53 protein-coding genes and 3 pseudogenes (1 of these 56 only partly in view) are annotated in these 57,235 nt (G+C 58.5%); 39 read left to right on the forward strand and 17 right to left on the reverse strand.

The window, feature by feature from the left end; translation table 11 throughout:
* Positions 1-129 precede the first annotated feature (129 nt).
* Entirely contained in the window at positions 130-243 is a 114-nt protein-coding gene (gene ccoM, locus RHM58_RS15705) for a cytochrome c oxidase subunit CcoM (RefSeq protein ID WP_054046898.1), read from the forward strand.
* A gap of 268 nt (positions 244-511) precedes the next feature.
* On the opposite strand, the gene RHM58_RS15710 is transcribed toward ccoM, so the two are convergent.
* Both RHM58_RS15710 and RHM58_RS15715 read right to left on the reverse strand, forming a co-directional pair.
* Positions 512-1,987 carry an inorganic phosphate transporter gene (locus RHM58_RS15710; RefSeq protein WP_201201311.1) on the reverse strand — a complete coding sequence of 492 codons (1,476 nt, stop codon included), beginning with the start codon at positions 1,985-1,987 and terminating at the stop codon, positions 512-514.
* A 376-nt stretch (positions 1,988-2,363) separates the two neighbouring features.
* Positions 2,364-2,564, reverse strand: coding sequence for a hypothetical protein (locus RHM58_RS15715; protein ID WP_007935837.1), 201 nt, complete (start codon positions 2,562-2,564; stop codon positions 2,364-2,366).
* Between the two features lie 683 nt (positions 2,565-3,247).
* Between RHM58_RS15715 and pcaR the strand changes: the two genes are divergently transcribed.
* The 11 genes and pseudogenes from pcaR to pcaC all read left to right on the forward strand — a co-directional run bounded on the left by pcaR (position 3,248) and on the right by pcaC (position 14,293).
* Positions 3,248-4,090, forward strand: a complete 843-nt coding sequence (gene pcaR, locus RHM58_RS15720; protein ID WP_201201313.1) for a pca regulon transcriptional regulator PcaR — start codon at positions 3,248-3,250, stop codon at positions 4,088-4,090.
* A 307-nt stretch (positions 4,091-4,397) separates the two neighbouring features.
* Positions 4,398-5,744, forward strand: coding sequence for an MFS transporter (locus tag RHM58_RS15725; protein ID WP_201201314.1), 1,347 nt, complete (start codon positions 4,398-4,400; stop codon positions 5,742-5,744).
* A 273-nt stretch (positions 5,745-6,017) separates the two neighbouring features.
* A complete protein-coding gene (locus RHM58_RS15730) occupies positions 6,018-6,875 on the forward strand; it encodes a CoA transferase subunit A (protein ID WP_322270717.1) in 858 nt (285 codons plus the stop codon).
* Complete coding sequence (locus RHM58_RS15735; RefSeq protein ID WP_201255528.1) at positions 6,875-7,654, forward strand: CoA-transferase subunit beta; 780 nt, start codon at positions 6,875-6,877, stop codon at positions 7,652-7,654. Before RHM58_RS15730 ends, RHM58_RS15735 begins: the two co-directional genes overlap by 1 nt.
* The gene (gene pcaF, locus RHM58_RS15740) at positions 7,651-8,856 is read left to right on the forward strand and encodes a 3-oxoadipyl-CoA thiolase (protein WP_201201317.1); all 1,206 of its coding nucleotides are present in this window, start codon (positions 7,651-7,653) and stop codon (positions 8,854-8,856) included. The genes RHM58_RS15735 and pcaF overlap by 4 nt, the downstream gene beginning before the upstream one ends.
* A gap of 36 nt (positions 8,857-8,892) precedes the next feature.
* Entirely contained in the window at positions 8,893-9,597 is a 705-nt protein-coding gene (gene pcaH, locus RHM58_RS15745) for a protocatechuate 3,4-dioxygenase subunit beta (protein WP_201201318.1), read from the forward strand.
* A 1-nt stretch (position 9,598) separates the two neighbouring features.
* Positions 9,599-10,165 carry a protocatechuate 3,4-dioxygenase subunit alpha gene (gene pcaG, locus RHM58_RS15750; protein WP_201201319.1) on the forward strand — a complete coding sequence of 189 codons (567 nt, stop codon included), beginning with the start codon at positions 9,599-9,601 and terminating at the stop codon, positions 10,163-10,165.
* Between the two features lie 193 nt (positions 10,166-10,358).
* Positions 10,359-11,662: pseudogene (locus RHM58_RS15755) on the forward strand (MFS family transporter).
* 45 nt (positions 11,663-11,707) lie between these two features.
* A complete protein-coding gene (locus tag RHM58_RS15760) occupies positions 11,708-13,072 on the forward strand; it encodes a 3-carboxy-cis,cis-muconate cycloisomerase (RefSeq protein WP_201201323.1) in 1,365 nt (454 codons plus the stop codon).
* 11 nt (positions 13,073-13,083) lie between these two features.
* The gene (gene pcaD / locus RHM58_RS15765; protein ID WP_201201324.1) at positions 13,084-13,890 is read left to right on the forward strand and encodes a 3-oxoadipate enol-lactonase; all 807 of its coding nucleotides are present in this window, start codon (positions 13,084-13,086) and stop codon (positions 13,888-13,890) included.
* 10 nt (positions 13,891-13,900) lie between these two features.
* Entirely contained in the window at positions 13,901-14,293 is a 393-nt protein-coding gene (gene pcaC / locus RHM58_RS15770; protein ID WP_201195354.1) for a 4-carboxymuconolactone decarboxylase, read from the forward strand.
* Between the two features lie 175 nt (positions 14,294-14,468).
* Here the strand turns inward: pcaC and RHM58_RS15775 are convergent, their stop codons facing one another.
* The 4 genes from RHM58_RS15775 to emhA all read right to left on the reverse strand — a co-directional run bounded on the left by RHM58_RS15775 (position 14,469) and on the right by emhA (position 21,929).
* Entirely contained in the window at positions 14,469-15,728 is a 1,260-nt protein-coding gene (locus RHM58_RS15775) for an OprD family porin (protein ID WP_201255962.1), read from the reverse strand.
* Between the two features lie 433 nt (positions 15,729-16,161).
* Positions 16,162-17,622, reverse strand: coding sequence for an efflux RND transporter outer membrane subunit EmhC (emhC, locus tag RHM58_RS15780; RefSeq protein ID WP_201201328.1), 1,461 nt, complete (start codon positions 17,620-17,622; stop codon positions 16,162-16,164).
* Positions 17,619-20,768, reverse strand: a complete 3,150-nt coding sequence (gene emhB, locus RHM58_RS15785; RefSeq protein ID WP_201201336.1) for an efflux RND transporter permease subunit EmhB — start codon at positions 20,766-20,768, stop codon at positions 17,619-17,621. The genes emhC and emhB overlap by 4 nt, the downstream gene beginning before the upstream one ends.
* Before the next feature lie 3 nt (positions 20,769-20,771).
* On the reverse strand, positions 20,772-21,929 hold the full coding sequence (gene emhA / locus RHM58_RS15790; RefSeq protein WP_201201337.1) for an efflux RND transporter periplasmic adaptor subunit EmhA: 1,158 nt from the start codon (positions 21,927-21,929) through the stop codon (positions 20,772-20,774).
* Positions 21,930-22,195: 266 nt separating this feature from the next.
* Between emhA and emhR the strand changes: the two genes are divergently transcribed.
* Positions 22,196-22,828: an efflux system transcriptional repressor EmhR gene (emhR, locus tag RHM58_RS15795; protein ID WP_201201340.1), complete on the forward strand. Its 633-nt coding sequence runs from the start codon at positions 22,196-22,198 to the stop codon at positions 22,826-22,828.
* 282 nt (positions 22,829-23,110) lie between these two features.
* Here emhR and RHM58_RS15800 read toward each other — a convergent pair whose 3' ends face one another.
* The 3 genes and pseudogenes from RHM58_RS15800 to RHM58_RS15810 form a co-directional block, all read right to left on the reverse strand.
* A complete protein-coding gene (locus RHM58_RS15800) occupies positions 23,111-24,160 on the reverse strand; it encodes an alkene reductase (protein ID WP_201201342.1) in 1,050 nt (349 codons plus the stop codon).
* A 29-nt stretch (positions 24,161-24,189) separates the two neighbouring features.
* Positions 24,190-25,362 (reverse strand): annotated as a pseudogene (locus tag RHM58_RS15805) (MFS transporter).
* A gap of 2 nt (positions 25,363-25,364) precedes the next feature.
* Entirely contained in the window at positions 25,365-25,685 is a 321-nt protein-coding gene (locus RHM58_RS15810; protein ID WP_201195345.1) for an ArsR/SmtB family transcription factor, read from the reverse strand.
* A gap of 170 nt (positions 25,686-25,855) precedes the next feature.
* Between RHM58_RS15810 and RHM58_RS15815 the strand changes: the two genes are divergently transcribed.
* Positions 25,856-26,434, forward strand: a complete 579-nt coding sequence (locus RHM58_RS15815) for an ACP phosphodiesterase (protein WP_201255963.1) — start codon at positions 25,856-25,858, stop codon at positions 26,432-26,434.
* 126 nt (positions 26,435-26,560) lie between these two features.
* Here the strand turns inward: RHM58_RS15815 and RHM58_RS15820 are convergent.
* A pseudogene (locus RHM58_RS15820) lies at positions 26,561-27,351 on the reverse strand (lysophospholipid acyltransferase family protein).
* Entirely contained in the window at positions 27,351-28,106 is a 756-nt protein-coding gene (olsB, locus tag RHM58_RS15825; RefSeq protein WP_201201352.1) for an L-ornithine N(alpha)-acyltransferase, read from the reverse strand. The pseudogene RHM58_RS15820 and the gene olsB overlap by 1 nt, the downstream one beginning before the upstream one ends.
* Before the next feature lie 154 nt (positions 28,107-28,260).
* On the opposite strand from olsB, the gene RHM58_RS15830 reads away from it, so the two are divergent.
* The 5 genes from RHM58_RS15830 to RHM58_RS15850 all read left to right on the forward strand — a co-directional run bounded on the left by RHM58_RS15830 (position 28,261) and on the right by RHM58_RS15850 (position 32,727).
* Entirely contained in the window at positions 28,261-29,148 is an 888-nt protein-coding gene (locus RHM58_RS15830; protein ID WP_322270718.1) for an acyl-CoA dehydrogenase family protein, read from the forward strand.
* 185 nt (positions 29,149-29,333) lie between these two features.
* Positions 29,334-30,428, forward strand: coding sequence for a serine hydrolase domain-containing protein (locus RHM58_RS15835; RefSeq protein WP_201255965.1), 1,095 nt, complete (start codon positions 29,334-29,336; stop codon positions 30,426-30,428).
* Positions 30,425-30,745, forward strand: a complete 321-nt coding sequence (locus RHM58_RS15840; RefSeq protein ID WP_201255966.1) for an amidase — start codon at positions 30,425-30,427, stop codon at positions 30,743-30,745. Before RHM58_RS15835 ends, RHM58_RS15840 begins: the two co-directional genes overlap by 4 nt.
* A 232-nt stretch (positions 30,746-30,977) precedes the next feature.
* Positions 30,978-31,568, forward strand: coding sequence for a YceI family protein (locus RHM58_RS15845; protein WP_201201356.1), 591 nt, complete (start codon positions 30,978-30,980; stop codon positions 31,566-31,568).
* A gap of 1 nt (position 31,569) precedes the next feature.
* Positions 31,570-32,727, forward strand: a complete 1,158-nt coding sequence (locus RHM58_RS15850) for a phospholipase D-like domain-containing protein (protein ID WP_201255967.1) — start codon at positions 31,570-31,572, stop codon at positions 32,725-32,727.
* Positions 32,728-32,993: 266 nt separating this feature from the next.
* Here RHM58_RS15850 and bglX read toward each other — a convergent pair whose 3' ends face one another.
* The gene (gene bglX, locus RHM58_RS15855; RefSeq protein ID WP_322270719.1) at positions 32,994-35,285 is read right to left on the reverse strand and encodes a beta-glucosidase BglX; all 2,292 of its coding nucleotides are present in this window, start codon (positions 35,283-35,285) and stop codon (positions 32,994-32,996) included.
* A gap of 238 nt (positions 35,286-35,523) precedes the next feature.
* Here bglX and RHM58_RS15860 point away from each other — a divergent pair, with 238 nt between their 5' ends.
* From RHM58_RS15860 to RHM58_RS15880, 5 genes are all read left to right on the forward strand, one after another.
* Positions 35,524-36,132 carry a LemA family protein gene (locus RHM58_RS15860; RefSeq protein WP_201255968.1) on the forward strand — a complete coding sequence of 203 codons (609 nt, stop codon included), beginning with the start codon at positions 35,524-35,526 and terminating at the stop codon, positions 36,130-36,132.
* Positions 36,132-37,085, forward strand: coding sequence for a TPM domain-containing protein (locus tag RHM58_RS15865; protein ID WP_322270720.1), 954 nt, complete (start codon positions 36,132-36,134; stop codon positions 37,083-37,085). The genes RHM58_RS15860 and RHM58_RS15865 overlap by 1 nt, the downstream gene beginning before the upstream one ends.
* A gap of 64 nt (positions 37,086-37,149) precedes the next feature.
* Positions 37,150-37,905: a TPM domain-containing protein gene (locus RHM58_RS15870; RefSeq protein ID WP_201255970.1), complete on the forward strand. Its 756-nt coding sequence runs from the start codon at positions 37,150-37,152 to the stop codon at positions 37,903-37,905.
* 43 nt (positions 37,906-37,948) lie between these two features.
* Positions 37,949-38,566: a TPM domain-containing protein gene (locus RHM58_RS15875; protein ID WP_322270721.1), complete on the forward strand. Its 618-nt coding sequence runs from the start codon at positions 37,949-37,951 to the stop codon at positions 38,564-38,566.
* 264 nt (positions 38,567-38,830) lie between these two features.
* Positions 38,831-40,045 (forward strand): class I SAM-dependent methyltransferase, encoded by a 1,215-nt coding sequence (locus RHM58_RS15880; RefSeq protein ID WP_201255972.1) that lies wholly within the window; start codon positions 38,831-38,833, stop codon positions 40,043-40,045.
* Between the two features lie 61 nt (positions 40,046-40,106).
* On the opposite strand, the gene RHM58_RS15885 is transcribed toward RHM58_RS15880, so the two are convergent.
* Positions 40,107-41,012: a DMT family transporter gene (locus tag RHM58_RS15885; protein WP_201201373.1), complete on the reverse strand. Its 906-nt coding sequence runs from the start codon at positions 41,010-41,012 to the stop codon at positions 40,107-40,109.
* 335 nt (positions 41,013-41,347) lie between these two features.
* Here RHM58_RS15885 and RHM58_RS15890 point away from each other — a divergent pair, with 335 nt between their 5' ends.
* From RHM58_RS15890 to RHM58_RS15900, 3 genes are all read left to right on the forward strand, one after another.
* Positions 41,348-41,929, forward strand: a complete 582-nt coding sequence (locus RHM58_RS15890) for a DJ-1/PfpI family protein (protein ID WP_201255973.1) — start codon at positions 41,348-41,350, stop codon at positions 41,927-41,929.
* A 15-nt stretch (positions 41,930-41,944) separates the two neighbouring features.
* On the forward strand, positions 41,945-42,250 hold the full coding sequence (locus tag RHM58_RS15895) for a ribbon-helix-helix domain-containing protein (RefSeq protein ID WP_201195320.1): 306 nt from the start codon (positions 41,945-41,947) through the stop codon (positions 42,248-42,250).
* A gap of 167 nt (positions 42,251-42,417) precedes the next feature.
* The gene (locus RHM58_RS15900; RefSeq protein ID WP_201201375.1) at positions 42,418-42,762 is read left to right on the forward strand and encodes a YegP family protein; all 345 of its coding nucleotides are present in this window, start codon (positions 42,418-42,420) and stop codon (positions 42,760-42,762) included.
* A gap of 132 nt (positions 42,763-42,894) precedes the next feature.
* Here RHM58_RS15900 and RHM58_RS15905 read toward each other — a convergent pair whose 3' ends face one another.
* Together RHM58_RS15905 and RHM58_RS15910 are read right to left on the reverse strand one after the other, a co-directional pair.
* Positions 42,895-43,782: a dihydrodipicolinate synthase family protein gene (locus RHM58_RS15905; protein ID WP_322270722.1), complete on the reverse strand. Its 888-nt coding sequence runs from the start codon at positions 43,780-43,782 to the stop codon at positions 42,895-42,897.
* A gap of 29 nt (positions 43,783-43,811) precedes the next feature.
* The gene (locus RHM58_RS15910; protein ID WP_201201379.1) at positions 43,812-44,594 is read right to left on the reverse strand and encodes an aldolase; all 783 of its coding nucleotides are present in this window, start codon (positions 44,592-44,594) and stop codon (positions 43,812-43,814) included.
* 159 nt (positions 44,595-44,753) lie between these two features.
* Here RHM58_RS15910 and RHM58_RS15915 point away from each other — a divergent pair, with 159 nt between their 5' ends.
* Positions 44,754-45,296: a helix-turn-helix domain-containing protein gene (locus RHM58_RS15915; RefSeq protein ID WP_201201381.1), complete on the forward strand. Its 543-nt coding sequence runs from the start codon at positions 44,754-44,756 to the stop codon at positions 45,294-45,296.
* 109 nt (positions 45,297-45,405) lie between these two features.
* On the opposite strand, the gene RHM58_RS15920 is transcribed toward RHM58_RS15915, so the two are convergent.
* Complete coding sequence (locus RHM58_RS15920; RefSeq protein ID WP_322270723.1) at positions 45,406-46,425, reverse strand: DUF4917 family protein; 1,020 nt, start codon at positions 46,423-46,425, stop codon at positions 45,406-45,408.
* A gap of 159 nt (positions 46,426-46,584) precedes the next feature.
* On the opposite strand from RHM58_RS15920, the gene yiaY reads away from it, so the two are divergent.
* A complete protein-coding gene (gene yiaY / locus RHM58_RS15925; protein WP_201201385.1) occupies positions 46,585-47,733 on the forward strand; it encodes an L-threonine dehydrogenase in 1,149 nt (382 codons plus the stop codon).
* A gap of 144 nt (positions 47,734-47,877) precedes the next feature.
* Here yiaY and RHM58_RS15930 read toward each other — a convergent pair whose 3' ends face one another.
* Positions 47,878-48,366, reverse strand: coding sequence for a DMT family transporter (locus RHM58_RS15930; RefSeq protein ID WP_322270724.1), 489 nt, complete (start codon positions 48,364-48,366; stop codon positions 47,878-47,880).
* A gap of 78 nt (positions 48,367-48,444) precedes the next feature.
* Here RHM58_RS15930 and RHM58_RS15935 point away from each other — a divergent pair, with 78 nt between their 5' ends.
* The 10 genes from RHM58_RS15935 to RHM58_RS15980 all read left to right on the forward strand — a co-directional run.
* Positions 48,445-49,356, forward strand: coding sequence for a LysR family transcriptional regulator (locus RHM58_RS15935; protein WP_201255977.1), 912 nt, complete (start codon positions 48,445-48,447; stop codon positions 49,354-49,356).
* 608 nt (positions 49,357-49,964) lie between these two features.
* Positions 49,965-51,257, forward strand: a complete 1,293-nt coding sequence (locus tag RHM58_RS15940) for an ABC transporter transmembrane domain-containing protein (protein WP_201255978.1) — start codon at positions 49,965-49,967, stop codon at positions 51,255-51,257.
* Complete coding sequence (locus RHM58_RS15945) at positions 51,176-51,760, forward strand: HlyD family type I secretion periplasmic adaptor subunit (protein WP_201255979.1); 585 nt, start codon at positions 51,176-51,178, stop codon at positions 51,758-51,760. The genes RHM58_RS15940 and RHM58_RS15945 overlap by 82 nt, the downstream gene beginning before the upstream one ends.
* Positions 51,761-51,861: 101 nt before the next feature.
* Positions 51,862-52,686, forward strand: a complete 825-nt coding sequence (locus RHM58_RS15950) for a hypothetical protein (RefSeq protein ID WP_201255980.1) — start codon at positions 51,862-51,864, stop codon at positions 52,684-52,686.
* 122 nt (positions 52,687-52,808) lie between these two features.
* The gene (locus tag RHM58_RS15955) at positions 52,809-53,327 is read left to right on the forward strand and encodes a hypothetical protein (RefSeq protein ID WP_201255981.1); all 519 of its coding nucleotides are present in this window, start codon (positions 52,809-52,811) and stop codon (positions 53,325-53,327) included.
* 350 nt (positions 53,328-53,677) lie between these two features.
* Positions 53,678-54,094: a hypothetical protein gene (locus RHM58_RS15960; RefSeq protein ID WP_322270725.1), complete on the forward strand. Its 417-nt coding sequence runs from the start codon at positions 53,678-53,680 to the stop codon at positions 54,092-54,094.
* A 302-nt stretch (positions 54,095-54,396) separates the two neighbouring features.
* Positions 54,397-54,789, forward strand: coding sequence for a hypothetical protein (locus RHM58_RS15965; RefSeq protein WP_322270726.1), 393 nt, complete (start codon positions 54,397-54,399; stop codon positions 54,787-54,789).
* Positions 54,790-55,043: 254 nt separating this feature from the next.
* Positions 55,044-55,379, forward strand: coding sequence for a hypothetical protein (locus RHM58_RS15970; protein ID WP_322270727.1), 336 nt, complete (start codon positions 55,044-55,046; stop codon positions 55,377-55,379).
* Positions 55,380-55,570: 191 nt separating this feature from the next.
* Complete coding sequence (locus RHM58_RS15975; protein WP_322270728.1) at positions 55,571-57,082, forward strand: hypothetical protein; 1,512 nt, start codon at positions 55,571-55,573, stop codon at positions 57,080-57,082.
* Between the two features lie 123 nt (positions 57,083-57,205).
* Positions 57,206-57,235: the 5' end (the start) of a hypothetical protein gene (locus RHM58_RS15980; RefSeq protein ID WP_322270729.1), read on the forward strand. It continues 699 nt past the right edge of the window; the window shows 30 of its 729 coding nt (coding positions 1-30); the start codon lies at positions 57,206-57,208; the stop codon falls past the right edge of the window.

Here is a 57,235-nt window from a genome sequence, read left to right on the forward strand (position 1 = left end):
ATTGATGCAGGTCAGTTATTTCCCTCCTTTACGCCCAGTCTCGGGCGGCATTGATCCCGGTCAATTTTCTCTCCTGCCCGATTGGTTAACTTAGCCCCATCGCAACAGGGCAAGTGCAGGAGGCCAGTCATGTTTTTCGATAACGTGGTGATCGCCGGAGTGCTGACAGTCGGCCTCATGGTTCTGTTTTTTGCAGGGTTTGGATATTTCATCTGGAAGGATTCCCATAAGCGCAAACCGTAGGTCTTTCCGGACGCAATGAGCACGCAAGGCATTTTGGGCAACTTCGGTTGCCCTTTTTTTGTCCACGATTTAACGGGCAGTACACCGAACTCCTGTGGAAGCGGGCTTGCTCGCGAAGGCGGTGTGCCAGGCGATATTGAATTCGACTGATACACCACTTTCGCGAGCAAGCCCGCTCCCACAGGGATCTACAGTGTTTGGAAGAAAGCAGCAGGTATGAAAAAGGCGCGAACCTCACGGAACGCGCCTTTTTCGTTGCAGCGATGTATCAGCTACCCAGCGCCTTCGACGCCAGCCAGAACAGGCCGGCCGACAGGGCTACAGTGGCTGGCAGGGTCAGGATCCAGGCCAGCAGGATGGTTTTGACGGTGCCACCTTGCAGGCCGCTTTTGTTGGCGATCATGGTGCCGGCCACGCCCGAGGACAGGACGTGGGTGGTGGACACCGGCAGGCTGAAGATGTTGGCCAGGCCGATCATGCCGGCGGTGGTGATTTGTGCCGACATGCCTTGTGCGTAGGTCATGCCTTGCTTGCCGATCTTCTCGCCGATGGTCAGTACCACGCGTTTCCAGCCAACCATGGTGCCCAGGCCCAGGGCCAGGGCAACCGCCAGAATCACCCAGAACGGGGCGTATTCAGTGGTGGTGGTCAGGTCTTTGCGCAGTTTGTCCAGGTCAGCCTTTTCACGGGCTTGCAGGCCTGGGAGCTTGGCGACTTTGCGTGCTGTGTCATCCAGGCAGAGCAGGTAGCGACGCACTTCGATGCGGCTTTCCGACGGCAGCGAATGGTAGTCGGCTACACCCTTGAGGGTGTCGAGCAGGGCGCTGATGGTCGGTTCGGTCTGTTGCGGGTTGCAACGGAATTTCTCCGGCAAGTCGCCTTCCACGCTTTTGCCCAGCGCCAGGAATTCACCCAGGGTGTCGGCATTGCGCTTGTAGAACTGGCTCAAGTGCAGGGTCGCATCGCGGGTACGTTCGATCTGGTAAGTGGTGCTGCTCAGGTCGAGTACGAACTGCGCCGGCACGATACCGATCAACACCAGCATGATCAGGCCGATACCTTTCTGGCCATCGTTGGAACCGTGCACGAAGCTCACGGCCATGGCCGAGATCACCAGTACCAGACGGTTCCAGAACGGTGGGTGCTTCTTGTCGTCGAGCTTGCGACGCTGGTCCGGCGTCTTGTGCATCTTCGACAGCGGGCGCCACCATTTAAGGCCGATCAACACCAGCGCGGCAACGATGAAGCCGGCTATTGGCGAGAACACCAGGGACGCGCCGATATCGATCGCCTTCTGCCAGTTCACGCCATCGGCCAACGGAATGTCGTTGATCAACGCGTTGGCCAGGCCGACACCGAGGATCGAACCGATCAGGGTGTGGGAGCTGGAGGCAGGGATACCGAAGTACCAGGTGCCCAGGTTCCAGGTGATGGCGGCGGCAAGCAACGAGAACACCATGGCCAGTCCGTGTCCGGTGTTCACATTGATCAGCAGCTCTACCGGCAGCAAGTGAACGATGGCATACGCCACGCCCACACCGCCCAGCAGCACGCCGAGAAAGTTGAACACACCGGAAAAGAACACCGCCAGATGAGGCGGCATGGCTTTGGTGTAGATAACAGTGGCCACCGCGTTGGCAGTGTCATGAAAGCCGTTGATGAACTCGAAGGCGAGGACAAAGGCCAGGGCGAGCAAGAGGCTCACAAGCACCCAAGCATCTAGTCCGCTGAATAAATCGATCATGAAGGTTTTCTGACCCGGTCGTAAGGGGGCGCGATTATGCCAGAAAAGACTGGAAATCGATGCACTAGCTGCTCGTCGGTAACATTCTTCAACGAATTAGTTTGTAGCGAAGCCCAAAGCCCCAGCTTTTTACTGGGGTTTGCAACTCTTTGATTTTCTTTGAAAAGCTAGCAGCCACAAGGGTTTCTCTCGAGGGCGCGAGAGGCTAAACCGCTTGTATGAAATATCTGAGAAGAGGGTCGGACATGCGCCATTTGCCTCATCCGGTGGGTGAGGTGGCCGCCGCCCGCTTGTAGCGGGCGCGAAAGGCATGGTCGATACACCGCGCTTTTAGCGGGAGCAGACGCAGACCCTTGAAGGATTCAAGCCGGAGCGGTCAAGGCTCTTCGGCTTTGAGTTCCTTTTCCATCTTCTGTAGTTCTTGGGTGAAAGCCTGATCTTGAACGGTGGCGCGTTTACGCCAGGGCTTGCGTTCCGGTTCGGGCTGGGCGGCGTAGGTGGTGACTTCCCCGCCGTAAACTTCCTTGTAACGTTGTTCCTGGCGCTCAAGTTCCGCGCGCAGTTCGTCTTTCGTCACAGTGCTACCTGATTGAGTTGAGATAAATTCTGGTGAAACGCGCTGCATCGAATTTATTGACCACGTTCGTTGAAAGGACAATGCCTGAAAGGGCATCGGCTTTTTAACGACAGAGTGATCAACAGTTCCATATTGCAGGCGGCCACGGCACCAGAGAAAACAGCTGACGTAGCTTCAGTATCCTGTTTCAGCGAGCGCGTTGGCGGTGTCTATCACATAAGCGTCAGGTGCTTGCTGCGGGCGGCGGCGATGGGACATCGCGCTCCGGGTGGCACAATCGGCAAGTAAGAAACCGGCGGGCCACTGATGTGCATTATAGCGGTCGATTCGAAGAACACTATCTCTTGAGAGTTAAAAGTGGTTCCTGGTGTGTGATGTTTTTTTACTCGTAACTTTTAAGGGGCATTAGAGTTTCGCATTGCCACTTTCAGCGACCTGTTTCTGGCGCCAACAACTCGGACAAGTTCGGTCTCATACATTGCCCCTTAAGTCGGCGATCACTCAACAGTAACCTTATTTCACAGCATTACTGAATAGGAAACTGAGGGGCCTGGTGGTGGCGGCCGTCGATTGCGATTATCGGTCGATGGTTCGATAATCGCCCAATCTTGTCGCCGGCGACTTGTGTACTGGCCAGGAGCCGCTTGTAATAGCCACTGATCCGTGTAGGAAAAGGACCTGATATGAACGATCAACTGCGCAACTCCTTCGCTTCAGTGGCGCCGCCGATCGTCGCCTCGCCGGCCAAACGAATCCAGGCCATGACCGGCGACCCCGACTTTATGACCTCCCTGGCCCGTGGCCTGGCGGTGGTGCAAGCCTTTCAGGAGCGCAAGCGCCACCTGACCATCGCCCAGATCAGCCATCGGACGGAAATCCCCCGCGCCGCCGTGCGACGTTGCCTGCACACCCTGATCAAACTCGGCTACGCCACCACCGACGGTCGCACCTATTCGCTGCTGCCCAAAGTCCTGACCCTCGGCCATGCCTACGTGTCCTCGACCCCACTGGCGGTGTCCGCCCAGCCGTACCTGGACCGCATGAGCGAGCAACTCCATGAGGCGTGCAACATGGCGACGCTGGAAGGCGATGACATTCTTTACATCGCTCGCTCGGCGACCACCCAGCGGCTGATTTCCGTGGACTTGTCGGTGGGCGGGCGTCTGCCGGCCTATTGCACGTCCATGGGCCGGATTCTGCTCGCCGCGCTGGACGACACGACGCTGGGCGAATACCTCGAACATGCGGATTTTCAGGCCAAGACCAGCCGAACCCTGCACACCCCCGAAGCCTTGCTTGAATGCCTGCAAGAGGTGCGACAGCAAGGCTGGTGCATCGTTGATCAGGAACTGGAACAAGGCCTGCGCTCGATTGCCGTTCCGGTTTACGACGCTTCCGGCCAGGTGGTGGCGGCTTTAAACGTCAGTACCCACGCAGGACGCGTCAGTCGCAACGAACTGGAGCAGCGCTTCTTGCCCGGTTTGCTAAGTGCCAGCCGCGACCTCAGCGCACAACTTTTTGCATAAGCAGTCTTCGCCTAAGCTGTTCGATAAACGCACAGAGTTGCGTTTATCGAATTGACGCTCTTTCCCTCGGATCATTAATGTCGCGGCAGCGTCATCCGGCGCTGTTGACCCTCGGTCAGCCGCCGGACGACGACCCCAATAATAATGAGAAGAGGCCACCCCCATGCGTACGTTTCCCGACTGTCGCTGCTTCCACCGGTTTTCCTGCCAAAACCAGGTCGCCTGATCCCGACACCTTCCTTTTTGTGACAGCGCCAGCCCTCGGCCGGCACCTGTTCGACTGCGTTCTTTGCGTGGAATAAAAATAATGAACCAGCCTCAGTCTGCTGTAGGAAACTGCCTCGACGTGCAGTCCTTCATCAATGCCCAACCCATTTCGCGCTACCAGTGGCGGGTGGTGATCCTGTGTTTCCTGATTGTCTTCCTCGATGGCCTCGACACCGCTGCCATGGGTTTTATCGCGCCGGCCCTTTCCCAGGACTGGGGCATCGACCGCGCCAGCCTCGGCCCGGTGATGAGTGCCGCGCTGATTGGCATGGTCTTCGGTGCACTGGGTTCCGGCCCGTTGGCTGACCGCTTCGGGCGAAAAGTCGTACTGGTAGGCGCGGTGTTTCTGTTCGGCATCTTCAGCCTGGCTTCGGCCTACAGCAGCAACGTTGATCAATTGCTGGTGCTGCGTTTCCTGACCGGCCTGGGTTTGGGCGCTGGGATGCCGAATGCCACCACGCTGTTGTCGGAATACACCCCGGAGCGCAAAAAGTCCCTGCTGGTGACCAGCATGTTCTGCGGCTTCAACCTCGGCATGGCTGGCGGCGGGTTCATCTCGGCCAAGCTGATCCCGGCGTTCGGCTGGCACAGCCTGTTGCTGATCGGTGGGATTCTGCCGCTGATCCTCGCGGTGGTTTTGCTGTTCTGGCTGCCGGAATCGGCGCGTTACCTTGTGGTCCGTAACCGTGGCACCGACAAAGTGCGCAAAACCCTGGCACCCATCGATCCGACAGTGGTGGCCCAGGCGTCCAGCTTCAGCGTGCCGGAACAGAAAACCGTGAAGGCCCGCAACGTGTTTGCGGTGATTTTCTCCGGTACCTACAGCACCGGCACCTTGCTGCTGTGGCTGACCTACTTCATGGGCCTGGTGATCGTTTACCTGCTGACCAGTTGGCTGCCGACGCTGATGCGTGACAGCGGCGCGAGCATGGAGCAGGCGGCGTTCATTGGCGCGTTGTTCCAGTTCGGCGGGGTGTTGAGCGCGGTCGGTGTCGGTTGGGCGATGGACCGGTTCAATCCGCACAAGGTCATCGGTATTTTCTACCTGTTGGCCGGGGTGTTTGCCTACGCGGTAGGGCAGAGCCTGGGCCACATCACGCTACTGGCGACGTTGGTGCTGGTGGCCGGGATGTGCGTCAACGGCGCGCAATCGGCGATGCCGTCACTGGCGGCGCGGTTTTATCCGACCCAGGGGCGGGCGACTGGTGTGTCGTGGATGCTCGGGATTGGTCGCTTCGGCGCGATCCTCGGTGCGTGGATGGGCGCGACCCTGCTGGGCCTGGGCTGGAACTTCGAGCAGGTGCTGACGGCGTTGGTGATACCGGCGGCATTGGCGACCACGGCGGTAGTGATCAAAGGCATGGTCAGTCATGCGGATGCGACCTGATTCCAGGTTGAGATAGCGGTGTTGTGGGAAAAGATCGCAGCCTTCGGCAGCTCCTACAGGCGTACACATTCCACTGTAGGAGCTGCCGAAGGCTGCGATCTTTTGGGGCAACACAGAATGATAGCCAGACTACAATCTGTTCGATAAACGAACACTCAGTCGATTATCGGATTGTTTGGCATTTTTAGCGGGCTTAATCTTCAGGGACTTCGGCGCTGAACCTCGCGCCTTTTTCTTCCACTGTCGGTTCACAACAAAACGGGAGCCTGCCCCATGGCTGAAATCCTTTCGCTGCATGACGCGGTGAAGCAATTCGTCAACGACGGCGATACCGTCGCGCTCGAAGGCTTCACTCACCTGATTCCGACGGCGGGGGGTCATGAAATCATTCGCCAGGGCAAGAAAGATCTGACCCTGGTGCGGATGACGCCTGACTTGATCTATGACCAGTTGATCGGTGCCGGTTGTGCTCGCAAACTGATTTTCTCCTGGGGCGGCAACCCCGGTGTGGGGTCGCTGCACCGTCTGCGTGACGCCGTTGAGAAACAGTGGCCGCACCCACTGGAAATCGAAGAACACAGCCACGCCGACCTGGCCAATGCCTACGTCGCTGGCGCCTCCGGCCTGCCGTTCGCGGTGTTGCGGGCCTACGCCGGTTCTGACCTGCCAAAGGTCAACCCGCTGATCAAGACTGTTACCTGCCCGTTCACCGGCGAAGTGCTGGCGGCGGTGCCTTCGGTGCGTCCGGACATCACCGTGATTCACGCGCAAAAGGCTGACCGCAAGGGCAACGTGCTGCTGTGGGGCATTCTCGGCGTGCAGAAAGAAGCGGCGCTGGCGGCCAAGCGTTGCATCGTCACCGTCGAAGAAATTGTCGACGACCTCAATGCGCCGATGAACTCCTGTGTGCTGCCGACCTGGGCCTTGAGCGCGGTTTGCCATGTGCCGGGCGGTGCGCATCCGTCCTACGCTCACGGCTACAACGAGCGTGATAACCGTTTCTATCAGGCCTGGGACCCGATTGCCCGGGACCGCGACACCTTCACCGCGTGGATCAACGAGTACATCCACGGCTGCGCTGACTTCAGCGAGTTCCAGGCCAAGCTGGCCGCTGCTTCGGAGGCCAAGTAATGACTTACACCACCAATGAAATGATGACCGTCGCCGCTGCCCGCCGTTTGAAGAACGGTTCGGTGTGCTTCGTCGGCATCGGCCTGCCGTCGAAAGCCGCCAATCTGGCGCGGCTGACTTCCTCACCTGATGTAGTCCTGATCTACGAATCGGGTCCGATTGGTGCCAAGCCGAGCGTGTTGCCGCTGTCGATTGGTGACGGTGAACTGGCGGAAACCGCTGACACTGTTGTGCCGACCGGTGAGATTTTTCGCTACTGGTTGCAGGGCGGGCGCATCGACGTCGGTTTTCTCGGTGCGGCGCAGGTCGACCGTTTCGGCAACATCAACACCACGGTCGTTGGTGATTATCACCAGCCAAAAGTCCGCCTGCCGGGTGCCGGTGGTGCGCCGGAGATTGCTGGCTCGGCCAAAAGCGTGTTGATCATCCTTAAACAGTCGTCGCGTTCGTTTGTGGAAAAGCTCGACTTCATTACTTCGGTCGGCCATGGCGAGGGCGGTGATTCGCGCAAGCGTCTCGGCCTGCCGGGCGCCGGGCCGGTCGGCATCATTACCGACCTGTGCATCATGGAACCGGAAGCCGAGACTCATGAATTCGTGGTTACCGCACTGCATCCGGGCGTGACCCGCGAGCAAGTCACGGCGGCCACCGGTTGGGCGATTCGCTTCGCCGAACAGGTTGAAAACACCGCCGAGCCCACCGATGTCGAGCTGACGGCGCTGAGGGATCTGGAAGCCCGCACCGCTGCGGCCCACGGCCAAGCACCCGGAGAAGCCTGATGCGCGACGTTTATATCTGCGATGCGATCCGCACCCCCATCGGCCGCTTCGGCGGTGGCTTGTCGGCGGTTCGCGCCGACGATCTGGCCGCCGTGCCGATCAAGGCGCTGATGGAGCGCAACCCGTCGGTGGACTGGAACGCGGTGGACGAGGTGTTCCTCGGCTGCGCCAACCAGGCCGGCGAAGACAACCGCAACGTGGCGCGCATGGCGCTGCTGCTGGCCGGACTGCCGGAAAGCATTCCGGGCGTTACGCTCAATCGCCTTTGCGCGTCGGGTATGGACGCCATCGGCACCGCGTTCCGCGCGATTGCCAGCGGCGAAATGGAGCTGGCGATTGCCGGCGGCGTCGAGTCGATGTCCCGCGCGCCATTCGTGATGGGCAAGGCCGATGCGGCGTTTTCGCGCAACATGAAGCTGGAAGACACCACCATCGGCTGGCGTTTCATCAACCCGTTGATGAAAGCCCGGTACGGCGTCGATGCGATGCCGCAGACTGCCGACAATGTGGCCGACGATTACGAAATTTCCCGCGAGGACCAGGACGCTTTCGCCCTGCGCAGTCAGCAACGGACAGCCGCCGCGCAAGCTGCAGGATTTTTCGCTGAAGAAATCGTTGAAGTGCGGATTGCCCACAAGAAGGGTGAAACGGTCGTCACGCAGGATGAGCATCCTCGCGCCGACACCACGCTGGAAACACTGGCCAAACTCAAACCGGTCAACGGCCCCGACAAAACCGTCACTGCTGGCAATGCTTCCGGTGTGAACGACGGCGCGGCGGCGTTGATTCTGGCTTCGGCCGACGCCGTGAAGAAACACGGCCTGACGGCCCGCGCCAAAGTGCTCGGCATGGCGAGCGCCGGTGTCGCCCCTCGGGTCATGGGCATCGGCCCGGTGCCGGCGGTGCGAAAACTCACTGAGCGCCTCGGCTTGGCCGTCAGCGATTTCGACGTGATCGAACTCAACGAAGCGTTTGCCAGCCAGGGCTTGGCGGTGCTGCGTGAACTGGGGCTGGCGGACGACGCCGCCCAGGTCAACCCGAACGGCGGCGCCATTGCCTTGGGTCATCCGTTGGGCATGAGCGGTGCACGTTTGGTGCTGACCGCGCTGCATCACCTGGAAAAGACCGGTGGCAAGAAAGGTCTGGCGACCATGTGCGTCGGCGTCGGCCAAGGTCTGGCACTCGCGATCGAACGCGTCTGACACGCCGCCGCGACTATAAGAACAGAGGAAAGCGAAATGACTGACAAGCCTGGTTACCGTCGCCCGCAAGAAGGCACCCAGCCGGAATACCTGCACCCGACGTATCAATCCACCAACCGGCGCGCGCCGTCGAAGCCGTTGGTGTTTTTGCCCCATTCGCTGTCGGAAATTACCGGCCCGACCATCGGCGCCGAGCGCATCAACCCGCAGGACAATGACCTGACTGCACAGCACACGGGCGAACCACAGGGCGAGCGCATCATCATCCACGGCCGCGTGCTGGATGAAGACGGCTTGCCGGTGCCGGGGATTCTGGTGGAGATCTGGCAGGCCAACGCCGCCGGCCGCTACAACCATGCCCGCGACCTGCACGACGCGCCGCTGGACCCGAACTTCACGGGCACCGGCCGCACCGTGACCGACGCCGATGGCTGGTATCAGTTCCAGACCATCAAGCCTGGCGCCTACCCGTGGGGCAACCACCATAACGCCTGGCGTCCGGCGCACATCCATTTCTCACTGTTCGGGCCGAGCATCCTGACGCGGCTGGTGACTCAGATGTATTTCCCGGGCGATCCGTTGCTGGCCTATGACCCGATCTACAACTGCGTGCCGGATACCCGCGCCAAAGAACGTTTGATCGCCAGTTTCGACCTGGAAAAAACCATCCCTTCCTACGCCCTCGGTTACCGTTGGGACATCGTCTTGCGCGGCCGCGAAGCCACGCCGATGGAGAAATAAGATGACGCTGAACGCGACCACGTCCCACACCGTCGGGCCGTATTACCACATCGGCCTGACCTGGCTGAACCGCGAAGACCTGACCGTCGAACAAACCCTCGGCCAGCGCGTGGCGATCACCGGGCAAGTGGTGGATGGCAACGGTGATGTCGTCAACGACGCCATGCTGGAAGTCTGGCAGGCCAACGCCGCCGGCAAGTATGACCACCCCGAAGACGAGCAGGACAAACCCCTGGACCCGAACTTCGAAGGTTTTGGCCGGGTGCCGGTGGATGCCGAAGGGCGCTTTCGTTTCACCACGATCAAGCCTGGGACGGTTGAAGGTTTGAACGGTTCGACCCAGGCACCGCATCTGGTAGTGCTGGTGTTTGCCCGTGGGTTGGTGAAGCACTTGCTGACGCGGATCTACTTTGATGGCGAGCCGGCCAACGTGGCGGACCCGCTGCTCGAATGTGTCCCGGCGGAGCGTCGCAGTACGTTGCTGGCGAAGGCCGATGCATCGGGTGTTTATCAGTGGAACGTGATTTTGCAGGGGACAGATGAGGAGACGGTGTTCTTCGATTATTGAATGAACACCGCAACCCCTGTGGGAGCGGGCTTGCTCGCGAAAGCGGCGTGTCAGTCGATGTAAATGTTGCCTGATACACCGCTTTCGCGAGCAAGCCCGCTCCCACAGGGATATGTGTTGCCAAAGCATCTGTGGAACAGGACTGTTGCGAAGTATGTCTAGACTCTCACTGTCACCATTGAGTAGAAAAACAATGACAACGACTACCGCTTCAACCGAACACTACACCGGCGAGGAGCGCAATAAGCGGATCTTCGCGATTGTCGGCGCCTCGTCCGGCAACCTGGTCGAGTGGTTCGACTTTTACGTTTATGCCTTCTGCGCGATCTATTTCGCGCCTGCCTTTTTCCGTCCGACAACCCCACGGTGCAACTGGTTAACACCGCTGGCGTGTTCGCCGCCGGGTTCCTGATGCGGCCCATTGGCGGCTGGATTTTTGGCCGTGTTGCGGACAAGCACGGGCGCAAGAATTCGATGATGATTTCGGTGCTGATGATGTGCTTCGGCTCATTGCTCATCGCTTGTCTGCCGACTTACAACAGCATCGGCGTCTGGGCGCCGATCATGCTGCTGTTCGCGCGTTTGCTTCAGGGGTTGTCGGTGGGTGGCGAGTACGGCACCACCGCGACCTACATGAGCGAAGTCGCGCTCAAGGGCCAGCGCGGTTTCTTTGCTTCGTTCCAGTACGTGACGCTGATTGGCGGGCAGTTGCTGGCGGTGTTGCTGGTGGTGATCCTGCAGCAGTTCCTCACTGAAGATGATTTGCGTGCCTACGGCTGGCGGATTCCGTTTGTGGTCGGCGCGGTGGCGGCGGTGATTTCGCTGTTCCTGCGTCGTTCGCTCAAGGAAACCAGCAGCAAGGAAATGCGCGAAAACAAGGACGCCGGCAGCATCCTTGCGCTGTTCCGCAACCACACGGCTGCGTTCATCACCGTGCTCGGCTACACCGCCGGTGGCTCGCTGATTTTCTACACCTTCACTACGTACATGCAGAAATACCTGGTGAATACCGCCGGCATGCACGCCAAGACCGCCAGCTACATCATGACCGGCGCGCTCTTCCTTTATATGTGCATGCAGCCGTTGTTCGGGATGCTGGCGGACAAGATCGGTCGACGTAACTCGATGCTCTGGTTCGGCGCCCTTGGAACATTGTTCACCGTGCCTATTCTGTTGAGTCTGAAAAGTGTCAGCAGTCCATTTCTGGCCTTCGTGCTGATTACCGTGGCGCTGGCGATTGTCAGTTTCTACACCTCGATCAGTGGCCTGGTAAAAGCCGAAATGTTCCCGCCGGAAGTGCGCGCACTGGGCGTCGGCCTGGCGTACGCCGTGGCGAATGCGATCTTCGGCGGCTCTGCCGAATACGTGGCTTTGAGCCTTAAAGCCGGGGGTATGGAAAACTCCTTCTACTGGTACGTCACGGTGATGATGGCGGTGGCGTTCCTGTTCAGCCTGCGCCTGCCCAAACAAGCGAAGTATTTGCACCACGACCTTTGATCTTCATCCGTGGGCCGCGCCGGCCCACGCTTCCAGGGACTGTTTATGAACCAGCGACCGAACAATCAATTGTTCGATGCCTATTTCACTGCCCGCGATATGCGCGAAGTGTTCTGCGATCAGGGCCGGGTTCAGGCCATGCTCGATTTCGAAGCCGCACTGGCCCGGGCCGAGGCGCGCGTCGGGTTGATTCCTCAAACGGCTGTCGCCGCAATCGAAGCCGCTTGTCAGGCCGGGCATTACGATTTTGGCGCCCTCGGTGAAGCGATTGCCACGGCCGGCAATTCGGCGATCCCGCTGGTCAAGGCCTTGGGTAAACAGATTGCCGCGAACGACGCCGAAGCCGAGCGTTACGTGCACTTGGGCGCCACCAGTCAGGACGTGATGGACTCGGGTCTGGTGTTGCAACTGCGTCGTGCACTGGCGCTGATCGAAAACGATTTGGCGCAGTTGGGGGAAACCCTCGCGACCCAGGCTCAACGTTACGCCGCCACAACCCTGGCCGGACGCACCTGGTTGCAACACGCGACGCCGGTCACCCTCGGGATGAAAATCGCCGGTTGGCTCGGTGCCGTGACCCGTAGTCGCCAGCGTCTGCGCGAACTGAAACCACGCTTGCTGGTGCTGCAATTCGGCGGCGCCTCCGGAACCCTGGCGGCCCTCGGCGAACAGGCGATGCCGATTGCCACAGCCTTGGCCGAAGAGCTGCAACTGGCGCTGCCGGAGCAACCCTGGCACACCCAGAGAGATCGGTTGGTGGAGTTCGGTTCGGTGCTCGGTTTGATCGCTGGCAGCCTCGGCAAGTTCGGTCGCGACATCAGCCTGTTGATGCAGACCGAAGCGGCTGAAGCCTTCGAACCCTCGGCGCCGGGCAAGGGCGGTTCCTCGACCATGCCGCACAAACGCAACCCGGTGGGCGCGGCGGTGTTGATCGGTGCGGCGACGCGGGTGCCGGGTTTGCTCTCGACCTTATTCAGCGCCATGCCGCAAGAACACGAGCGCAGCCTCGGCCTGTGGCATGCCGAGTGGGAAACCCTGCCGGAGATTTGCTGCCTGGTGTCCGGCAGTTTGCAGCAGGCACTGCTGGTCGCCGAAGGCCTGGAAGTGGACGCGATGCGCATGGCCCGCAACCTCGACTTGACCCAAGGTCTGGTGCTGGCCGAAGCGGTGAGCATCGTTCTCGCGCAACGAGTCGGCCGCGATACCGCGCACCATCTGCTGGAACAATGCTGCAAACGCGCAGTGGCCGAACAGCGTCATCTACGCGCGGTCCTCGGCGATGAGCCGCAAGTGACCGCTGAGCTTTCACCTGCTGAACTGGATCGACTGCTGGACCCTGCCCACTACCTCGGCCAGGCCCATACCTGGGTCGAGCGCGCGGTGGCTGAACATTTTGCGTTGACTGCCTGAAGGAGACTGCTGTGGCATTCGTACAACTCGCCGAGGGCGAACTGCACTACCAAATTCAAGGGCCGCAACTCGATGGCCCGGTCGATGCGCCGGTGCTGGTGTTGTCCAACTCGTTGGGCACCGACCTGCACATGTGGGACGCGCAGATTTCAGCGTTCACCGAGCATTTCCGGGTGCTACGTTTCGACACCCGTGGCCATGGTCAATCGTTGGTGACGCCGGGACCTTACAGCATCGAGCAATTGGGCCGTGACGTGCTGGCGCTGCTGGATGCGTTGCACATCGAACGTGCGCATTTCTGTGGCTTGTCCATGGGCGGCTTGATCGGCCAATGGCTGGGGATCAATGCCGGCCAACGTTTGAACAAACTGATCGTTTGCAACACCGCCGCGAAAATCGGCGACCCGTCGGTGTGGAACCCGCGAATCGAAACCGTGGTGCGTGACGGCCCGGCAGCGATGGTCGCGTTGCGTGATGCGTCGATTGCGCGCTGGTTTACGGCTGATTTTTCCGAGGCCAATCCGGCGGCGGCGAAGAAGATCACCGACATGCTCGCCGCCACTTCACCTGAAGGTTACGCAGCCAATTGCGCCGCCGTGCGCGATGCTGATTTTCGTGATCAGTTGTCCTCGATCAAGGTGCCGCTGCTGGTGATCGCGGGTACCGAAGACGCGGTCACGCCGCCGTCCGGTGGGCACTTTATTCAGGAACACGTGCAGGGCGCCGAGTACGCCGAGTTCTACGCCGCGCACCTGTCCAACGTCCAGGCCGGCGCCGCGTTCAGCGAGCGGGTGCTGGCGTTTTTGTCGAACCATTGAGGGTTTTTTTGTGGACGAGAAACAACGTTACGACGAGGGCTTGAAAGTCCGCCGCGCGGTCCTCGGCGATGCTCACGTCGACCGCAGCCTGAACGCGCTGACCGAGTTCAACTCGGAGTTCCAGGAGATGATCACCCGTCACGCCTGGGGCGATATCTGGACCCGCCCGGGCCTGGAGCGCCACACCCGCAGCCTGATCACCATCGCCATGCTGATCGGCATGAATCGCAACGAAGAGCTCAAGTTGCACCTGCGCGCCGCCGCCAATAACGGCGTGACCCGTGGCGAGATCAAGGAGGTGATCATGCAGAGCGCGATTTATTGCGGGATTCCGGCGGCGAATGCGACGTTCCATCTGGCGGAATCGGTTTGGGATGAGTTGGGGGTTGAGTCTCGGGAGTGATCTTCGGGATTTGTAGCGTTTGGGCTGACGCTATCGCGAGCAAGCTCGCTCCTACAGGGGAATGCGACTTCCTGTAGGAGCGAGGCTTGCCCGCGAAGGCGTTGTGTCAGTCGATATCAATGTTGCCTGACACACCGCTTTCGCGAGCAAGCTCGCTCCCACATTTCGTCCGTGTTTACAGCAGGCTGATCGGGTAACTGACGATCAACCGGTTCTCATCAAACTCGTTGTTGTTGAAGTCCCGACGCAAGCTCGAGTTGCGCCATTTGACGTTCAGGTTCTTGAGCGTGCCGCTTTGCACGGTGTAGCCCAGTTCACTTTCGCGGCCCCATTCCTTGCCGTCGGTGGTGGTGGCGGTGTGCACGTTGTCACCGCTGATATAGCGGTTCATCAGGGTCAGGCCCGGCACGCCCAGAGCGGCGAAGTTGTAGTCGTGGCGCAGTTGCCAGGATCGCTCTTGGGCGTTGTCATAGCTGTTGTTGTAACTGTCGTTGGCCAGGGTTCCGCCGCTGGTACCGTTGACGCGCATCCAGGCGCTGTCGCCGGTGAGTTTTTGCAGGCCGACGTAGAAGGTGCTGCCGCCGTATCTGGCCGAGAACAGGCCGGACCAGGTCTTGTTGTCCAGTTCGCCAGCCAGGGCGCTGCCGTCGTCCTTGCCATAGAAGAACCCGATGTTGGCGCCCAACGTCCAGTCGCCGATGGGTTGCGTATGGGTCAGGTTTACGAATTGCTGGCTGTAGATGTCCTTGAGTTCCGCGTTCCACAGGCCGATTTGGGTGTGCTTGTCGTTGAACGTGTATTCGCCGCCCTGGAAGTTGAAACGGTCCGAGGTGATCGCGGCTTTTCCGACCATCGACATGTCGGTCATGCTGCTGTCGTCCCGTGGACTGTTGGCGCGGAACTGGCCGCCGTAGAGCGTCAGGCCGTCGATTTCCTTCGAGGTGATCTGCCCGCCACGGAAGGTTTGCGGCAGGGAGCGGCCGTCATCCGAACGCAGAATCGGCAACACCGGCATCCACTCGCCAACCTTCACTTCGGTCTGGGACAGCTTGGCCTTGAACGCCACGTTGGTACGGCCAAAGGTGTCCGCCGGGCGCCCGTCGTGATCAAGCGGCAGCAACTGGGTGCCGCCGGTGCCTTTGCCGCCATCGAGTTTCACCGAGTACAACCCCAGCACGTCCATACCGAACCCGACGGTGCCCTGAGTGAACCCGGACTTGGCGTCGAGGATAAAACTTTGCGTCCACTCCTGAGCCAAGCCCTGGGCCTTGGTCGGGTTGGTGAAATTGCGGTTGATGAAGAAGTTGCGCAGGTTCAGGTCGACCTTGGCCCCATCGACAAAACCCGACTCATCGGCCACGGCGGGCAGGGCGCTGCCGGCCAGTGTGGCGGCGATGAGGCTGGGAAACAGGTACTGCGCGGTGGAAGGCTTCATGGGCTCGGGTCTCTCTAATTGTTAGGGGTGAAACGGGGCGCTGCCGCAACCTGGGGGTGCAGACACAAGATTCGAAATCGGGGGAAGAACGGGCGAAATCAGCCGGACAGGGCAGGGCGCGGGGGCATGGTGTCGAACCTGTTGTTATTGGTTTTGTGGAGCGAATGGTGCGGGGGATGGGCGGAGGGATTCAATTGGGGAAAGCGGGTTTTGGGCGATTATCGAACGTAAGATGGTTTGGGTTTTTGGGTGAGGTTCAGGGCCTCTTCGCGAGCAAGCCCGCTCCCACATTCGACCGAGTTCCTCCAGGATGAATACGGTTAAATGTGGGAGCGGGCTTGCTCGCGAAGGGGTCATGAGTGTCGACACAACTTTTTCCTGCAGCCAACAAAAAGCCCACCAATCGGTGGGCTTCTTGTTTTTCAAAGCGCTATCAGAACAACTTCAACTTCGGCGCTTCTTCTTTCAACGGCTCGTTCTTCGCCGTTTGTTCGTTCCAGCCACCACCCAGCGCCTTGTACAGATTGACTGCGCTGTTCAACTGCGCCAAACGGTCGGTGATCAGCGCCTGTTGGGCACTGAACAGCTGACGCTGGGCGTCGAGGAAGGTCAGGTTGCTGTCGACACCAATGCGGTAGCGACGCTCGGCCAGACGGTAGTAGTCCTGGTTCGCGGTAACGAAATCACGCTGAGCCTGCAACTGATCGGTGTAGGTCTGGCGGGCAGCCAGGCCGTCGGCGACTTCCTGGAAGGCCGTTTGAATGGACTTCTCGTAGTTCGCCACGCCGATGTCTTTCTGGATTTTCGAGTAATCCAGGCTGGCGCGCAGGCTGCCGGCGTTGAAGATCGGCAGGTTGATCTGCGGCGAGAACAGCCAGGTGCCCGAACCACCCTTGAACAGACCGGACAGGTCCGGGCTCAGGGTCCCGGCATTGGCGGTCAGGCTGATGCTCGGGAAGAACGCCGCTCGCGCCGCGCCGATGTTGGCGTTGGCGGCTTTCAGGTTGTATTCGGCCTGGAGGATATCCGGACGACGTTGCAGCAAGTCCGACGGCAAGCCCGGCGGAACATCGCTCAGCAGGTCATCAGACAGTGGCTTGGCGGCTTGCAGATTGGCCGGGACGCCGGTGCCGAGCAGCAGCACCAGGCTGTTTTCATCCTGGGCGACCTGACGGGTGTACTTGGCCAGTTGCGCCCGGGCGTTTTCCACCGAGGTACGCGACTGCGCCAGGTCCAGGGCCGAAGCGACACCAACTTCGTTGCTGCGCGCGGTGAGCTTGTAGCTCTGCTCGAACGCACCGAGGGTGTCCTGGGTCAGTTTCAGCAGTTCCTTGTCGGCCTGCCAGGTCATGTAGGCGTTGGCCACACTGGCCACCAGGCTGATCTGGGTACTGCGCCGTGCTTCTTCGGTGGCGAAGTACTTCTGCAGGGCTTCTTCGCTCAGGCTGCGAACCCGACCAAACAGGTCGAGCTCATAGGCGCTGATGCCGACCGTGGCCGAGTACGAGCTGCTGATACCCGCTTTACCGCTCGTCGAGGCGTCCGCCGGGAGCCGCTGACGGCTGCCGGTGCCATTGGCCGAGATGGCCGGGTACAGATCGGCACGCTGGATGCGGTACTGAGCGGAGAACGCGTCGATGTTCAGGGCCGCGACACGCAGGTCACGGTTGTTTTCCAGGGCTACCTGAATCATCTGTTGCAGTGCCGGGTCATGGAAAAACTGCTTCCAGCCCTGTTCGGCGGCAGCCTGGCTAGGCGCCTGGGCCGGCGAATACGCCGGGCCTTGCGGGTATTGGTTTGCCACCGGAGCTGCAGGCTGCTGATAGTCAGGAATCAGCGAGCAGCCGCCAAGCACGAAAGCGGCGACGGCTAGGGAGAGTAGCGACTTGCTCATTGGCCAGCCTCTTTAGGAGTTTCAATGGCGTCATCCTGGTCAGTTTTCTTGCGCTGGCCAATGGACGACACGGTAACGAAGAACAGTGGGACCCAGAAGATCGCCAGGATCGTGGCCGTGATCATACCGCCAATTACCCCGGTACCGATCGCATGCTGGCTACCCGAACCGGCGCCAGTGGAGATCGCCAACGGAACCACACCCAGAACGAAGGCCAGCGAGGTCATGATGATCGGTCGCAGACGCATCCGGCAGGCTTCAATAGCCGCCTCGCGCAGGCTGCGTCCTTGCTCGTGCAAGTCCTTGGCGAATTCGACGATCAGAATGGCGTTTTTCGATGCCAGACCGATGGTCGTCAACAGGCCCACCTGGAAGTACACGTCATTGGACAGACCGCGCAGGCTGGTGGCCATCAATGCACCGATGATCCCCAGTGGCACCACGAGCATAACCGCGATCGGAATCGACCAGCTCTCATACAGCGCCGCCAGACACAGGAACACCATCAGCAGCGACAGCGCGTACAACGCTGGCGCTTGCGAGCCGGACAGCCGCTCCTCGTAGGACAAACCGGTCCAGGAAATGCCGACACCGGCCGGTAGTTTCTTGGCGATGGCTTCGACTTCGGCCATGGCTTCACCGGTGGAGTAGCCCGGCGCCGGGGCACCGAGGATTTCCATCGCTTCCACGCCGTTGTAACGGGCCAGTTTCGGCGAGCCGTACACCCACTCACCTTTGGCGAACGCGGAGAACGGCACCATGGTGCCCGCGCTGTTGCGCACGTACCATTTCTTCAGGTCTTCAGGGCTCATGCGAGCGCCTGCCTGACCTTGCACGTAAACCTTCTTCACCCGACCACGGTCGATAAAGTCGTTGACGTAGCTACTACCGAAGGAAATCGACAACGTGCTGTTGATGTCAGCGAGGGTCAGGCCGAGGGCGCTGGCTTTCTCGTCGTCGATTTCCAGTTGGTATTGCGGCTCATCGTTCAGGCCGTTCGGACGCACCTGATACAACACTTTGCTCTGCGCAGCCATACCCAGGAACTGGTTACGGGCAGCCATCAGTTTGTCGTGACCGATACCGGCGCGGTCTTGCAGGAACACGTCGAAACCGGTGGCGTTACCCAACTCCAGTACCGCTGGCGGTGCGAAGGCGAACACCATCGCATCACGGAAGGTAAAGAAGTGCTGCTGGGCGCGGCCTGCCAGGGCAAACACGCTGTTGCTCGCGTCACGCTCGCCCCACGGTTTGAGCATGATGAACGCCAGGCCGGAGCTCTGCCCGCGACCGGCGAAGTTGAAGCCGTTCACGGTAAACACCGAAGCCACCGAACCGGACTCTTTCTCCAGCAGGTAGGAACGCATCTCGTCGATCACCACTTGCGTGCGTTCGGCGCTGGAACCGGCCGGGGTTTGCACCTGGGCGAACAGTACGCCCTGGTCTTCTTCCGGAAGGAACGCAGTCGGAATGCGGGTGAACAGCCAGATCATGCCAACGATGATGATCAAGTAGGCCAGCAGATACGGTGCCTTGTGCGTGAGCATGTTGCCGACACCGCGCTCGTAGCTTTTGACGCCACGGTCGAAGTTGCGGTTGAACCAGCCAAAGAAGCCGCGTTTCGGTGTGCCGTGCTCGCCTTTCGGAATCGCCTTGAGCATGGTGGCGCAAAGCGCCGGGGTGAAGATCAGGGCAACCAATACCGACAAGGCCATGGCCGAGACGATGGTGATGGAGAACTGTTTGTAGATCACACCGGTAGAACCGCTGAAGAACGCCATCGGCAGCAGTACCGCCGACAGCACCAGAGCGATACCGACCAGTGCACCCTGGATCTGCCCCATGGATTTCTTGGTGGCCTCCTTGGGTGACAGGCCTTCCTCGCTCATCACCCGCTCGACGTTTTCCACCACGACAATGGCATCGTCCACCAGCAAGCCGATGGCCAGCACCATACCGAACATGGTCAGGGTGTTGATGCTGAAACCGAATGCCGCGAGGATCCCGAAGGTACCCAGCAGTACTACCGGCACGGTCATCGTGGTGATGATGGTGGCGCGGAAGTTTTGCAGGAACAGGAACATCACCAGGAACACCAGCACGATCGCTTCGACCAGGGTTTCAACCACACCCTTGATCGACTCGGTGACTACTGGCGTGGTGTCGTACGGGAATACCACTTCCATCCCTTGCGGGAAGAACGGCTTCAGGTCGTCGATGGTTTTGCGCAGGGCCTTGGCCGTGTCGAGGGCGTTGGCGCCGTTGGCCAGTTTCACCGCCAGACCGGAAGCCGGCTTGCCGTTGAACTGTGCCGCGATGCTGGAGTTTTCGCCACCCAGACCGACATCGGCGACATCACCGATACGCACTTGCGAACCATCTTTGTTGACCTTCAACAAAATCGCCTTGAACTGCTCGGCAGTCTGCAGGCGGGTCTTGCCGATGATCGTGGCGTTCAGTTGCTGGCCAGGCAGTGCTGGCAAGCCACCGAGTTGACCGGAAGACACTTGAACGTTCTGTGCCGAAATGGCGGCACTGACATCGGCCGGGGTCAGGTTGAAGTTGTTCAGCTTGGCCGGGTCGACCCAGATCCGCATCGCGTACTGGGCACCGAAGACCTGGAAGTCACCGACACCGGCGGTCCGCGAGATCGGGTCCTGCATGTTCGACACGATGTAGTTGGACAAGTCGTCCTTGGACATGCTGCCGTCTTGCGACACCACGCCGATCACCAGCAGGAAGTTTTTCACTGCCTTGGTTACGCGGATACCCTGTTGCTGCACTTCTTGCGGCAGCAGCGGGGTGGCCAGGTTCAGTTTGTTCTGGACCTGAACCTGCGCGGTATCGGAGTTGGTGCCCTGCTCGAAGGTGGCGGTAATGGTCATGCTGCCGTCGGAGTTACTTTCCGACGACACATAACGCAGGTTATCGATACCGTTGAGCTGTTGTTCGATGACCTGCACCACGGTGTCCTGCACGGTTTGTGCAGAAGCGCCTGGGTAGGTCACGGAAATGGCAATGGCCGGTGGTGCAATGCTTGGATACTGGTTAATCGGTAGCTTGAGGATCGATAGAGCCCCGACCAACATGATCACCAGGGCAATTACCCAAGCGAAAATCGGACGGTCGATAAAAAATTTCGACATGGTTTACTCCCCTTTGCCGCTATAAGCCTTGTCAGCTGTCTGTGCGGCGGCCGGGTTTTTCGCAGTTACGTTGGTCGCTTCAGTCGGTTTCACTTCAACACCCGGTTTGACGAATTGCAGCCCTTCGGTGATCAGGCGATCGCCGGCTTTCAGGCCGTCTTCGATCAGCCATTGGCTGCCGACGGTGCGGCTGGCCTTGAGCTGACGCAGTTCGACCTTGTTGTCCGGGCCGACGACCAGTGCGGTCGGCGTGCCTTTGAGGTCACGGGTCACGCCTTGTTGCGGCGCAAGGATGGCGGCAGCGTTAACCCCGGACTGTAATTTGGCGTGAACGAACATGCCTGGCAGCAGGGTGTGATCAGGGTTCGGGAACACCGCACGCAGGGTCACGGAACCGGTGGTCTGGTCGACCGACACTTCGGAGAATTCCAGCTTACCGTCCTGTTTGTACTCGCTGCCGTCTTCCATGGTCAGTTTGACTGCCGCGGAGTTCTCACCGGCCTTTTGCAGGCGGCCGCTTTCCAGTTCGCGACGCAGCTCAAGCAGCTCCACCGAAGACTGGGTCACGTCGACGTAAATCGGGTCCAGTTGCTGAATCACCGCCATGGCATCGGCCTGGCCATTGCTGACCAGTGCGCCTTCGGTCACGTTGGAGCGACCGATACGGCCGGTCAGTGGCGCGTAAACCTTGGTGTAGCGCACGTTGATCTGGGCGGTCTGAAGCGTTGCTTCGGACTGCAAACGGTTGGCTACAGCGGTGTCGTATTCCTGACGGCTGACGGCTTGCTCGTTGACCAGTTGCTTGTAGCGATCAGAAATCGATTTGGTCTGTTGCAGGCTGGCTTCGGCGCTTTTCAGCGTCGCTTCATAGACCGACGGATCGATCTGATAAAGCTGCTGGCCGGCTTTGACATCGCTGCCTTCTTTGAACAGGCGCTTGAGAATGATGCCGTTGACCTGTGGGCGGACTTCCGCGATGCGGTACGCACTCGTACGGCCCGGAAGCTCGGATGTCAGGGTAAAGGCTTGAGGTTGCAGGGTGACGACGCCGACCTGAGGGGCGGGAGGGGCAGGAGGTGCCTCTTCCTTTTTGCATCCGCTGAGCAGTGATGCCAGGGCGACGGCAGTGACCAGAGCGGTAACAGCTGGCTTGAATTGCATGAAAATCCTCGGGTCAGGCGCGCAAAATGCGCACTCGAAAGGTGGAAGGGTAAAAATTAGGCGCTGAGTGGATAAGTAGCTTGCTAAGGAATATACTTACGTTCATGGTTGTTTGTAAATACCTAGGTCGCGTACCCATACCGTTACAAATGCCGCTCAAAGGTTTGAATTGTAGGCCGTAGACGGACCCCAAGAGAGTTCGCTGCACATTTACTCAGCGCGTATTCAGACAGCGCTGAAGCATCCTGATCTGAGGTTGTACTGCCATGGTCCGTCGTACCAAAGAGGAAGCTCAAGAAACCCGAAGCCAGATACTCGAAGCGGCAGAGAAAGCCTTTTATGAAAGGGGCGTGGCGCGCACGACGCTGGCGGATATCGCCACACTGGCCGGGGTTACTCGCGGGGCCATCTACTGGCATTTCAGCAACAAGGCGGATCTGGTGCAGGCCATGCTCGACACCTTGCATGAGCCGCTGGATGAGATGGCCAAGGCCAGTGAGAGCGAGGACGAGCTCGATCCGTTGGGCTGCATGCGCAAATTGCTGACTCATTTGTTTCATCAAGTTGCCCTGGACCCGAAAACCCGACGCATCAACGAGATTCTGTTTCATAAGTGCGAATTCACCGATGAAATGTGTGACCTGCGCCAGCAGCGCCGGACGGTCAGCCTCGACTGCAACGTGCGAATTGCCCTGGCCCTGAGTAATGCGGTGAATCGGGGGCAGTTGCCGAACGATCTCGATACGGCCCGTGCTGCGATCAGTCTGCACGCCTACATCGACGGCATCCTGTATCAGTGGTTGCTGGCGCCCGACAGTTTTGAGTTGCACACCGAGGCCGAGCGCTGGGTCGATATAGGGCTGGATATGCTGCGTTTGAGCCCCAGCCTGCGCAAATGAAACAAAATGCGTAATTGGATCCAGTCGTGTCAATGCTTCATGTAGCAGAAAATCCGTTTTGCTCGCCTTGACTCCGTCGAGTGCTTTTATATACGGACTAGTAGCAGGTTGATAGGTAGTGAACTATGTATTTTGTAGGGATTTTGTTTCGGCCGTGTGAATAATCCCGCTCAAGCGGCCCCAGTCTGCAATCTGTTGAACGCAATACGCAAAAAGCCCCGGCTCTTTCGAGTCGGGGCTTTTGCGTTTCTGTAGGAGCAGCGCTTGCTCCCATGGACATTTTTACAGCGTTGGGTAGTCGATATAGCCCACTGGCCCCTTGCCATAGAACAACTCTGGACGTGCTTCATTCAGCGGCGCATCCGCCTTCAAGCGCGCCGGCAGATCCGGGTTGGCAATGAATGGCACACCGAACGCGACGGCGTCAGCCTTGCCAGCCGCGAGCCAGGCATTGGCGCTGTCCTTGGTGAAACGCTCGTTGGCGATGTACGGGCCGCCGAAGGCTTCTTTCAATTGTGGGCCCAGGCTGTCGCCAGCTTCTTTCTCGCGGGAGCAAATGAAGGCGATGCCGCGTTTGCCCAGCTCACGTGCTACGTAAGTGAACGTCTCGGCCAGGTTGTCGTCGCCCATGTCATGGGAGTCGGCGCGTGGTGACAGGTGCACACCCACGCGGCCAGCGCCCCAGACTTCGATTGCTGCGTCGGTCACTTCCAGCAATAGGCGCGCACGGTTTTCCAGGGAGCCGCCGTAATTGTCGGTGCGCTGGTTGGTGCTGCTTTGCAGGAACTGGTCGAGCAGGTAACCGTTAGCGCCGTGGATTTCCACGCCGTCAAAACCGGCAGCCTTGGCGTTCTCGGCACCGACGCGGTAAGCGTCCACGACGTCGGCGATTTCGGCGATTTCCAGAGCACGTGGCGTTGGGTAGTCGGACAACGGACGAACCAGGCTGACGTGACCCTTAGGCTGGATGGCGCTCGGTGCAACCGGTGCTTCGCCGTTCAGGTACGACGGGTGGGAAACCCGGCCCACGTGCCACAGTTGCAGGAAGATCTTGCCGCCCGCGCCGTGGATCGCTTTGGTCACGTTGGACCAGCCGCGAACCTGGTCGTTGGACCAGATGCCCGGGGTGTCCGGGTAGCCGACGCCCATTGGCGTGACCGACGTCGCTTCGCTGAGGATCAGGCCGGCGGAGGCACGTTGTACGTAGTACTCGGCCATCAGCGCGTTCGGCACACGGCCTTCGTCGGCGCGGCAGCGGGTCAGTGGCGCCATGATGATGCGGTTGGCCAGCTCGACGTCGCCCAGTTTGATCGGATCGAAAATAGTCGTCATGAATACAACCCTCGTGAGGTAGTGGTTAGTTAGTTGGTAGCAGGAGCCAGGTCGGGATTGCCGCTCTGACGGAAAGTAATCAGGGTTACCAGCAGGGCGAGTACCGCCAGTGCGGCTGCCGCGAGGGGCACGCTGGTCAGGCCGAAACCGTGGGCGATGACGCTGCCGCCGACCCAGGCACCGAGTGCGTTGCCGACGTTGAATGCGCCGATGTTCAGGGTCGACACCAGGTTCGGTGCCGCTTTGCCGAAGGTCACCACGTTGATTTGCAGCGCAGGGACGGCGGCAAACGATGCGGTGGCCCAGAGGAACAGGGTGATTTCAGTCGGGATAACCGCGACGCTCGTCCAGGTCAGGATGGTGGAGACCACGGCCATCGAAGCGAACACGCCGATCAGCGTGGCGGCCAGGCGCTTGTCCGCCAGTTTGCCGCCGATGATGTTGCCGACCGTCAGGCCGAGGCCGATTAGCAGCAGCGTCCAGGTCACGCCTTTGGGCGAGACACCGGTGACATCGCCAAGCAGCGGGGCGACGTAGGTGAACAGAGTGAACATCGAGGCGGCGAACAACGCAGTCATGCTCAGCGACAACCAAATCCCGGCGCCTTTAAGGGCGCGCAGTTCGGCGCGCATATCGAGTTTTTCTTCATCGCGCTTGGCCGGCAGGAAACGGATCAGGCCGATCAGTGCAATAACACCGATCACGGTCACCGCCCAGAACGTCGAACGCCAGCCGTATTGTTGACCGAGGGCTGTGCCCAGCGGCACGCCGAGGACGTTGGCCAGGGTCAAGCCGGTGAACATCAACGCCACCGCCGACGCGCGTTTGTTGGCCGGGACCAGTCCTGCCGCCACCACCGAGCCAATGCCGAAGAACGCACCGTGGCAGAGGGCGGCGACGACGCGGGCAAACATCATGCACCGTTGTAGGTCACTGGCCAGAGCGCCGAGAGCAGGTTGCCGACAATAAAAATCCCCATCAACGCTACCAGGGCGGCCTTGCGCGGGAGCCGGGCGGTGGCCAGTGCCATGAACGGCGCACCGATGGCCACGCCCAGGGCGTAACCGGTCACCAGCCAGCCGGCGCCGGGAATCGACACACCAAGGTCCGCCGCCACATCGGGCAGGAGGCCCATGATGACGAACTCGGTGAGTGCCGATGCCGAAGGCGCTCAGGGCCAGAATGAGTAGCGAGAGGGGCATTGTTAAGTCCTTGTCGGAGCACTGAGCTCTTTGACGATGGCGTCGAGGGCCGCTTGAATCACGTCCTCGTTGCGTTTGAAGAAGTGCCATTGACCGGCTTTCTGGCTGCTGATCAGACCCGCACGTTGCAACGTCGCCAAATGTGCGGACACGGTCGACTGCGACAGGCCGCAGCGTTGGTCGATTTGCCCGGCGCAAATGCCGTACTCGTGGTTGTGGATCTGTTCCGGGAACTGAACCTTGGGGTCTTTCAGCCAGATGAGGATGTCTCGGCGTACTGGGTGTGCCAGGGCTTTTATTATTTCGTCGAGGTCGAGGGTCATGGTGGGGGCTCGTGATGAGTAAAACGCTATATCGCGATGAGGCGAACTTTAAATCGTTGAATCGCGATATACCAATATGATTTCGGTCTGACGAACGCATAAATCGGTATATCGGGTTATAACGATATGTTGGTTGTAACGATACCAATGCGCGGTGCTAAGCTGCGCCCATGAATTATCTCGCACATCTGCACCTCGGTGGCCAGCGCCCCGGTCAATGGCTCGGCAGCCTGTATGGCGATTTCGTCAAAGGACGGCTGCAAGGGCAGTTTGACCCGGAGATCGAAGCGGCCATCCAGTTGCATCGCAGCATCGACGTGTTTACCGACCGCCATCCGTTGGTGGACATCGCGTTGTCGCGGTTTTCCATCACCCGCCGGCGTTATGCCGGGATCGTGGTCGACGTGTTTTTCGACCATTGCCTGGCCCGGGACTGGACGCTCTACTCCGACCAGCCGTTGGCGCAGTTCACCTCGGATGTCTATCGCGTGCTCTCTCGCGAGCCGCAGCTGCCGGAACGGCTGGCGCAGATCGCGCCGCACATGGTGGCCAATGACTGGTTGGGTTCTTATGAGGATTTCGAGGTGCTGTCGCAGGTGCTGCGGGGGATTTCCCGGCGGCTGAGCAAACCTGAGGAATTGGCCGGGGCGATGCAGGAGTTGCGAGTGTTGTATGAGCCGTTGAGCGAGGATTTTCGGTTGTTCTATCCGCAGCTTCAGGACTTTGCGCAGAACTACTCAACACCATAAAACCAATATGGGAGCGGGCTTGCTCGCGAATGCGATGGGTCAGTCAGTGATGATGTCGACTGAACCACCGCATTCGCGAGCAAGCCCGCTCCCACAGGGGATATGTGTTCCTTCAGGAGATTTGCATCAAGCCGCGATAGCGGGACGCATCGGCACTTGCTGTTTTTCGGGAATCGCCCCGAACAACGCCTTTTGCACCGCCTGCTGCGCTTCGAACGCCAGCGCTGCACGTTCGCGGCCCTGGCACTCGATCGGCTTGAGCACGTGAATTTCCACCTCCCCCGATCATTGGCAAACAAACGCATCAGGTGCGAGAGCAAATCATCGTCACCAATAAACGGCGCCAGCGTATCGATTTCCCCGTCGCGCAAATAACGAATCGCCACCGGTTGCATCGCCACTTGCGCGTCAATCGCCGCTGACAGCAGGCGACCGTGAAAGGTGCGCAACGAACGGCCATCGGTGGTGGTGCCTTCCGGGAACATCAGCAGCGGATGCGCTTGCTCCAGGTGACGGGTCATCTGTTTGCGGATCAACTGGCTGTCGCCCGAACCGCGGCGGATAAACAAGCTGCCGGCCTTGGCCGCCAACCAGCCGGCCACCGGCCAGGTGCGCACTTCGGCCTTGGACAGGAACGACAGCGGCGTGATCATGCCCAGCAACGGGATGTCGGTCCAGGACACGTGGTTGCTGACCCAGAGCATCGGTTGCTTGGGCAGTTCACCGTGAACGGTCACGCGAAAGGGCAGGGCGTTGCTCAATCGCGCCATGAAAAACCGCGACCAGCGCTGGCGACGGACCATCGAATGGGCAATCCCTGCGCGCTCGAACAACCCGAACACACTGGCCATGGTCAACCCCAGCGCTACCACCACCAGCACTCGCGCAATTCGCGCGTACACCCGGAGGCGACTCATTACATAGCCGCCTTAAAGTGTTTGGCGTAACGCGGGCAGAGTTCGTCGCGCTTGAGCAGGATGAACACGTCGGCGACCTGAAAGTCTTCGTCCCAGCACGGCTCGCCGCAGATCTTCGCGCCCAGGCGCATGTAGGCCTTGAGCAGCGGCGGCATTTCGGCGATCACGTTCGAGGGGATATCCAGTGTCGGCAGCGGCTTTTTCGGCTCGGCCCGCAGGTGTTCGGTGCACAGGTAACGTTCGCGCAGGCGCTGCATGATTGCGTGGGCCTGAATCCCGCCGTCCTGCATCGGAATGCTCGCGCAGCCCATCAAATAGCTGTAGCCGCCCTGGTTGAGGACTTCGGCCAGTTCGCCCCACAACACCGCGATGGTGCCGCCGTTGCGGTAGGCCGGGTCGACGCAGGTGCGGCCGATTTCCAGGATCGGGCCTTTGAGCGCAACCAGCCCGTGCAAGCTGAATTCTTCTTCGCTGTAAAACTTGCCCAGGCTGCTGGCGGCGGTGTGGTCGAGCAAACGGGTGGTCGCGACCAGACGCCCGGTGTTCAAGTCACGCACGCCGATGTGGGCGCAGTGAACATCATAGTCATCCATGTCCAGGCCCAGCTCCGCGCCTTTCAGCTTGGCGTTGAATTCGCCGCTGAAAACGTTGAAGCGCAAGGCCTGCGCTTCTTGCAAGGCCTCGGTGCCGATCAGGCGTTCGGCTTGCAGGCGGCGTTCATTGCCGGTGTCGCTGATGCGGGCGATCTGAGTCATTGCGAATCTCCGTACGGGCCGTTCACCCGTCGTGGGTTGCAGCCGATCGACTTTCTTTATGCAGCCGTGTTGTGCAAAGTCAGGCTATGTAGCCCCGGTGTCATCGCCGTTAAGCTTTGGTGATGCTTATATGACAGCCCACAAGGAGCCTCTTATGCCCTGGCAAACCCTGTTGAATCGCCGCGAACGTCTGCCCGCCAATCCTGACCTGGCCGAAGGCTTTGCGACCTTGTTGCATCAGTTGGGCACGGTCACGCCGTTCGAACTGGCGGTGGCCGGCGCACGCCTGATGGCGACGCCGGGTCTGGCGTTTTTGGTGGGTTATCAGGCGGCGTTGCGTGTGCTGTGGCCGAGCGCGCCGTTGAGCCTCGGCGCCTTGTGCGCGACCGAACAGCGCAGCCTGCGCCCGGCAGACATGCAGACCCGGCTCCAGGACCTGCGCCTGAACGGGCGCAAGGATTTCGTCACCGCCGGCGATGCCGCCGACTGGCTGCTGATCGCCGCCCGCAGCGAAGCACTCGGCGAAGACCCGCGACTGAGTCTGGCGGTGGTGTATCCCGGTGAACCGGGCGTGCGCCTGGAAAAACTCCCGGCCATCGGGCTGATGCCGGACATCAGCCACGGCCGGGTATTTCTCGACAACGCCTTTTGCGAGTTGCTGGCCGGCGATGGCTGGGACGCTTACGTCAAACCGTTCCGCACCCTGGAAGACATCTATGTGTTGAGCGCCATGACCGCGTGGCTGTACGGCGTCGGACAGGACAGCAACTGGCCGCAAACCTTGCAACTGCGGTTGCTGGCGCTATTGGCCGGGTGTGCGGAAGCCAGTCGTCAGGCGCCGAACAATCCGGCTGGGCATGTGCTGTTGGGCGGGTTGTTTGCGCAGTTTGAGGGGCTTAAGGCTGAGGTGGATCAGGCGATGGCCGACGGGTTGCCGCTGTGGGCGACGATGTGGCTGCGCGATCAAGCGGTGATGGAGTTGGCGGCGGGGGCGCGGGGGAAGCGATTGGCCAAGGCACTTGCTGGATCTTCGCTGGATTGACCGGCCTCTTCGCGGGCAAGCCTCGCTCCTACAGGGGATTTGTGTAGGTCACCAATAATGTGCCTCCATAAAACCCCTGTAGGAGCGAGGCTTGCCCGCGAAGACGTAGCCATGGCCGACACAAACTCCAAAACTGTCATCAACCTCGTCTAGGCTCAGCAGATTCATCCCCCCGAGCCCTCACCATGTTCAAAGGCTTGTCCCTGCTTTTCATGCTGCTGCTCAGCGCCACGGCCCACGCCGAAAACTGGCCCGGCGAGCAGTGGTCACAAGGCTCGAAAGTCACTGGTCCGGCACTCGAAGCCCTGGAAACCTACGCCTTCCCAAGCCGCGATGACAGCACCCGAAAAGGCATCCGCACCGACGCCTTGCTGGTCATCCGCGACGGTCAACTGATCTACGAACGCTACGCCGGCCCAACCACCGCCGACACCCCGCACCTGACCTGGTCCATCAGCAAAAGCCTGATGGCCACGGTCCTCGGTGTGGCCTATGGCGAAGGCTTGTTCACGTTGCAGGACCCGGCGGTGAAGTTCTATCCGGCGCTGGAGAATCACCCGGCGATCACCCTGGCCGACCTGCTGCACTGGGCTTCCGGCCTGGACTGGCAGGAAGACTACGAATACGCGCCGCTGAAATCCTCGGTGGTGGCGATGCTCTACACCCGTGGCCACGCGAACATGGCCGCGTTCACTGCCGGGCACGATGAATACGCCGTGCCAGGCCAGGCGTTCCGTTATTCCAGCGGCGACAGCAATCTGCTTTCGGCCGCATTGAAAAACATCGTCGGCCCGAGTCGTTATCCGGACTATCCATGGACCGCGTTGTTCGAACCGCTGGGAATTCGCCAAGCCGTCTGGGAAACCGACGCCAGCGGGACGTTCGTCGCCTCGTCCTATGCCTACCTCACCGCCCGGGATCTGGCGCGGGTCGGGCTGTTGATGGCCCGCGATGGTCGTTGGCAGGATCGACAATTGCTGCCCAAGGACTGGGTCGCCTTCAACCGCGAGCCTTTCGCCGGTTATCGCGCCCATCAGGACGACGCCGTGCCCGGCGGCCAGTGGTGGCTCAATCGCGCGGTGGATGGCGCGACGCAACCATGGCCCGACGCACCGGCCGACACCTTTGCGGCGTTGGGGCACTGGGGGCAGGCGCTATATGTGATTCCTGGCGAAAAACTGGTGATCGTCCGCTATGCCGATGATCGCGATGATACTTATCGGCACAACGAACTGCTCAAACTCGCGCTCAAGGCATTTGCCGAGAAGGTGCAGCCATGAGTTTTATTCGCCGCCGCCCCTTCAGCACGCTGTTACTGCTGCTGTTATTCGCCTTGCTCGGCTGGATCTGGCAGGAGCGGGTCGCGCTGTGGGCATTTCCGGACATCATCAGCGCCTACACCGCCAAGGAATATTGCTCGTGCCGGTATGTGATGAACAACGACGTCGAGTACTGCCGTGGCTACGTGAAGCAGTGGTTGCCCTTCAGCGGGTTTATCGATGACGAAGCCGGAAAACGCGTGACAGTCAGTGGTATGGGACGCAGCAATAACGCGAAGTGGATCAGCGAGCGCCAAGGCTGTCGCCTGCAACCCTGATCTTTGCGAGGCTCTTGTGGTGAGGGGCTCGCCCCCGTTGGAGTGCGAAGCACTCCCAAGTCCATACGATGAATTCCCTCAGGTAGATCACCTTCGCAGGTTTACGTCTGCTTCGCAGCCGAACGGGAGCAAGCCCCCTCACCACAAAAAGCAGGGTGTCAGTGACTGACAGTTTGCAACCCGCCTCAGGCCAGTTAAGGTTCGTGCAGGTTTATCTGCCCCACGAGTGTTTATGTTCAACCGCTTCCTCTCCAAAACCTTCGCCCTCCTGCTGCTGGCCGGTGCCACGCTGTCGGCCCATGCCGATTGGTACCTGGACGGTGAGTCGTCGCGGCTGTCGTTCATCAGCACCAAAAACGCCAACGTCTCCGAGGTGCAGCGCTTTTTGGTCTTGCACGGTAAGGTCGACCCTACCGGGCTGGCGCAGGTCGAAGTCGAGATGGACTCGGTGAACAGCGGTATCCCGCTGCGTGACGAGCGGATGCGCAAGGATCTGTTCGAGATCCAGACCTTCCCCGAAGCGTTGATCACCGCGCAGATCGATCTGCGCCCAATCAACGACCTCGCCCCCGGCGCACAGCTGGAATTGCGTTTGCCGCTGACTGTCAGCCTTCATGGTAAACAACATCAATACAACGCCGAACTGCTGGCGACCCGGCTCGATGACCGGCGCTTTCAAGTGGTGACTCTGGAGCCGCTGGTGATCAACGCTGAAGATTTCGACCTGGCCCCCGGCCTGGAAAGTTTGCGCAAGGTTGCCGGTTTGTCGGCCATCAGTCTGTCGGTGCCGGTGGGTGCGGTACTGATTTTCACGGCGCGCTGACATGGCCGGTGCCGTATTTCCGTGGCGTGAAGGCAACAGCTTTGAATTGCTGATCGACGGTCCGCAGTTCTTTCCGCGGATGTTGGTGGCGATTGCCCGCGCTGAAGAGCAGGTCGAACTGGAGCTGTATCTGGTGGAGGCGGGCGCCTGCGCCGAGGCCATGGTCCAGGCATTGGTTCAAGCCGCCGAACGTGGTGTGCGAGTGCGTTGCCTGTTCGATGACTACGGCAGCCTGGCGTTCACGTTAAACCTGCGCCGACGATTGACGGCTGCCGGGGTGGAGTTGCGTTTTTACAATCGCCTGAGCTGGCGGCGTTGGGTCGGCAACTTCTATCGCGATCACCGCAAGCTGTTGCTGGTGGATCAGAACATGGCAGTGGTCGGCGGCACCGGGGTCACCGACGAATTCTGGACGCCGGGCGAAGACACCAGCGAATGGCATGAAGTGATGGTGGAAATCACTGGCCCGCTGGTGCTCGACTGGCAATTGCTGTTCGACCGCCAATGGATCGCCAACCGTCACCGCCGCGCCTGGCGACCGGCCTCGCACTTCGGCCTGCCGCGTTTGCCGCGCGTACCGTCCGTGGGCGAGGGTATGGGCCGGGTTGCCTATGCCGATGCCCGTCAACACCGGGATATTTTGCAGTCGCTGTTCCGCGCGTTGAATAGCGGCCAACGCCGGATCTGGCTGGCCACGCCGTATTTCCTGCCGACCTGGAAAGTTCGCCGCTCGTTGCGCAAGGCTGCCGCGCGCGGCATCGACGTGCGCCTGCTGCTGACCGGGCCGCGCACCGATCACCCGTCGGTACGCTACGCCGGGCATCGCTACTACCCGCGACTGCTCAAGGCCGGGGTGAAAATCTTCGAGTACCAGCCGTGTTTCCTGCACCTGAAAATGGTGCTGGTGGACGACTGGGTGAGCATCGGTTCGTGCAACTTCGACCACTGGAACTTGCGCTTCAACCTGGAAGCCAACCTCGAAGCGCTGGACCCCGGATTGACGGCGGCGGTGACGGCGAGTTTCGAGAAGGACTTTGCCCAGAGCCAGGAAGTCAGCCTCGAGGCATGGCAACGCCGACCGCTGTGGCGGCGGGTCAAGCAACGGATTTGGGGATGGGTGGATCGGGTGGTGGTGAACATTCTGGATCGACGCGGATAGTCGCTTACACCGAATACCAATGTGGGAGCGGGCTTGCTCGCGAAGACGGCTTAACGGTCGACAAATTTGCTGACTGACAGACCGCTATCGCGAGCAGGCTCGCTCCCACATTGGATTGGCGTCGAACACAAAATTTGATCGCAACTCGAAACAACTGTGGGAGCGAGCTTGCTCGCGATGGCGGTTTAACAGTCAACGTAGATGTTGGATGTTATGACCTCATCGCGAGCAAGCTCGCTCCCACAGGTTTTGTGGCGTCTGGATAATTACAGCAATTCAAAGCTCTGCTGCGTCACGTCCTGGGAGTCCAGGCCGATCTGCACGTTGAACTTGCCCGGTTCCGCAGCGTATTTGAGCTGGGCGTTGTAGAACTTCAGGTCGTCCTCGGTAATGGTGAAGTGCACGACTTTCTGTTCGCCGGCCTTGAGCATTATTTTCTGGAAGTTCTTCAGTTCCTTGACCGGGCGGATCATCGAGCCGGTCACGTCCTGGATGTACAACTGCACCACGGTTTCGCCGTCACGCTTGCCGGTGTTTTTTACCGTGACACTGGCGTCGAGTTTGCCGGTCTTGTTCAGGGTGGTCGACGACAGGGCCATGTCGTCCACGCTGAAACTGGTGTAGCTCAAGCCGAAACCAAACGGGAACAGCGGCCCGGTGGTGTCATCGAAATACTGCGAGGTGTAGTTGCCCGGTTTGCCCGGCGTGAACGGCCGGCCAATGCTCAGGTGGTTGTAGTAGGTAGGAATCTGACCCACCGAACGCGGGAAGGTGATCGGCAGTTTGCCCGACGGGTTGTAGTCGCCGAACAGCACATCAGCGATGGCGTTGCCGCCTTCGGTGCCGCTGAACCAGGTTTCCAGGATTGCATCAGCCTGGTCTTTCTCTTCGACAATCGACAGCGGACGGCCGTTCATCAATACCAGCACCAGTGGCTTGCCGGTGGCTTTCAACGCCTTGATCAGCTCACGCTGATTGGCCGGGATGTTCAGGTCGGTACGGCTCGACGACTCGTGGGACATGCCACGGGATTCGCCGACGGCTGCCACAACCACGTCAGCATCCCTGGCGGCTTTCACCGCTTCGTCGATCAGCACTTGGGCCGGGCGTGGATCATCCACCACTTCCGGGGCATCGAAGTTCAGGAAGTTGAGGTAATCGAGGACTTTCTTGTCGCTGGTGATGTTGGCACCGCGCGCATAGATCAGCGTCGCTTTGTCGGCCATGGCGGCGTTCATGCCGTCGAACAGCGTGACTGATTGCGCCGGTTTACCAGCAGCGGCCCAACTGCCCATCATGTCGATTGGCGCTTTGGCCAGTGGACCGACCAAGGCAATTTTCGCGGTTTTCTTCAGCGGCAGGGTTTCGTTCTGGTTTTTCAGCAACACCTGGCTGCGGCGTGCAACGTCACGGGCTTGCGGGCGGTGCAGACGACTTTCAGCGTAAGTGTCGGCCGGGTCATCTTCAGCCTTGCCGATGCGCAGGTACGGGTCCTTGAACAGGCCCATGTCGTACTTGGCGCCGAGCACTTCGCGCACGGCGTTGTCGATGTCTTTCTGTTCGATTTCGCCAGCCTTCAACAGCCCGGGCAGCTCTTTGCCGTACAGGGTGTCGTTCATGCTCATGTCGATGCCGGCCTTGATTGCCAGCTTCGCTGCTTCACGACCGTCCGCCGCGACGCCGTGCTTGATCAGCTCGAAAATCGCCCCGTGGTCGCTGACTGCCAGGCCCTTGAAGCCCCATTCCTTGCGCAACAGGTCGTTCATCAGCCAGGTGTTGGCGGTGGCCGGCACGCCGTTGATCGAGTTCAGCGCAACCATGACCCCGCCAGCACCGGCGTCGATGGCGGCGCGGTAGGGCGGCAGGTAGTCCTGGTACATTTTGACCGGGCTCATGTCGACGACGTTGTAGTCGCGACCGCCCTCGACCGCGCCGTACAAGGCAAAGTGTTTGACGCTAGCCATGATGCTGTCGGCGGCGTTGGCGCCCTGGCCCTGAAAGGCCTTGACCATTACGCCGGCAATCCGCGACACCAGATAAGTGTCTTCACCGAAACCTTCGGACGTGCGGCCCCAGCGCGGGTCGCGGGAAATGTCGACCATCGGCGCGAAGGTGATGTCGAGGCTGTCGGCGGAGGCTTCCTGGGCGGCAATGCGCCCGGAGCGGGCGATGGCGTCCATGTCCCAGCTTGAGGCCAGGGCGAGGCTGATCGGGAAAATGGTCCGGTGGCCGTGGATCACGTCATAGGCGAAGAACATCGGGATCTTCAACCGACTGCGCATGGCCGCGTCCTGCATCGGACGGTTTTCCGGGCGGGTAATGGAGTTGAACGTACCGCCGATGTTGCCGGCTGCGATTTCCTTGCGGATCAGCTCGCGCGGCATTTCCGGGCCGATGCTGATCAGGCGCAACTGGCCGATTTTTTCATCGAGGGTCATCTGCTTCATCAAATTGCTGATGAAAGCGTCCTTGTTCTCTAGAGGTGCGGGGGTCGTGGCGGCCAATACGTTATGACTGGCCAGGCTGACGAACAGGCCCAGCAAACACAGCTTCTTCATGAATAGTTTTCTCAAAGGCCTAAACGGCAGTGAATACGCACCGGTCAGCCAAAATTTAGGGAGCGACTATTGTTGTTCAAGTAAATGCAGCACACTTCTGACGCGTTTTAGTACTGGGGGCATCTTTTAGCCCATTGGCACGCTGCAATCCAGTGGCGGCGGCAGATTTTGCCCCAAGAGCCCGATTCAAAGGTTACAGGCAGTTTTTCAACGGATTGTGCACGGGAGCATCACTTACATGAATGTACGACTCAACTATCGCCCGGCCCTGCGAGTCGCAGCGCTGATGCTGCTGACCACGCTGCTGGCCGGCTGCGGCATCAACAACATCCCGACCCTCGACGAACAGGCCAAAGCCGCTTGGGGCCAGGTGCAGAACCAGTATCAGCGCCGCGCCGACCTGATTCCCAACCTGGTGGAGACCGTCAAGGGCTACGCCAAGCACGAAGAAGAAACCCTGACCGCGGTGATCGAAGCCCGGGCCAAGGCGACGTCGATCCAGGTTGATGCCAAGACGCTGGATAACCCGGAAAAACTCAAACAGTTCCAGCAGGCCCAGGATCAGTTGACCGGTGCCTTGAGTCGTTTGATGGTGGTGTCCGAGCGCTACCCGGACCTTAAGGCCAACCAGAATTTCCTGGCGCTGCAATCGCAACTTGAAGGCACCGAGAACCGCATCGCCGTGGCCCGCCGCGACTTCATCCTCGCGGTGCAGAAATACAACACCGAAATTCGCACCTTTCCCGGTCGCCTTTGGCACAGCGTGATGTACAGCGATTTGCCGATCCGCGAAACCTTCGAAGCCACCAGCCCGGACGCCGAAAAAGCGCCGCAAGTTAAATTTTGATGGGCGGCGTACAGCGCGTGCTGCAGAGCACGCTGCTGTCGCTGTGGCTGGTTAGCAGTTGCGCCGTGATGGCGCAGCAACAGGCTCCAACACCCACGGACGGGTTAGCGTTGCGCCAGGCGCAACCCGTTTCGCAGGTCGAGCCCAAACCGGTCGCCGCGACGGCAGAGCCCCTGGAAAGTCTGTTTCCCCAACTCACCGGACGAGTCGTCGATACCGCTCAACTCTTGACGCCTTCGGCGGTGCTTTACCTTCAGCAGATGCTTGAACGCCTGGAACAGTCCACGAGCGATCAAGTGGTGGTGGTCACGGTCCCGAGCCTGGGTGGCTACAGCATCGAGGAGTTCGGTGTGCAACTGGTCCGGCACTGGGGCATCGGGCAGAAGGACAAAAATAACGGCGTCCTGCTGCTGGTGGCGCGCGATGAGCGAAAGGTGCGGATCGAAGTCGGGTCCGGACTGGAGGGGCAGATCAATAAGATGTGGGCCGGATATATGATCAATGAATCGATCGTTCCTTATTTCAAGGATGATCTGTATTCATCAGGGATCATTGCCGGGACGACCTCAATCGTAAGAATGCTTGTGCCCACCGATGTACCAAGGGTGGTCAGTCGTTCGGTGGAAAGAAGTTGGCTAGAGTTGATTGACTGGGTTTGGTGGGTAAAGGCGGTGTTCTTTATTGTCTTTCTGGGGATTCTAGTCGCGGCGTTTCTCGGCTCGTGGCGAGAGAAGGAGTACTTCCCGTCCGAGACTGACAAATACACGCCTGACGATGAAGACGATGACAGTCTGCTTCGACGGGAATCGAAGGCTGATCAGGAATCGAGTTGGAGCTGGAGCTGGAGCAGCAGTTCCAGTGACGTTGACGATTCCAGCAGCAGTTCGAGTTCCGATTCGAGTTCTGATTCGGACTCGGACTCGAACAGATCCTCGAGCAGCGATGACAGCTAATAGCAGTGGCGGGGCTTCCGGCAGTTGGTAGTGCGCCGGGTGAATGATTAAGGAAGAGGTGCTGATGGGAATCTTCAAATCCGGCCTGGTGCTGTTGCTCTGGGTGTTTGCAGTCACGGCTCAGGCCGAGTTGAAGTTCCCGCCACTGACCGGTCGGGTGGTGGATGACGCCCAACTGATTGAGCCAGCGGTGCGCGAGCAACTGACCCAGCAACTCCAGGCCCACGAAGCCGCCACCGGCGAGCAATTGGTGGTGGTGACGTTGCCGGACTTGCAGGGCACCGACATCGCCGACTTCGGCTATCAACTCGGTCGCGCCTGGGGCATCGGCCAGAAAGACAAGAACAACGGCGCGCTGCTGATCGTCGCCCGCGATGAGCGCAAGCTGCGGATCGAAGTCGGTTATGGTCTGGAAGACAGGCTGACCGATGCCCAGAGTTCGGTGATCATCAACCAGGTGATCACCCCGGCGTTCAAGACCGGTAACTTCAGCAAAGGTATCAGCGACGGGGTCGCGGCGATGCTGGTGGTGTTGGGCGGCAGTCCGCTGGATGAGCCGTCGACGGTGTATGACTCTGGCGGCAATCAGGAAAGCGATTTTGTTTCGCGTCATCCGGGCGTTTTCGTGTTCCTGGTGATGCTGTTCATCCTGACGATTTTCATCCTGCAGATGCTCGGTATCCTGCCCGTCGGCCGAGGCGGTTCAGGTGGTTCGAGTGGCGGATTTGGCGGCGGTGGTTTTGGTGGCGGCGGTGGAGGCGGGGGCTTCAGCGGCGGCGGGGGCAGTTTCGGGGGCGGCGGTTCGTCGGGCGGCTGGTGATAACACTGCCAATAAAAACAACAGCGAACAGGCACTTAAAAACATGGCATTACTGACTGAACACGAACAACGCAAAGTCGCCGAGGCGATTGCCCGGGTCGAGCGCGAGACTGACGCCGAACTGGTGACGGTACTCGCGGCCCGCGCTGACGACTACGCGTACATACCGCTGCTGTGGGCCAGTTTGCTGGCGCTGGTGGTGCCGGGTGTCGTGCATTACCTGACTGGCGCGCTGACCATGCACAGCCTGTTGCTGGTGCAGTGGGCCAGTTTTATCGTGCTGTGCCTGGTCTTCCGGATTCCGAAAGTCACCACCCATCTGATCCCGCGTCGAGTTCGCCACTGGCGCGCCTCGAACCTGGCGCGGCGGCAGTTTCTGGAACAGAACCTGCACCACACCATCGGCGGCACCGGAATGTTGATCTTTGTCTGCGAGGCCGAGCGCTATGTGGAGATTCTGGTGGATGAAGGGATTTCCAAGCGGCTGGATGACAAGAGCTGGGACGCGATTGTCGCGGCGTTTACCCAGCAGGTGAAACAGGGTCAGACGCTGCAAGGGTTTGTGACGTGTATCGAGGCGTGCGGCGAATTGCTCAAGGTGCATGTGCCGGTGACGCAGGTGAGGAATGAGTTGCCGAATCGGCTGGTGGTGTTGGGCTGATTTAACCTACCGAATTGACACACATTATTGTGGCGAGGGGCTTGCCCCCGTTCGGCTGCGAAGCAGTCGCAAACCGGTTAGCACCGTCTAACTAAAAGAATGCCGGGGCCGCTGCGCAGCCCAACGGGGGCAAGCCCCCTCGCCACAGGGATCTCACTTCGACTCAGGATTCGCACCGTTCGGGAAATTACCCGTGCCCTCAATCCCCATCCCCCTAAAATACCCGCCATTCCCCGATTCGCACCGCCCGAGGCCGTTTTCTCCATGTCTGTCACCGCCACTCCCGCCAGCCTCGCGCCGGATCACCACGCCCAGTTCATCGACCTGTTGCAAGCCAGCCTCGACGCCAACGCCTTCATCAAACTGGTGCTGGCCAAGTACGTCGGCAGCGAAGTGGACTTGCAGCGGCTGATCATCAAGCAACTGACGGTTAAGGATCAGCCTTGCCTATCCTTCGTCTACCGCTACAAGACCCGCGACATCACCAAGAACTTCCCGGTGGCCGAAGGCGTGGCGACCATCGCCGCGCTGCTGCCAGAAGCGTTTAAAAATGCGCATTTGCTGTCCCTGACCGACGAAGCCCAGCTCGAATACAGCAAAAAGGGCAAATCTTCGCTGTTCAAGAGCAAACCTCAGCAATTGCGCGAAGTACCGTCCGCCGAACACAACCGTGAGAAAAACCGCTTCCTCGACCTGAGCCGGCCGTTCCTCAAGGACCTGGGCGTGACCAATGCGCAGCAGGAACTGATCCCGGCGATGTCGCGCAAGTGGAAGCAGATCAACAAGTTCATCGAAGTCTTCAGCCATGCCCTGACCACCTCGCCGCTGGCGCTGGACAAACCGGTGCGGGTGGCGGATTTCGGTTCGGGCAAGGGTTACCTGACGTTCGCGATCCACGACTATCTGCGCAACACCTTGAAGGCTGAAGGCGAAGTCACCGGCGTCGAGCTGCGTGAAGAAATGGTCAATCTGTGCAACACCGCCGCCGCGAAGCTCGAGCATCCGGGGCTGGTGTTCAAGTGCGGGGACGTGCGCAGCGTGGCGCCGAGCGAACTGGACGTGATGATCGCCCTGCATGCCTGCGATATCGCCACCGACTACGCGATTCACACCGGCATTCGTTCCGGCGCCTCGATCATCATGTGCTCGCCGTGCTGCCACAAACAGATCCGCCTGCAAATCCAGAGCCCGGCGCTGCTCAAGCCGATGCTGCAATACGGTTTGCACCTGGGCCAGCAGGCGGAAATGGTTACCGACAGTTTGCGCGCGTTGTTCCTTGAGGCCTGCGGCTACGAGACCAAGGTGTTCGAGTTCATCTCACTGGACCACACAAACAAGAACAAGATGATCCTGGCGGTCAAACGCGCCGAGCCGGTAGACCCGGCCCAGCTGTTGGTGAAGATTCAGGAACTGAAGGATTTCTACCAGATCACGGAACATTGTCTGGAAACCTTGCTGCGGGCTGACGGCCTGCTCTGATCCCCTGTGGGAGCGGGCTTGCTCGCGAAGGGGCCGTCACATCCAACGTTTTCGTTGGCTGTTAGTCCGCTTTCGCGAGCAAGCCCGCTCCCACATTGGGTTTGATGGCGGTCTTGCGCCCCAACATCACCGTCACAATCACCCCGGCGGCAAACAGCCAGGTAATCGGCTCGATGTGTTCGCCAAAGAACAACGCTGAAAACGCAATCGTGAAGAAGATCTGCAACAACTGGATCTGACTGACCCGCGCAATCCCGCCCATCGCCAACCCGGCGTACCAGGCGAAGAAACCGATGAACTGCGAAAACAGCGAGACGTAGCCAAACGCCCACCAGGTCTTGGCCGAAATCTCGCCCTGATGCTGCAACGCCAGGTACACCACCGGTCCGATCAGCAGTGGCGTCGACAGCACCAGCGCCCAGCAGATCACCTGCCAACCGCCCATCTCCTTGGCCAACCGACCGCCCTCGGCGTAACCCAGACCACCCACGGCAATCGCCCCGAGCATCAGCAAATCACCCGCCTGAATACTGCCGGCGCCGCTGATCAGCGCATAACCGAGCACCAGCGCACTGCCCAACGCCGCGCAGGCCCAGAAGGCTTTCGACGGGCGTTCGTGGGACAGCCACGCGGCATACAGCGCCACACACAGCGGTTGCAAGCCGTTGACCAGCGCACCGTGGGACGCCGGCAAGGTTTGCATGGCCCAGGCCGAGAGCACCGGGAAACCGAGGATCACCCCGGCGATCACCAGGGTCAGGCCTTTGACCTGTTTCCAGGTCGGCCACTTTTCCCGCCGCCACAGCAACAGCAACGCCGCCGGCACCGCCGCAAACAGCGCACGGCCCAGGCCGTTGAGCAGCGGATGGAGTTCCTGCACGACGATCCGTGTGAAGGGCAGGGTGAGGCTGAAGATGACGACGCCGAGCAGGCCGAGGGCCATGCCGGTGTTTTCGCGCGAGGACATGATGGGGACCAGAATTCAGGGTGATTGGACGTGGCTTTATCTAGCCATAAACCTTTGATTTTGGCGCTTACAGCTAGGCACAGAAATATCCGTACAGTTGCGCGCGGTCCCTGTGGCGAGGGAGCTTGCTCCCGTTCGGCTGCGCAGCAGTCGCAAAACCTGTTTGCACAGTTTGGATGGACATAATGCAAGGGGCCGCTTCGCAGCCCAGCGGGAGCAAGCTCCCTCGCCACAAATGCTCATTGTCCGTAGTAGCTGGTTATTACCTGCCCCGCCGATTAAGGACTACCTTGAATACTCCTGCACGCCCACGTTTTCCCAGAGGAGTCCTCCCCATGGCTGCGAAAAAAATTCTGATGCTGGTCGGTGATTACGTCGAAGACTACGAAGTGATGGTGCCGTTCCAGGCGCTGTTGATGGTCGGTCACACCGTGCACGCCGTGTGCCCGGACAAAACCGCCGGCCAGACCGTGCGCACCGCGATCCATGACTTCGAAGGTGACCAGACCTACAGCGAAAAACCCGGTCACCTGTTTGCGCTGAACTTCGACTTCGCCAAGGTTGCTGAAGCTGACTACGATGCGCTGCTGATCCCGGGCGGTCGTGCGCCGGAGTACCTGCGCCTGAACGAAAAAGTCCTGGAACTGGTGCGTGCCTTCGACAAGGCCGGTAAGCCGATCGCCGCTGTGTGTCATGGCGCGCAGTTGCTCGCGGCGGCGGGGATTCTCGAAGGTCGGGAGTGCAGCGCCTACCCGGCCTGCGCCCCGGAAGTCCGTCTGGCCGGCGGTACGTTCATCGATATCCCGGTGACGGAAGGTCACGTTCAAGGCAATCTGGCCACAGCACCTGCCTGGCCGGCGCACCCGAGCTGGCTCGCCGGTTTCCTCGGGTTGCTGGGCACCAAAATCACGCTGTAACAAGGGGCGTTTCCCATGTGCGAGCTCTACGTCAAAGCCGACCCGATCCTCTACGAATCGCGCTCCCGCTCGCTGCGCATCTGCGGGGTGGTCACCACCCTGCGGCTGGAGAACCAGTTCTGGGACATCCTCAGCGAAATCGCCGAGGTCGACGGCATGACCACCAATCAGTTGATCGCCAAGCTGTATGAAGAGGTGATGGACTACCGCGGGGAAGTGGTGAATTTCGCGTCGTTCTTGCGGGTGAGTTGCATGCGGTATTTGAGTCAGCGGCGGGTGGCGGCACCGGAATTGTCGGTGGTGCGCACGGCGGTGAAATAGCGCAGGCCGCGTCGACCGCTTTCGCGGGCAAGCCTCGTTCCTACAGGGGAACGCATACCCTCGTAGGAGCGAGGCTTGCCCGCGAAGGGGCCGGCCCAGGCGACAGAAACAGCCGGGTGGTCTTTACTCTTTGGCGCGAACCCTCTCAATTGCCAAGGAGAACGAGCATGTCCGGATGGTACGAATTGAGCAAAACCAGCAGCGGCCAGTTTCGGTTTGTGCTGAAAGCGGCCAATGCCGAAACCATTCTGGTCAGCGAGCACTACACCACCCGCAGCGCCGCCGATAACGGCATTGCCTCGGTGCAGACCAACAGCCCGCTGGACGAACGCTACGAGAAAAAGACCACCAAGGATGGCCATCCTTACTTCAACCTCACGGCCGCTAACCACGAGATCATTGGCAGCAGCGAAGCTTATTCCTCCGAGGCTGCGCTTGAGAAAGGCATCGCCAGCGTCAAGGCCATTGGGCCGACCAAGGTGATCAAGGACAAGACGTTGCCGGTGCTTTGAGTGCAACCTTCAAATCCACTGTGGGAGCGGGCTTGCTCGCGAAAGCGGTGTGTCAGACAACATTTTTGTCGGCTGACACTCCCTCTTCGCGAGCAAGCCCGCTCCCACATGGGTTTTGGGTATGGCTGAAGTTCAGCGCAGCGCTTTCAACAATCCCTGCAACTGACCACAACCCGCCTCACTCAACGCAAACACCGGCAACCGTGGATCACCGACTTCCAGCCCGGTCGCCCGCAACCCGGCCTTGATCGTCGCCGGCAAGCCGCCCTTGAGGATGAAGTCCAGCAACGGCAACTGGCGATAGAACAACTCACGCGCCTTGCCCAGGTCGTTGGCCAGCACCGCTTCATACAAATCAAGATTGAGCTGCGGGATCAGGTTCGGCGCCGCCGTACACCAACCTTTTGCCCCGGCGGCGAACGCTTCCAGCGCCAACGGATTACAACCGTTGTAGAACGGCACCTGACCTTCGCCGAGCAGTTGCAGTTTGTGCATGCGCTGGATGTCGCCAGTGCTTTCCTTGACCATCGTGACGTTTTCGACAGCGTTGAAAATCCGCAGGATCAGTTCCACCGACATGTCCGTGCCGCTGGTGGCCGGATTGTTGTAGAGCATGATCGGCACGCCGGTGCTCTCGCCGATGGCGCGGTAGTGGGCGAGGATTTCCGCTTCGCTGAGTTTCCAGTAGGACGCCGGCAGCACCATCACCACATCGGCACCGTGGGCTTCGGCGAAACGCGCGCGGCGTACGGCTTTGGCGGTGGTCAGGTCGGACACGCTGACGATGGTCGGGACTCGTTTGGCCACGTGCTTGATGCTGAATTCGCTGACCTGATCCCACTCCGCGTCGCTCAAATAAGCGCCTTCGCCGGTACTGCCCAGTGGCGCGATGGCGTGGACGCCGCTGTCGATCAGGCGATCGATGGAACGCCCGAGCGCGTCCAGATCCAGGCCTTCGCCGTTGGCGGTAAACGGGGTGATGGTGTAGCCGATGATGCCGTGAATCGATGGGTTCGACATGCTGTCGCTCCTCTTGAAAATGAGTGGGGTCAGTTCAGGCAATCGGCGTGTTGGCGCAGGTTCTGCCGAGCGTAGTAGTTGAAGGCGGCGGCGTGGCGTTTCGGCTTGGAAATCCAGTCATGGGCTTCGCGGCCCAGCTCCGGCAAGATCGGTTTGATCGTCCCGGCGCTCATAGCCAGCAACTGCAACTTCGCCGCGCGTTCGATCAGTTGCGCAATGACGCAGGCTTCTTCGATGCTCGTGCCAGTGGACAGTTGGCCGTGGTGGGAAAGCAGGATCGCGCGTTTGTCGCCGAGTGCGCCCGCAATGATTTCGCCTTCTTCATTGCCCACCGGCACCCCCGGCCAGGCTTCGAGAAACGCACAATCTTCGTAGAGCGGGCACAGGTCCATGTGCGATACCTGCAGCGGGACTTCGAGCATCGACAGCGCGGCCACATGGGTCGGATGCGTATGAATGATGCAGTTCACATCAGGCCGGGCGCGATACACCCAACTGTGGAACCGGTTGGCCGGGTTCGGCATGCCGTGGCCTTCGAGCACTTCCAGGTCTTCGTTGACCAGCAGCAGATTGCCGGCGGTGATTTCATCGAAACCCAGGCCCAGTTGCTGGGTGTAATAGGTGCCAGGCTGCGGGCCGCGAGCGGTGATTTGCCCGGCCAGGCCGGAATCGTGGCCGTTCTCGAACAGAATGCGGCAGGTCAGGGCCAGCTTTTGCCGGTCGGTCCACGTATTATCCGCCAGGGTGTTTTGCATCTGGATCAGCGCTTGCTTGACCAGTTGGTCTTTGGGTAGTGCTAAGGTCTTGGCCATATCGGTGTCCTTTGGGTGGTTCAATGGACGTCGGGTTTGCCGTTCACTCGTTGCTTGCAAGGTCATGGGTGAATGCAAATGACACTAAAGAGGCTATATGACACATTGTGTCATTGGCAAGGACAAATCGTCGGCTCCTTGATGGATTAATCGCTTTACATGTCTATCCGTTTGAAATTACTCAGAAAAAAACTCGGCGTGACGCTGGAAGCCCTGGCCGAAAAGTCCGGCATGACCAAGAGTTATCTGTCGAAAGTCGAGCGCGGGCTGAACACCCCGTCGATTGCTGCTGCACTGAAACTGGCCAAGGCGCTGAACGTAAAGGTCGAGGAGTTGTTCTCCGAAGACAGCATCAGCCTCGACAGCTACAGCCTGGTGCGCAGCGACGAACGCCAGTCACTGGCCGCTAACGACCACAGCCCCGGCTACGCGGTGCTGGCCCATCAGGTCAGTGAACGCAGCCTGTTGCCGTTCATCATTTACCCGCCGAGCGAATTCACCGACAAGACCTTCAAGGAGCATTTGGGGGAAGAGTTTCTGTTCGTTCACGAAGGGCAGGTGGAGGTCGACTTCATGAACGAGCGGGTGCTGCTCAATCGTGGGGATGCGCTGCATTTCAATGCGCAGAAGCCGCATCGGATACGGTCAGTGGGGGAGGTTCAGGCGCAGTTGCTGGTGGTGGTGCATAGCACCGAAGAATGAATCAACAGCAAAAGCTTCGCGAGCAAGCCCGCTCCCACATTGGACCTGTAGCGTTCACAAATCCCCTGTGGGAGCGGGCTTGCTCGCGAAGGCGTCCGCCCAGTCGCCGCTAAACCTCGACGGGAACCCGAAGCTTCGTGCTACCTAACGCATGCGTCTTGGAATCAAAAAACCGCAACTCAACCACCGTCCCCTCAAACACCTTCGCGTAGTGCCGCTTCTGATGCTGAATGAACGCCTTGCTACGCGGATAAACCGACACCGCGACCACCTTCGGTTTCGCCTGGCGCAACGCGTGGATGATGTGGCTGTCCTGCTCGCCCAGCGCATGACCAAAAATGCACAACCCGTCGCCATGCCCCAGTAACTGGTCATAGCAAAACGACAAATAGTCCGAGCTGCGAATGGTCTTGAGCTTGTCCTGGGCCGGGCCTTCGTTGACGAACAGCGGCACATCATCCAGCGTCTTGATCGTGTTGTTGATGGCAAAACTGCCGAGCAACGTGCCTTCGGTTGACATCAGTTTGCGAGCCGTACCGTCCTGATTGCGCACCAGATGCAGACCACCATGCAGGTACAGCAAACACGGCTTGTCGGTCGCGCTGGCGCTCAGATCGAAGCTCGGCTCAGAGCCGTGGAACAGGTCAGTGACGACATCAGGCGTGTGCTGGATCGCCCAGTTGCTCAGCAAGTCGTAGTTGGTGGTGAACACCGTCCGATAGTTGCCCAGTTCCTGATTGATCGTCGCCAGGGTCGCAGGCACCACCAGCCGCCACGGGATGTGCACCGCGTGCACGGTGTTGATCAGCGCTTCCTTGATCGCGTAGTAGCGATTGCGCGGCGCAGCGGAGCTGACGGCCAGGGCCTTGTTGACGCGGCTGGTGATTTTCAACGCGCTGAGGACCTGTTCGAAGCTGCGGGTTTGCAGGGCCTCGAACACGCTTAGTTCGGACTGGCTCAGGGGCTTTTCTTCGACGGTGCGCGCGTTGTCGAACAGCGAGTCGTAACCGAAGTCGTCCCACACCGCGCGGCTGGCGCCGTTGCCCAGCAGCAGGCCGCTGAACGAAGCGCTGGTACGCAAGGCGTTCCAGTCTTCAAGTTGGGCGTCGACATCCAGGAAATCGGTCATTGCGTTGGTCGTCTCAAAAAGCAAAAGGTCTGATGGGCGGCGACTTTATCACGACCGGGGGTTGAGCCAGATCAACATGCGCCGTGACTGAACGGTCGATCCTGTGCTCATCCGCTGAATCGGAGCTGTCGATTCGGCCCCCTTGCAGGAGATTCGCTCATGAGCAGCACGTTTTTCATCCCCGCCGTCAACATCATGGGCAACGGTTGCCTCGACGAAGCGATGGACGCGATTCGCAAGTACGGTTTTCGCAAGGCGCTGATCGTCACCGATGTCGGGTTGGCCAGGGCCGGCGTGGCGGCGATGATTGCCGAGAAACTGGCGATGCAGGACATCGACTCGGTGATCTTCGACGGCGCCAAGCCGAACCCGAGCATCGCTAACGTCGAGCGCGGCCTGGGCCTGCTCAAGGAAAGTCGCTGTGATTTCGTGGTATCCCTGGGCGGCGGCTCGCCCCACGACTGCGCCAAAGGCATTGCCCTATGCGCGACCAACGGCGGGCAGATTCGTGACTATGAAGGCGTCGATCAATCGGAGAAGCCGCAACTGCCGCTGATCGCCATCAATACCACCGCCGGCACCGCCAGCGAGATGACCCGCTTCTGCATCATCACCGACGAGTCGCGCCACGTGAAAATGGCCATCGTCGACCGCAACGTCACGCCGCTGCTATCGGTCAACGACCCGGCGCTGATGGTCGCCATGCCCAAGGGCCTGACCGCCGCCACCGGCATGGACGCGTTGACCCACGCCATCGAAGCCTACGTCTCCACCGCTGCGAATCCGATCACCGACGCCTGTGCGTTGAAGGCCATCACCCTGGTCAGCAACAACCTGCGCCTGGCCGTGCGCGATGGCAGCGACATGGCCGCCCGGGAAAACATGGCGTATGCGCAGTTTCTCGCCGGCATGGCGTTCAACAATGCGTCGCTGGGTTTTGTCCACGCGATGGCCCACCAGTTGGGTGGTTTCTACGACCTGCCACATGGTGTGTGCAACGCCGTGCTGCTGCCTCACGTGCAGAGCTTCAACGCGTTGGTCTGCGCCGATCGCCTGACCGATGTGGCCCACGCCATGGGCGCCGACATTCGCGGTTTCAGCCCGGAAGAGGGAGCGCAAGCGGCCATCGCGGCGATTCGGAGCCTGGCCAAAGACGTGGAAATCCCCGGCGGTTTGCGTGACCTCGGCGCCAAGCTCAACGACATCCCGGTGCTCGCCTCCAATGCCTTGAAAGACGCCTGTGGCTTGACCAACCCGCGAGCGGCGGATCAACGCCAGATCGAGGAGATTTTCCGCAGCGCGTTTTAAGCGAAGGACCGCTATCGCGAGCAAGCTCGCTCCCACAGTGGATCAGTGTCGGACACATCCTGTGTATCCACCGCAAATCCCCTGTGGGAGCGAGCTTGCTCGCGATGACTGACTGAAACTCACCATCGCACTACCAGTTATCCCTCAACCCGCCGCAGCCAAAACCTTGGCCGGCGCCGCACTGAACTGAATCAACGCAACGCCACCCATCAACAACACCGCCCCAAACACCCGCGGCAATGTCATCTGCCGCTCCACCAACCCAAACAACCCAAAGTGATCCAGCACCAACGACGCCACCACTTGCCCGGCTAACGCCAACGCAATAAACCCCGAAGCCCCAAGCTTGGGCAGCAACATCAACGCCAGCGAAATAAAACACACTCCGAACGCCCCGCCAGCCCACATCCACAGCGGCGCCTTAGTGATGAACGCCAGTGACGGTAACGGCAAACGCAGCGCCAACATCACCGGCAGCAACACCACAATACTCACCAGCAACGACGCCAGCGTCGCCCACAACGGATGCCCCAGCCCGCGCCCGAGGTTGGCGTTGATCGCGCTCTGAAACGGCACGACCGCCCCGGCAATCACCGCCAGCACTATCAGGCCGGCCCAATGCAACGTACTCATGATCTTTTCTCCAACAGGTTTTGCTGGACTCTAGGGTATTCGCCGCGCAAATTTAAATTCCAAATAGCTATGTTGGACATGCATCAGATGAATGAACTTCGGCGCATTGACCTCAACCTGCTGGTGATCCTCGACGCCTTGCTCAGCGAGCAACACGTGACCCGCGCCGCCGAGCGCCTGCACCTGAGTCAGCCGGCGGTCAGTCATGCGTTGGCGCGATTACGCGACTTGCTCAGTGATCCATTGCTGGTGCGCGCTGGCGCCAGCCTTGTACCGACCCCGCGTGCGATGGAATTGATCGCGCCACTGACCGAAGCCCTGGCCCAGGTGCAATCACTGTTGGCTCCGAACACCTTCGATCCGGCGACCGCCAAGCGCACGTTTCGCCTGGCGATGTCCGACTACGGCGCCGCCATCGTTCTGCCGGGGCTGATTCGCACCTTGCGCCGGGAAGCGCCGGGCATCGACCTGCAAATCAGCCACGCCAGCCGCGAAGGCATGCTCGATGGCGTGCTCAACGGCGATATCGACGTCGCGGCAGGGGTGTTTCCGGAACTGCCGAACGAGCTGCGCAGCACGCCGCTGTTCGACGAGCACTACGCCTGCCTGCTCGACCGCAACAGCCTGCCCGCCGACGGCGTACTCGACCTGCCAACCTACCTGGCCCGCCCCCATGTCCTGCTGGAAATGCGCGGCAGCGGCACCCCGGAAATCGAACGGGCGCTGACGTCCCTGCGCGAACGCCGTCGCGTGGCCATCAGCCTGCCGCACTGGAGCGTTGCGCCGGAGTTTATTAGCGGTACGGATTTGATTCTGACGGTGGCGTCGCGTGGGTTGCGCAGCGTTGATGAGCAGTCGCTGATTGTTGTTCCGCCGCCATTTCATATTCCATCGTTTACGTTTGTGTTGGCGTGGCATAAGCGGCGGGGTGGGGATCAGGCGTTGAACTGGCTCAATGGGCGGATTGGGGAGGGGATAGTGCACGGCTGAATTCGTCCGATGACATTGACGTCTGGACGGGTGAGTTGTGCGGTGCGACTTGTTGATAACGATGCAGACGTTATCCGCGAGCCGCTTCATTGATTTTGCTGAACCAGCGCTGAATGGAGTTGATGTTACCGGAGTTGGTTCTCAGGGAAATCGAGGTGTTTCTTGCCTGAAGGATGTTTTTATTGATGCATGGAGTCGGTGCTGAAACGGCAATTGTACGGTTTGTGTTACTTAGTTGTGCAATTGAACATTAAGTCGATGACCCGTGAACGGGTCGATTTATAGGGTCTGTAACGTTCGCTCCAGGCGTGCCTTTTCATTTTATTATTTCTTTTTTGATACATATTCGAGCACTGACATTGCCCGCGTAGCCGGCCGTGAGTGAGTTTTTTCGGACATAAACCGCCGCTTTTTCTGGTTGGGCATAGATGCTAGCCTCTAATGGCTCTTTGATATTTCATGTATCTAATTATCAAGTTTTGAATGGCTGACAAGTCGCTCGTTTAGCGGCAACGCTTTTTAAATGTATTCGCCCGCTTAAGATTGGTTCGACGCGCTTGATGTAAGCACGACGCGCTTTCATCATTCGTTAATGCCGTTGAGTTGCTATGCCTGACCCTAACGCAAGGATCCGCGTTTCGCCCGAAACGCCACAACGCAATGGAAGTGAAGACAGTGGCATTGCATCACTCGTCGTCATTGCCCAGTTGTCCGGCGTCGCCATCAGCGCCGACCGCCTCAAACACCTGTCAGGGCTGTCCCGGCCTATCGATGCCTTGACGTTGGTGCGTCTGGCCCGGCAGGTCGCGCTCAAGGCCCGCTCTACCACCAGCCACATCAGCCGCATTGCGCAGACGCCGCTTCCCGCTATCGCCGAGCTTCGGGACGGACGCTTTCTGGTCGTGGCCAAGTGTGCGAACGACAACGTCTTGCTGCACGATGAAGTGCAACAGCGCACCTTTCAACTCACCTTGGCCGAGTTTGAACAAATCTGGTCCGGTCGTTTAATCCTGATTACTTCCCGCGCCATCCTGGCACAAGGCGGCGGCAAGTTTGATATGTCGTGGTTTATTCCGTCGATTGTCAAATACCGCAAACAATTTCTGGAGGTGTTGGCTGGCTCGTTTTTCCTGCAACTATTCGGTTTGGTTTCGCCGTTATTTATGCAGGTCGTGATTGATAAAGTGCTGGTGCACAAATCAATGTCGACCCTGGATGTATTGGCGTTCGGCCTGATTACCATCTCCGTATTCGAAGCATTACTGGGTGGATTGCGCACTTACGTGTTCAGCCATACCACCAATCGGGTCGATGTCGAACTGGGTGCGCGCCTGTTCAATCACTTGCTGGGGCTGCCGCTGGCGTATTTCCAGGCGCGGCGCGTGGGCGACAGTGTGGCGCGGGTGCGTGAACTGGAAAATATCCGCAACTTCCTCACCGGTAACGCGCTGACGGTGGCTATGGATATGTTCTTCACCCTGGTGTTCTTCGCGGTGATGTTGACCTATTCGCCCATGCTGACCTTGATCGTGTTTATCTCGTTGCCGTGCTACATCGCCTTGTCGGTCATCGTGACGCCAGTGCTCAAGGCCCGACTCGATGAAAAATTTCGCCGTAGCTCGGAAAACCAATCGTTCCTAGTGGAGTCGGTGACCGGCATCGAAACCATCAAGTCGATGGCCGTCGAACCCTTGATGCAGCGTCGCTGGGAAGAACAGTTGGCCGGCTACGTGTCCAGCGCCTTCAAGGCTTCCAGCCTTTCCAGTTCGGCCAATCAAGTGGCGTCCCTGATCAGTAAGCTCACCACCGCGGCCTTGTTGTGGTTTGGCGCCAGGCTGGTGCCATCGCGCAATTTCGCCGCGAACAACTCGACGCCCTCAATCAGGCGCAACAGCAACTGACCCAGGACCAGGGCGACGAAACTAAGTCCCGACAACGTCAATCGCAAACCCATTTGACCGCCCCGGTGGGCGGCACCGTTCAGGAACTGGCCGTGCACACGATTGGCGGCGTCGTCACCCCGGCGCAAGCCCTGCTGGTGATTGTGCCGGACGACGCCGGACTGGAAGTTGAAGCGCAGATTCTCAACCGCGATATCGGCTTTGTCCGCCCGGGACAGGACGCTGAAATCAAACTGGATGCCTTTCCGTATACCCACTACGGGACGATTGCCGGCAAGGTCATGTCGATTTCCCAGGACGCGGTCAAGGACGACAAGTTGGGGTTGGTCTACCCGGTACGGATTCAACTGGGCGCGCATTTGATTGTGGCGGATGGCAAAAGTATTCAACTGGAACCCGGCATGTCGAGTTCGGTGGAGATCAAGACCGAGCAGCGGCGGATTATTGAGTATCTGTTGACGCCGATGTTGAAGTATCAGAGTGAGGCGCTGAGAGAGCGGTGACCCGTAGACTGAAGAGTATATAAAGAATTTTGGCCAGTCGCGGCCTTCATGGCCGTTTGCGGTCAGTTGATTGTTGTAATTTTTAAACTTAGGGGGATAGATTGAACATCAACGAGATGGCAGTTTTTGCAGCTGCTGCAGCTTTGTGCACAACGGCATTCGCCGGAACAGACGATATAAAAGCATCGAATAATCAGTTTGAAGTCCAGGCCATTTCCACGAAAGTCGATTATAAGGAAACCAACGATGGGAGATTAGGCTCTCGTGCCGGAAAGTTGGATACGGAAAACGGCCATGTCCCCGGCTTTGCGTTATCTTTTTCCATGATGAAGGACGACTTGCTGGACAACGAATACTTTCAATATCAGTACAGTAAAAACGACGGACATACCGGGTATACAGGCGCATTCCAGTCGGGAGGAAGTTTCGGTTCTGTGGTCAGACAGTCTGACGCAACCATTTCCGACTACAGTCTGCGTTGGGGCAAAGGTTTTGCGCTTGACGGGGCGTTCATGATCACTCCCTACGGCGAGCTTGGCCATCATGAATGGCAGCGCGGCATTAATGCAGGCGAAACCTACACCCATAGCTGGTATGGCGCCGGCACGCTTGTCCAATACTCGCCCTTTTCCCGTCTGGTATTTACCGCCAATGCCTTGGTTGGACGCACGTTCGCAGCAGACATTGACGTGAATGGCCCCCATGGCTTTTCTGGTTCGCTCGGAAATTCCAATCTGTATAAAGCCGGCTTATCTACAGATTATGCATTCACGAAAAGATTCCATGGCAATGTGGGCGTCGATTACACGTCCTTTAAATATGGCGCCAGTGCTACGCAAAGAGTTTCGAGCAGATTGGTGTCATGGGAGCCGGACAGTGAGACCAACTACACGACTTTAAAGATTGGGGTTGGCTACGCTTTTTGAGCATGTAGTCCGAAAGGGTACGGTTTTATTAATTAGAAAGGTGTGCTGATAAAATAAATCTGTCCCCTTTCTCGTTTGAGATAGGGTAGTTGCTTTTGAAATTTTAGATGAGGGGAAGGGCAATGAAGAGTGGCGGTAGTTTTATGCGTAGTCGTTATGGTTTGCTTCTACTTGCACTGATAGTCCTTGGCGTTTTGATTTTTTATAAATTTAGGAAGGATGATACTCCTGTAGATACGGGGGGCAGCGAGCTTCAAATACGTGGCAAGCAATTCAGAGCTGAAGTGGACAGCACTTTTTTGAAAATGAGTAAAGTGAGTGCGCAGCGCACATACGACTTAACCGATGTGTGTAAAAAATACTTCCCCACTGCTACTACGTTCTCTGACGTTAAAGTGATTATGCTTGCTGCGGGAACGATCCCTTCAAAGCCTGATGGATTGATTTTAGTCCCGGATTACAATCATAGTCTTCCTGTTGATAGTCCAGACAGGAATGATCTGGGGAGCGGATTTCTTCTCGGAAAGTCATTGATGTCAAATGCGATATTTGAAATCACTTTTAGACCTCTGGATGCAAATGAAACCCCAGAGAAAATAGGTAAAGTCATGTGGTGTTTTGTTAGGGTTACCAATCTTTAGTTTTTTGGATCGCTTTAAAGTGCCAAATTCAGCGTCTTCAATATCGGTTTCAATAGTCCCTGTTAAGTCGCTTTTTGGAGTGGTGACATATCACGAAACTCTCATATACACATCTGCGGATGGGTCATATTATATATCTGTAGAGCCCACTACTTCGCGTGCGAAAGGGGACAGATTTATTTTTAGAACCGTGCGCCAAGAAAACAAATCTGTCCAATTTTTTTTGTTTTGAGGGGAAGGTGAGATAGTATAAAATTTTTTTTGTTAGGGTGTTTCTATTGTACAGGTTCCAAAATTTTAGGTTTTTAGTTGCTGCGATGAGCAAGGATTACATATTAAGGAGAGCTGAAATGTCTTTTGTTTATGAGCGGATTGGTATGGATGAAGCAGAAAATAAAATACGCTGGAAAACGCATCCAGAATATCAAAACCTATGGAAGGCTCATCCGGATTTTTGGGTGATAGATCGTGATCTTGATGTTTTTATTTGGCGTGTTCAAGGACGTATGCCTGAATCGCCTAATGAGATTTTCGGGTTGTACTGGAAAGAAAATGGGGAGGGGCGGGTAGAAATAATTAAGACGCTAAAGGTAAGCCCAGGTACAGATAAAAAATTATGCGATGTTTTTTTTGACGTTATACGAATCAAACTTCCCGCGTCACTCGAGTTGGAACGGGGACAGGTTGAGAATGCTCTTAAAGATGCTTTAGAGACTTTTGCAAGTCACGACAGAGGTATTGGGGATGTTCGGGTGTCTATTCGCTAATCAACAAATTAACTGATTTGTTTATTGAGGTTTATATCATGGTGAACTGAATGGCTAGTTATTCATTGTTTGCGGCATTAAACGTTTAAAGCAACTGTCAACGTATGATGAGTATAAACAAAAACGGGACAGATTTATTTTTTAGAATCGTGCGCCAAGAAAATAAAGCTGCCCCATTTTTTCTTTTTTTGTTAGTGTCGCATGCTGTTGAATTGTTGTCTAAAATTAAAAGAAGTTACTATTGCTGAGGGAAGTGCAATGTCATTCGTAGCTGAATCAATTAGTGAAGAAGATGGGAAAAAATGCATTGGGAGCAATACCCTGAATATCAAAATCTGTGGAAGGCTCATCCAAGTTATTGGGTGATAGATCGTGAGCTTGATGTTTTTATTTGGAGTGTTAAAGGGCGGATGCCTGAGTGGCCTAATGAGATATTCGGGTTGTACTGGAAAGGGAATGGGGACAGTAGGATAGAGGTAATCAGGACGCTAAAGGTAAGCCCAGGCACAGATGAAAAGTTATGTGATGTTTTTTGGGATGTTATGCGAATTAAACTTCCAGAATCACTCGAGTTGGAGCGGGGGCAGATTGAGAATGCTCTGAAGAATGCATTAGAGGCTTTTTCAAAGCGCGTCGGCGGCATAGGGGATGTCCGGGTATCTATTCGCAAGTCAATAAATAAATTGGTTTATTAATTGATATTTGTATAGTGGTGATCTGAATGGCTGGGTTCTCCTTATTTACTGCATTAAACGTTTTAAAACAACTGTCAATGTATGATGAGTATAAACAAAAACGGGACGGATTTATTTTTTAGAATCGTGCGCCAAGAAAATAAAGCTGTCCCATTTTTTTTGTTAGTTTCGCATGTTGTTGAATTGTTGTCTAAGATTTAAAGAAGTTACTATTGCTGAGGGAAGTGCAATGTCATTCGTAGCTGAATCAATTAGTGAAGAAGATGGAAAAAATGGATTGGGAGCAATACCCTGAATATCAAAATCTGTGGAAGGCTCATCCAAGTTTCTGGGTGATAGATCGTGAGCTTGATGTTTTTATTTGGAGTGTTAGAGGCCGGATGCCTGAATGGCCTAATGAAGTTTTCGGGTTGTACTGGAAAGGGAATGGGGGCGGTAGGGTTGAAGTGATTGAGACGCTAAAGGAAAACCCAGGCACAGATGAGAAGTTATGCGATGTTTTTGATGTTGTACGTATCAAACTTCCCGCGTCGCTCGAGTTGGAGCGGAAACAGATTGAGAATGTTCTTGAAGAAGCTTTTGAGGCTTAGTAATTGATCCTTTTGCCTCGTCAACCGATAACGGTCATCTAACTGGCCAGAATTTAACGGATTTTCAGCTGGGCGAGTCGTCGCTTAGTACGGTCGCTGCAGATGGGATCACGTTTGAATCCCTTGCCGGCAAGGATCTCACCGCTCTGGGCGTTGTTGCGATTGGCTACTCATTCTATGAGGCTGAGCAAATGGCTCAACAGCAAGCGGCGAGAGGAAATAGTGCTGCGGCTGAAAAGACCATGATGGATTGGACTGTCAGTACGGAAGGTGGAATAACCGGAGGTGCGTTGGCGGCAGAAAATGCTGCACCACTCCTGCTTGGAGGTCCTGCTGGATGGATTGGCTACAGTGCGCTGGTACTCGGCGGAGGAATAGCTGGCAGTATTGCACCTAGCGCAACGCAGCATTTATTCGATGCGCTTACAGACTCTTCAAGTCCTGTCGCCACCTCCCAAACTACCAATGCGGATGGTAGTTTTTGGAATACGCTAACGTATACGAATGGGATTCAGGCGTCACAACTAACATACTCACCACCCGGTCTAACCCCGCTATACCAAGATACTGTAAAAGTCCTCGATGGCAATGGTGGTTATACCGAGGTTTCAGCGTCGATTTCAAGTACCGGCATAGATACGAAAACAAGCGTTTACGCGTTGGCCAATGGGCAGTCAGCATTGCAAAGCACTACTACACTTTCTGCTGATGCTTTAGGTAATACCCAGGAAGTTATCTCCAATGGGGCAGGTAATCCTACAGAAATAATTTACGACGCCCCACAAAATAGTGGCGGAGATACACAAACCCAATCGATTTTTAATAGCAGTGGTCAAGTTGAAAACTCACAAAGTATCAATACACAAACCAGTGGTTTGGTCTTTGACTCCATTTCTGGTATTGGTGCCGTTGCTAACCTTAACAGTGCTGGGGTTTCTTTGGCTGACGGATCCAGTGCGACGGTAATTGGCTCCAATAACAGCGTTAATGTTGGCGCAGGAAGTCAAGCCACCATCAATGGCTCGGACAATAACATCACTGGCGCAACTAACGCTTCAGTAGATCTGGCAAGCGGATCGAGCTGGGACGTCGTGACGATGATGAAAAATGGCGAAGTAATCATCGCTAGCGCAGACACCGGAACAACTATCAACGCCAGCAATAGCACCGTGGCCATCGGCGCAGATACCAGCGTCTCAATTAACGGCAGCGCTGACAAAGTCACTGGAGGCATTGGTGATACGGTCATCACCCTGGGAACGGGAGAAAACGTCACACTGGGGACAGGAAGTACGCTGGCCATGACCGGCACCAATGAAGAAGCCAATCTGTCGAACGGCACCGTTTGGCTGGGTGCCAACACGACCTTGACCGGTAGTGGATTGACCGGCTCCAACGACACACTGGGCGGCAGCGCCAGCGACTCGGTTGTCGAGTACGGCAACAATGACGTTACGTCATTGGGGCTGGGAAGCACGCTGGCCATGACCGGCACCAACGAAGAAGCGAACCTGTCGAACGGCACCGTTTGGCTGGGTGCGAAGGGCGTGACCGGTATTCTTGAGGTGATTACCACCCAGACGGCATTGGCCAACGCGCAGCAACAGCAGATCAGCGCGCTGGCTGGCTGGCAGAACGCACGGATTCAATTGGCGTCGAGCTTGGGGAGCCTGGATTTGCAAAGTCTTTACTCGACGCCTTGAAGTCCGCTCGGCGTATCCGTACCGTTTTGGTTGGTTTTTTTCCACGAAAAGCGACTAGCCAGTAGCAATACAAGGCGAATGCAATTAAACACTGAGCACCGTTCGTGCTGATCAGGGAAGAACATGATGACTACAAAGAAACTGCTGAGCTCG

Source organism: Pseudomonas sp. 10S4 (assembly GCF_034344865.1).
Taxonomy (GTDB): domain Bacteria; phylum Pseudomonadota; class Gammaproteobacteria; order Pseudomonadales; family Pseudomonadaceae; genus Aquipseudomonas.

Excerpts from the sequence above, each read along its gene's own strand:
- RHM58_RS15815 (WP_201255963.1), top strand. The coding sequence starts at position 25,856 with ATGAATTATCTCGCACATCTGCACCTCGGTGGCCAGCGCCCCGGTCAA.
- ccoM (WP_054046898.1), top strand. The coding sequence starts at position 130 with ATGTTTTTCGATAACGTGGTGATCGCCGGAGTGCTGACAGTCGGCCTC.
- RHM58_RS15840 (WP_201255966.1), top strand. The coding sequence starts at position 30,425 with ATGAGTTTTATTCGCCGCCGCCCCTTCAGCACGCTGTTACTGCTGCTG.
- RHM58_RS15735 (WP_201255528.1), top strand. The coding sequence starts at position 6,875 with ATGACTTACACCACCAATGAAATGATGACCGTCGCCGCTGCCCGCCGT.
- RHM58_RS15915 (WP_201201381.1), top strand. The coding sequence starts at position 44,754 with ATGTCTATCCGTTTGAAATTACTCAGAAAAAAACTCGGCGTGACGCTG.
- RHM58_RS15835 (WP_201255965.1), top strand. The coding sequence starts at position 29,334 with ATGTTCAAAGGCTTGTCCCTGCTTTTCATGCTGCTGCTCAGCGCCACG.
- RHM58_RS15900 (WP_201201375.1), top strand. The coding sequence starts at position 42,418 with ATGTCCGGATGGTACGAATTGAGCAAAACCAGCAGCGGCCAGTTTCGG.
- pcaH (WP_201201318.1), top strand. The coding sequence starts at position 8,893 with ATGACTGACAAGCCTGGTTACCGTCGCCCGCAAGAAGGCACCCAGCCG.
- RHM58_RS15890 (WP_201255973.1), top strand. The coding sequence starts at position 41,348 with ATGGCTGCGAAAAAAATTCTGATGCTGGTCGGTGATTACGTCGAAGAC.
- RHM58_RS15885 (WP_201201373.1), bottom strand. The coding sequence starts at position 41,012 with ATGTCCTCGCGCGAAAACACCGGCATGGCCCTCGGCCTGCTCGGCGTC.
- emhA (WP_201201337.1), bottom strand. The coding sequence starts at position 21,929 with ATGCAATTCAAGCCAGCTGTTACCGCTCTGGTCACTGCCGTCGCCCTG.
- RHM58_RS15845 (WP_201201356.1), top strand. The coding sequence starts at position 30,978 with ATGTTCAACCGCTTCCTCTCCAAAACCTTCGCCCTCCTGCTGCTGGCC.
- pcaG (WP_201201319.1), top strand. The coding sequence starts at position 9,599 with ATGACGCTGAACGCGACCACGTCCCACACCGTCGGGCCGTATTACCAC.
- RHM58_RS15940 (WP_201255978.1), top strand. The coding sequence starts at position 49,965 with ATGCCTGACCCTAACGCAAGGATCCGCGTTTCGCCCGAAACGCCACAA.
- RHM58_RS15930 (WP_322270724.1), bottom strand. The coding sequence starts at position 48,366 with ATGAGTACGTTGCATTGGGCCGGCCTGATAGTGCTGGCGGTGATTGCC.
- RHM58_RS15810 (WP_201195345.1), bottom strand. The coding sequence starts at position 25,685 with ATGACCCTCGACCTCGACGAAATAATAAAAGCCCTGGCACACCCAGTA.
- RHM58_RS15850 (WP_201255967.1), top strand. The coding sequence starts at position 31,570 with ATGGCCGGTGCCGTATTTCCGTGGCGTGAAGGCAACAGCTTTGAATTG.
- emhC (WP_201201328.1), bottom strand. The coding sequence starts at position 17,622 with ATGAGCAAGTCGCTACTCTCCCTAGCCGTCGCCGCTTTCGTGCTTGGC.
- RHM58_RS15860 (WP_201255968.1), top strand. The coding sequence starts at position 35,524 with ATGAATGTACGACTCAACTATCGCCCGGCCCTGCGAGTCGCAGCGCTG.
- RHM58_RS15965 (WP_322270726.1), top strand. The coding sequence starts at position 54,397 with ATGCATTGGGAGCAATACCCTGAATATCAAAATCTGTGGAAGGCTCAT.
- RHM58_RS15935 (WP_201255977.1), top strand. The coding sequence starts at position 48,445 with ATGCATCAGATGAATGAACTTCGGCGCATTGACCTCAACCTGCTGGTG.
- RHM58_RS15975 (WP_322270728.1), top strand. The coding sequence starts at position 55,571 with ATGGCTCAACAGCAAGCGGCGAGAGGAAATAGTGCTGCGGCTGAAAAG.
- olsB (WP_201201352.1), bottom strand. The coding sequence starts at position 28,106 with ATGACTCAGATCGCCCGCATCAGCGACACCGGCAATGAACGCCGCCTG.
- RHM58_RS15830 (WP_322270718.1), top strand. The coding sequence starts at position 28,261 with ATGCCCTGGCAAACCCTGTTGAATCGCCGCGAACGTCTGCCCGCCAAT.
- RHM58_RS15865 (WP_322270720.1), top strand. The coding sequence starts at position 36,132 with ATGGGCGGCGTACAGCGCGTGCTGCAGAGCACGCTGCTGTCGCTGTGG.
- RHM58_RS15875 (WP_322270721.1), top strand. The coding sequence starts at position 37,949 with ATGGCATTACTGACTGAACACGAACAACGCAAAGTCGCCGAGGCGATT.
- RHM58_RS15760 (WP_201201323.1), top strand. The coding sequence starts at position 11,708 with ATGAACCAGCGACCGAACAATCAATTGTTCGATGCCTATTTCACTGCC.
- RHM58_RS15955 (WP_201255981.1), top strand. The coding sequence starts at position 52,809 with ATGAAGAGTGGCGGTAGTTTTATGCGTAGTCGTTATGGTTTGCTTCTA.
- RHM58_RS15730 (WP_322270717.1), top strand. The coding sequence starts at position 6,018 with ATGGCTGAAATCCTTTCGCTGCATGACGCGGTGAAGCAATTCGTCAAC.
- RHM58_RS15960 (WP_322270725.1), top strand. The coding sequence starts at position 53,678 with ATGTCTTTTGTTTATGAGCGGATTGGTATGGATGAAGCAGAAAATAAA.
- RHM58_RS15710 (WP_201201311.1), bottom strand. The coding sequence starts at position 1,987 with ATGATCGATTTATTCAGCGGACTAGATGCTTGGGTGCTTGTGAGCCTC.
- RHM58_RS15905 (WP_322270722.1), bottom strand. The coding sequence starts at position 43,782 with ATGTCGAACCCATCGATTCACGGCATCATCGGCTACACCATCACCCCG.
- RHM58_RS15920 (WP_322270723.1), bottom strand. The coding sequence starts at position 46,425 with ATGACCGATTTCCTGGATGTCGACGCCCAACTTGAAGACTGGAACGCC.
- emhB (WP_201201336.1), bottom strand. The coding sequence starts at position 20,768 with ATGTCGAAATTTTTTATCGACCGTCCGATTTTCGCTTGGGTAATTGCC.
- yiaY (WP_201201385.1), top strand. The coding sequence starts at position 46,585 with ATGAGCAGCACGTTTTTCATCCCCGCCGTCAACATCATGGGCAACGGT.
- RHM58_RS15870 (WP_201255970.1), top strand. The coding sequence starts at position 37,150 with ATGGGAATCTTCAAATCCGGCCTGGTGCTGTTGCTCTGGGTGTTTGCA.
- bglX (WP_322270719.1), bottom strand. The coding sequence starts at position 35,285 with ATGAAGAAGCTGTGTTTGCTGGGCCTGTTCGTCAGCCTGGCCAGTCAT.
- RHM58_RS15880 (WP_201255972.1), top strand. The coding sequence starts at position 38,831 with ATGTCTGTCACCGCCACTCCCGCCAGCCTCGCGCCGGATCACCACGCC.
- RHM58_RS15775 (WP_201255962.1), bottom strand. The coding sequence starts at position 15,728 with ATGAAGCCTTCCACCGCGCAGTACCTGTTTCCCAGCCTCATCGCCGCC.
- RHM58_RS15895 (WP_201195320.1), top strand. The coding sequence starts at position 41,945 with ATGTGCGAGCTCTACGTCAAAGCCGACCCGATCCTCTACGAATCGCGC.
- RHM58_RS15800 (WP_201201342.1), bottom strand. The coding sequence starts at position 24,160 with ATGACGACTATTTTCGATCCGATCAAACTGGGCGACGTCGAGCTGGCC.
- pcaR (WP_201201313.1), top strand. The coding sequence starts at position 3,248 with ATGAACGATCAACTGCGCAACTCCTTCGCTTCAGTGGCGCCGCCGATC.
- emhR (WP_201201340.1), top strand. The coding sequence starts at position 22,196 with ATGGTCCGTCGTACCAAAGAGGAAGCTCAAGAAACCCGAAGCCAGATA.
- RHM58_RS15910 (WP_201201379.1), bottom strand. The coding sequence starts at position 44,594 with ATGGCCAAGACCTTAGCACTACCCAAAGACCAACTGGTCAAGCAAGCG.
- RHM58_RS15725 (WP_201201314.1), top strand. The coding sequence starts at position 4,398 with ATGAACCAGCCTCAGTCTGCTGTAGGAAACTGCCTCGACGTGCAGTCC.